Here is a 53,788-nt window from a genome sequence, read left to right as displayed (position 1 = left end):
GCGTCGTGCCGATGGTCAGCCATGTCGACCATACCGAGCACGACGTCGACATTCTCGTGACGGAAATCGGTCTTGCCGATCTGCGCGGCCTGGCGCCGCGGGAGCGGGCGGAGGTCATCATCGCCAACTGTGCCCATCCGAACTATCGCGAAGCGATGGCGGACTATTACAAGCGCGCGCTGCTGCGCGGCGGGCAAACACCGCATCTGATCGAGGAGGCGCTCGGCTGGCACGACAATCTGCGTCGGACGGGGAGGATGTTTGGCTAGTGACCCGGCCGGATCCGACGAAACCCGTTACCGCGCAGGCCGGCCCGGCCCCTGGCCCGCACTCGGTTTGCGATCGACGAGGACCGAGCATTTGGCGTGTCGCACCACGCGGTCGACCACGGCCCCGAAAATATAGTCGGTAATATCCGGCACATGGGTCGACAGGATGATGAGATCCGCCTTCTTTTCCTGCGCGGCGGTCAGAAGCACCCTGGCCGCGCTGCCGGCATGGACCTCCACCAGGGCAGGGATCTTCATCTGCCGGCAGAGCAGCGCGAGCTTCTCCTCGGCATTCTCTATGGCGGCGGTCTCGAAGTTTTCCGGCAGGCTCGCCGCCATATAGCGCGGGGCGGCTTCCAGGGCGTGGATGACGAAGATCGAGCCGTCCTTGTCGATGAGGCCGGCTGCCCTGTTCAGGATGCGCTCGGCGGTCCCGCGAGGGCCGGTGCCTATTGCGCAGACTATCGTTCGGTACATGTCGGATCACTCGCCTCGCCTGCCGGATGATCTGGCAATTCTAGCCGCTCGCACGGACCGTACATTGACCAGCATCAAGAAACCGTCCGCCGCCGCACCGGATGCAGGGCAAGACGCAAGGACACAGGCGGGCTGCCGGCGAAAATCTCACATGGCGATCAGGACCACAGCGCGCTGACGGCAAGGGTCAGGGAGAAGGCGACGAGCACCGCGCAGCCGCAATGACGCACGGCAGGCGGCATTTGTGCATGGCGTCCGACGAGCAGGCTGCCGAGGCCAAGCCAGATCGCCGACGTTGCGGTCGCGCAGCCGGCGAATATCGCCATCGCGCTCGTCGGTTCCGCCTGGACAGCGGGCACGAGCGTGAGGCCGATGATGATGGCCTTGGGATTGAGCAGGGTGGTGACGAAGAGCTGACCGGCGCCGAGCCTGCTCCGCCCGCCCGCCGGCGCCGGAACCAGGAGCTTGAGGGCAAGATAGAGAACCCAGCTTGCCGAGATCAGCTTGACGATGCCGGCAACGCCCGGATGGCCGTTGAGGAACGGGGCGGCGATGCCAGACACCGGCACGATGACGACGAGATAGGCAGATACCACCGCGGCGACGAGCGACAAGCACCGCGAAAGCGTCAGCGCTGTAGAAGCCAGGGCCAGAACGGCATTGGTCGGACCTGGAAGGATCAGCAGCGAGACGATGGCGATCGCGAATGTCGGCAGGTTCATCAGATCCGGTCCTTGCGGGTGTTTCTCACCCTTGCCACGAAACCGGACGGACGATTTTGATCTGTGTCAGTTCGAGCGCCGCCCGGTCGGATTGAGATTTGTCAAGGACGGGCAAGGAGAGAGGCGATAGCAAGGGCGATCGATATCCGTCCGTCATGCGAAGACGTGTGCGCCCTTGTGCCGCGTCAGCGAAGGCGGAGGGGGCTCTCGCATTACCGCGGGGGTATGAAATCCATGTTCGAAAGGCAGCCTGTCCCGCCATGCTTCTGAGAGACCTCGATCCGGCCACCGCCAGGCGCGTTCTGCAGGTCTATGACGGTATCGCGCAGGCGCCCTGGTTCAATCGCAACCGTGCCACCGAATGGGAGCTGCTCAAGCTCGTGCTGCGTCATGTCGCGCGCGACCAGGAGGAGGACTATCTCCGGAAACTGTGTACCCGCGAGGCGTTCGAGCGTTTCTGCCGGAGCGCCTAGCGCGGGGACGGATCAATTCGGCGGGGAAGGGACGGCGGCGATACTGCCGATGCCCTGCCACGTCCACAGCGGCTCCGGCTGTGAATGACCGCGGCGCCAGCGCCTGACGTCGGTTGCGGTGACGACCAGGATTTCGGCATGCTGCGGATCGCATTCGCCATAGGCGAGCGCGATCTCGCAAAAGCTGTGCAGAAACTGGAAAAGCCGCGCTTGGCTGGCGCGCGGCGGCGAGGCGATGCTGAGCAGCGCCCGCCTGGTGACGATGAGAGGCCTGATGCGGTCGGCGACCCGAAGATCGATGCGGCCGCACTTTTCCCCCTCGTCGAACCGGGCCGAAACGATCGAATAGGCGGTAGTGGGTTCAGTCATGGCCGAACCCGCCACGATCCGGATCAAGGCCGATCTGCATCGCCGTTCCCATCCGTCTTGCCGCCCTCTTCGTCGTTGATGCCCTTCTTGAAAGCCCGGATCCCGTGTGCGACGTCACCCATGAGTTCGGGAATCTTGCCGCGTCCAAACAGGATGAGGACGATGGCGAGGACGATCAGCCAATGCCAGGCGCTAAAGCTTCCCATTCCAACTACTCCTTGCGATATGGCGAGCTTATGCTTTCCGCTTCGGCCGTGATTGATCTGGCGCAAATGCAACCATGTTTGTGAAATCGGCGGTCAGCCGCCGCAGCTGCCCTACGCGCGGATTGGCGAATATCGATGCCCGCCCGCCGCATTTCCGTCGCCTCCACGCCGACCGTCCGGCGGGCTGCCGGCATTCGGTTCCGGCCTGGGGATCGGCTGTGGACGCAGGAGCAGCATTTCGAGCGCCGCGCGCGCCTCGCCTGCGGCCGAACTGTCGCAACCCAGGAATTCGAGCATGTCGAGGTGCCGGTCCGGGCGATACTCTGCCGTCATGACGGACGTTCCCCAGTCTCTTTCGTATGAAAGGTTCGCTCCGCGTCAAGAATGTCGTGACGACTTGCGACGAAGGCCTTGAGAAGTTGAGAGCCGATCTTCGCCTGCTTTGCCACATCGTCGAAAATCAGAGCCGCTTCCTCGACCTCGCCGATCTCGGAGGCGGGTCCGAACTGCTCGACTTCCCTCAAAAGCTCCAGCAGCGTGGCGACCTTCGTTCGCTGGCGCAGTGCCGACATGAACAGTTCCTGCACAACGGCGGCTCTTTGCCTCGGCGCCAGATGCGCGAGCAGTTCGCCGATGATGAGGGTGCAGCTGCAGTCGGCGTCGGGGTCCTTCGCAAAGGCCTTTATCTGACGCACGGCAGAGAGGATCCGCCTGTCGCCGGCAGCATTGGTTTTCGCCAGTCTCATGGTCATTCTGTCAAATCCCTTGCGTTCTTGAGGCGCGCGACCCATTCCGCGCCGGTCTTGCCGTGATGGAATCCGTTCGACAGCGGAATGTCCGGATAGACGTCACGCAGCCTTGCCAGCGCCTGCGCGGGCTCGATCTCTCCAGTGAGAACTTTGCGAAAAGCCCAGGATACTTCGACCATGTCGCAGGTCTGCGGCGACAGTCGGAGCGAACCGACGCCTTGCGCGGCCCATTCGTCGGAGTGCTCCAGCAGGGCCTGACACGTATGCGACAGCGTCTGCACGCCATTCAGGGCAAGAAAGGGCTGTCCCGAGATCGTGTTGACCGCGATGCCATCCGGATCTTCCTGGCAGACGAACTGGCAATTGTCCTTGGTTCGCCCTTTCGAGCGCGCGTGGGCGCAGCGTGCGGAAATGGCGAGCGGCATGCGGCCGAAAGCGAAAATCTCGACGGCAATGTCCGGACAGGTCCTGGCAATGGTTGCGACGGACGCGGCCGGAAGCTCGGGCGGCAGGCAGATTGCGGTCGCACCATTGGATGCCAGAACGCGGGCGGCAGCCGCGTTGTAGACGTTGATGAACGGTCCGACGGTGTGCGGCCGGCCTTTCAGGAGATGGAGGGCGGAGAGATCGTTCGCCTCTACCAGCCGGCTATCCTCCTGGGCGAGCGCCCTTTGATAGTTTGCCTCGCGTTCGAGCGTGACGAGCGCCAGCGTCGAGAGCCTGACGTCCTTTCCGGCGGACTCCAGCCGGTCGATGACGGCAGCAAGCTCGGCTTCCATGAAATGCAGCCGCTTCGAGCAGATCGTCTCGCCGATGACGACGACATCGACGGGCGCCTCGTCGGCGATCTCGAAATAGAAATCACGCCAGCGGTCGCTCGGCCAGAGATATTGGAGTGGGCCAAGTGTGAGCTTCATCACCTACCTCCACCGCTTCTCGTAGGCGCCGTGGGTCGTTTCCAGCCCTTCGCTGAGGGCCTTCAGGCGGGCCATCAGAGCCGGACGTTCGGCAGGTGCTGCTTCCATCGTCGCACGGAGCGTGGAGACGACCTGCGAAATATAGGCCTTGCCGCGTTGGCGTCCCTCGACCTTCAGCGCCGTGACGCCGGCTGCCCGCAGTTCGTCCAGCTGATCCATGACGTCGAGCGAAACCGGATCCTCGAAGGCATAGGTCTTGCTCTTGCCGATCGCAAAGCGTCCCTTGCACAAGGTCGGATAACCGGCCGGCTCCTTCTCGGAGAACCTGTTGATCGTAAATCCGCCGAGTTCCGACACCATGTCCCTGCCCTCCTGGCGGTAGCGGACATGGCTTGCCGGCGAGCAGACGCCGTTCATGTTGGGCGATTTTCCGGTTGCATAGGAAGACAGGGAGCATCGTCCCTCCGCCATCACGCAGAGGCCGCCGAAGACAAAGACCTCGAGTTCGCAGGATACTTGCCGGGCGATGCGGGCGATATCGGCGACCGTCAGCGTCCGGGGAAGGACGACGCGGGCGGCGCGGAAACTTTCGACCAGATAGGCAAGGGCGTCCGGATTGGAGGCCGAAGCCTGCACCGAAATGTGCAGGCGCTGATGCGGATGATGTTCGGCAACATGCGCCATCAGCCCGAAATCGGCGACGATCAGCGCGTCCGCGCCGGCCTCGGTCGCCTCCTGCGCCCGGCGATACCAGAGATCCTCCCGCCCTGCCGTCATGAATGTGTTCAGCGCCACGAACGTCTTGACGCCGCGGGTGCGGGCGTAGGAAACGGCCTCCCGCAGTTCCTGCAGATCGAAATTCAGGCCTGGAAAGTTTCTGGCATTCGTTTCGTCGCGAAAGCCGCAATAGACGGCATCCGCGCCGGCATCGACGGCTTCTCGGAAGGACGAGGGAGTTCCGGCCGGGCATATCAGTTCCATCTGGCGCCCTCGGCTTTGAGTGCATGGCGCCGGACGGACGAGAGTGCCGCCATCACAGGGCGGCGGATCGGCCCCGACATGTCTCCTGCCAGTTTCACCAGATCGATCCCGCTGTCGTCGAGTGCATTTCGAAGCGCGAGCACGGCTTCCATATTGCCGGTCACGGCAAGCTTGCGGGCAAAGAAGACGGCGTCGCCGTCCAGGCGGCCCTCGGCAAGGCCGAGCATCAGCAGCAGGGGGCCGCTGATCCTGGCATCCGCTTCCGGCGCGCGCCCGCGCCGGTAGGTGCGGATGGTGCCGCCGGCAGGCCGGATCACGAATTCGAAGGCAAGGTCCGAAGGGGCAAAGCCAAAGCACGAATAACGATAGTCCCCGAGCCGGTCGAAGAGCCGGGGGTGGGATTTGAGCACCTGCTGGAACAGCAGGGATGCGGCGCGGGCCGCGATGGGCAACGGCACGATGCCGGCCGCAGCCATCAGGCGGGATGAAACAAGCATTGAGGCCTCTTCTCGTGAGAGTGGCACCCTACGACCTCGAGCCTTCGTCCTGTTTGTTTTTGGACAAAGACAGGAGCGGTTTCCTCGCCGATTGCATCCCCATGTTGAACGATGCGCCCAAGATCAAACGTCATGCCGACCTGCAATCCTTCATGCGTGAACTCGAGCAGCGGCGGCTGCTTCTGTCGGTCGACGAACCCGTGTCGCTCGTCCACGAGCTGACTGCGCTGCACAAGCACGTCCTTGAGGAAAACGGACCGGCCCTCCTCATAAGGGCGCCGATCGATGCGGCAGGACGGCGCAGTCCCATCCCCGTGCTCGTCAACCTGTTCGGCACCAGGGAGCGCATCGAGCTTGGTTTCGGGGTCGGGGCGGGTGGCCTTGGCCGGTTGGCGGAGGATCTCGCCGATCTCCGCCACCCCTCTCCGCCGAAATCGCTTTCCGATGCCCTCGGCAAGCTGCCCCTGCTCAAGGCGGCAAGCCGCATGCGGCCGCGGCACCGACGCACGGCCCTGTCGCAGGCGGTCGTCTACCGGGGTGCGGAGATCGACACCGGCATGCTTCCGGTCCAATGGTGCTGGCCGGGAGAACCGGCCCCGCTGATAACCTGGCCGCTGGTGATAACCTGCGATCCCGACGATCCTGACGACGTCAACGTCGGCATCTACCGGATGCAGGTTCGCGACCGTTCCTCGCTGATCGTGCGCTGGCTTTCCAATCGCGGCGGCGCAAAGCACTTCCGCCAATGGCAGCGACGCGGCCAGGACATGCCGATCGCCATTGCGATCGGCGCAGACCCCGCAACACTCCTTGCCGCCGTCATGCCCTTGCCGGAAGGCATGAGTGAAATGAACTTTTCAGGGCTCCTGCGCGCAGCGCGCACGCAGGTCGTCAACGCGCTGACCGTGCCGCTCGCCGTGCCGGCCTGCGCCGAAATCATTCTGGAAGGGAGCGTGTCGATCGACGAAACCGCGCCGGAAGGTCCCTATGGCGACCACACCGGTTACTACAACAGCGTCGAGCCCTTTCCGGTCGTCCGGTTGAGTGCCATCACCATGCGCCGCTCCCCCGTCTACCTGTCGACCTATACGGGCCGTCCGCCCGACGAGCCGTCCAGACTGGGAGAAGCGATGACGGAACTGATCGTGCCGATCCTGCGGCGCCAGTTTCCCGAAATCCGCGATTTCTGGCTGCCGCCGGAAGCCTGCTCCTACCGCGCGGCGGTCGTCTCCATCGACAAGCGGTATCCGGGACAGGCCCGCCGGGTGATGATGGGGCTCTGGTCGATGCTTCCGCAGTTCAACTACACCAAGCTCATCATCGTGGTGGATGCCGATATCGGGGTCAGGAGCTGGGAGGACGTGATGTGGGCCGTCTCTACGCGGTTCGACGCCGCGCGCGACCTGACGGTCATCGAAAACACGCCGATCGACTATCTCGATTTCGCCTCTCCTCGGGCAGGTCTTGGAACGAAGATGGGTCTCGACGCCACCCGCAAGATCGGAGCGGAGAGCGACCGCGAATGGGGGCGCGAGCTTATCATGCCGGCAGACATTGCCGCGCGCGCGGCAACAACATGGGAAAGGATCAAACGTGACATCGCTTCATGAGCAGCGCGACGTCGTTCTGGCCGTTACCGGCGCCTCCGGTGCGGCTATCGGCCTTGCCATCCTCGATCTTTTGTGCGGGCTCGACATGCGCGTACATCTTGTCGTCTCGCAAAGCGGCAAGCGGACCCTCCTGCACGAGGTCGGGGCCGAGGTCCACGACCGGATGCTGCCGAAGGCATACAGAAGCTACGACAATAGCGATATCGGCGCCACCATCGCCAGCGGCTCGTTTCCTGTCGCGGGGATGATCGTCGCGCCGTGCTCCATGAAGACGCTTGCTGCGATTTCGACGGGCCTTTCGACGAGCCTTGTGGCCCGTGCCGCCGACGTGCAGCTCAAGGAGAGGCGCAGGCTCGTGCTGATGACGCGGGAGACGCCCCTGCATCTTGGACACCTGCGCAACATGACATCGGTCACGGAAATGGGCGCGATCGTGATGCCGCCGGTTCCCGCCTTCTACAATCGGCCGCGGTCGGTGCAGGAGATCGTCGACCACCTTGCCCGTCGCGCCGTCGATCTCCTGGACTTGCCGATCGCACGGCAGTCGAGCGCCTGGCCCGGCGAGGCGGACTTCGCTCAGCCGAAGACGGAAATCGGATCGGCGCCAAAAAGCAGGGCGTGACCGCCCGCAAGCAGCAGCCAGGCGGTCAGCGCCAGCGTGGCCGCCGCCGCTGCGACAAGAGCGGCGTCCGATTTCGGCCGCACGCCCGAAACAAACGCCGCCAGGGGCCAGACGGAGGTCTGCGCGGCGCAGATCTCCCAGCGATCGCAAAGGCGCTTCCTCGCCCGGCGCTCGGCCATCGGAATGCCGGCAAGCGCAAACAGTCCAAGGCCGCCAAACAGCAGGAGAGAACGAAGGTCGCCGTTGGCGATGACATGGCCGAGCGCCCAGAGCGCAAATCCCCATTGCACGGGATGCCGGGTAATCCGCACGACCGCGCCGGCCGGTCCCGACGAGCGGATCGAGATGGACAGATGGTTTGCGCTCATCAGGCCGGCGAGCACGAGAAAACATCCTATCGGCGCGAGCATGAAGGTCATGGCGGCATGCCACGGGCGAAGCTCCCATAACGGAACGTAGTCGAGGGCGAGCGCTGCTGCGAAGAGCCAGGCCAGAGCCGCCAAAGAGGCAGCCGAATAGGTGGCGATATAGGCCGGCTTGCCGATCGACCGGATGATGCGAAGGCGAATGTCCGGGATCGCCGGGATCGAATGCAGCATGAGAAAGACGGCAAATGCGCCGATGAACTGGATCATCCGGGTGTTACCTCGCCATGTCGAAGGTGATGTATCGCCACCGGTCCTTCGCGACTTTGACCAAAATCAAGCAATGACGATGGGCGAGAGGATTTCCGTTGCGTGGCCGCCAAAGGCCTGCCCCGTGTTAATCCGTGCCTCTTTGCGGTAGCGCAAAGAGCAAGGCGATCGCGCTGTTAAACGTGACGGCAATACTCATCTTTAGGGATTGCCGTCATGCTCCGTGCCACCAGCCTACTTGCCGCTCCTCTCCTTCTCGTCGCAGTGCCGCTTGGCCTGCAGGCTGCCGAATATCCGATCGGCTCGCCCCAGATCACGGCGGGCATGGAAGTGGCGGCCGTCTATCTGCAGCCGATCGAGATGGACCCGCCGGGCATGATGCGCGCGGCAGCGGAATCCGACATCCACCTGGAAGCGGACATCCACGCCACCGCCGACAATACGAACGGCTTTGCGGAGGGCGACTGGCTTCCCAACCTGCATGTGGAATATGTCGTGACAAACCTCGACAACGGCGACGAGCAGGTTGGGGCGCTGGAACCGATGGTCGCCAGCGACGGGCCGCATTACGGCGACAACGTCAAGCTGTCGGGACCGGGCCGCTATCAACTCGAACTCAACGTTCATCCGGGCGGCCACGGCGAAATGTCCTTCGGCCGCCATGTCGACAAGGAGACGGGCGTTGCGCCCTGGCCGGATGCATTCTCGCTGAAATTCGACTTCGTGTTTGCCGGCGTCGGCAAGAAGGGCGGCTATTGATGCGACCCATCGGCTGGTCGGGACGGCTGCTGGCCGCAGCCATGCTGCTGACGGCACCTTGTCATGCCGCCTTCGCCGAAGGCGAAGATCCGGTTTTCGAGGTGCATTTCAGCAACGGCATCATCTCGCCCTCGGTCATCGAGGTGCCTGCGAATACCCGTTTCAAGCTCGAACTGCACAATGACGGTTCGACCCCCATCGAGTTCGAGAGCATTCCGCTGCGCAAGGAAAAGGTTCTGGCGCCCGGCGCATCGAGCTTCCTCGTATTCCGTTCGCTCAGCGAAGGAGACTATGCCTTCTTCGACGACTTCCATCTCGACATGCCCCCGGCAAGACTGATCGCCCGATGAACCCGGATCTTACTTTACAGACATTCGAGATCGCCTCGGTGGTCTGGCGGGAAAGCTTCGAGGCCCTGCTGGTCGTCGGGATCCTGCTGACCTGGTCGGTGCGGGCGGTTCCGGCGGCACGCGCGCGGGCAACCCGCTGGATTTTTGCTGGCGCGGGCGCCGGTCTCGTCCTCGCCCTGACGCTTGCCCTCGTCATGAGCAAGGCGGCCGATGTGCTTGAAGGAGATGGCGAGGATATCCTGCAGATGGTGATCGCCGCGTTGGCCGCGGCCCTCATGCTGAGGATGGTGTTCTGGATGCGCGCCATGGAGCGCGGCCAGACCGGAGATCTCGCAATCCAGGCTGTCCGGCATGTGGAGGCCGGCAACTGGCTCGGACTCTCCGTGCTGGCGGCACTGGCGGTGGCGCGTGAGGGTGCGGAGACGGTCGTTTTCCTGTATGGGCTGATGGCGTCCTCGCAAGGTTGGCAGGCCGGTTTTGTCCTTGCCGCAGGTCTGTTTGGCTTCGTGCTTGCCGCAATCAGCTTCTGGGCGTTCAGGACCGGTTCGAAATTGATCTCCAGGGGGGTGCTTGCACGCGTCAGCGAAGCGCTGCTTCTGATCCTCGGAAGCGGGCTGACGATGCTTGTCGTCGACAAGGCGATTTCGCTTGGGCTTGTTTCGCCGATGACGGGACCGCTATGGGATTCAAGCCGCCTGCTTGACGATGGCAGCGGTTTCGGTGCCTTCCTCGCCGGTCTCGTAGGCTACCGAGCACGGCCGGAGCTTTTTCCGCTTCTGAGCCTCGGCTTCTACTGGCTGATCGCGTCCCTGGCCTATGCGCCTCCGCTGACCGGCAAGGCGCCCGCATGACTTCTCATGGTGGCGGCGTGCCGGCGGTTGTCGCCAGGTTCGGCGACGTGCTCCTGCGAAACCAGGCATCCATCCGGCGTCTTCAATGGGCAATGGTGGCAATCTATGCGAGCCTTCTTACGGTTCCGCTGCTGCTGCCGCTTCCCACGCATGCCGATTACCTGTGGAACAATGCCGTCCGGTTTGCACAGTTCGTTTTCTGGGGCGTCTGGTGGCCGTTCGTCGTCCTCGCCACGGCGCTGGTGGGCCGCTTCTGGTGCGGCATCCTGTGCCCGGAGGGTGCGCTTTCCGAACTTGCCAGCCGGCACGGCGCCGGCCGGGCAATTCCGGGATGGATGAAATGGTCCGGCTGGCCGGTCGTCTCCTTCATATCGACCACCGTATACGGGCAGCTGACGAGCATCTACCAGTATCCGAAACCCGCCGCGCTGCTGCTCGGCGGCTCGACCTTCGTGGCCATCGTCATCGGCGCGCGCTATGGAAAGGCAAAAAGGGTCTGGTGCCGGTTCCTGTGCCCGGTCAACGGCGTATTCGGCATCGTTTCGAAAATCGCGCCGCTGCATTTCCGGACCGACGCAGACGGCTGGCGCACCGGTCATCAGCAGCAGGGGCGGTCGAATGCCGTCAACTGCGCGCCGCTCATTCCCATCAAGACCATGCAGGGCGCTTCCGCCTGTCACATGTGCGGCCGGTGTTCCGGATATCGCGGCGCAATCCGGCTTTGCTGGCGCAATCCGGCCAGCGACATCGTGCGCGGCTCCGGTCGGCTCGCGACCATGTGGGAGACGGTTCTGATCGTTCCGGTTCTGCTCGGGCTGGTTCCTGCCGCGCTGCATTGGTCCGATAGCGGTCTCTTTCAGGTGATCCGCCTGTGGCTGGTGGAACGATGCCTCGATCTGCAGCTGGCCTGGCCGCTCTCGCTGCGCCTGCCGTGGTGGATCCTGACCGACTATCCCCTGAAGAACGATGTCATGACGTCGGTGGATGCCGCCGCTCTCCTGATGCTTCTGTCGGCTTCGGTCGCGGCGGCCACCGCCCTGTTCGGCATTCCGCTTGCGGCATGCGCAAGGATCCTGCGGATGAAGAGGGGCTTGCCTCACCATCTCGCCCAGGCGCTCATTCCGCTTGCGGCAGCCGGTCTCTTCGGCGGGCTGCTCTCGTTGACCATCTCGCAGCTGCGCTCCGACGGCATCGTCATACCCTGTACGGATCTGTTTCGCGGCGGCCTCGTTCTTGCCGCGGCCGTATGGTCCGTTGTCTTGGCGTTCCGGATTGCGGCGTTCTACGATCCACGCCGTGCCGCCAGACTATGGGCGACAGCCGTCATGGCCGCTCCGATCGCGTTGTTTTCGGCCGCCTGGATCGCGGCATTTCTCGCCTGAAGCGAAGGTCGAAAAGCCGCTCAGCCCGTCTTGTCCGGCCGGCCCTTGGGCAGCTCGGCGAGACGAACCGGGCGCCTGCGCCTGCGTCTTCTGATCTCCACGGTGAACGGCTTCTGCAATGTGCGCATCGGCATTCCTTTCCCTTGTCCGAAACGCGGCCCGGCGCCGCGAGCCATCACGGGAATCCTACGGCCTTGGGCCTGCATTCTCTTTGAGGGATGTCAAAGACATCGGAGCCCGACCGGTTATGCTCTCATCCGTCATGGACGAAAGAGGAGGGAGCCCGGATGTTGCCGAGGTTCATCACCGCATTCCTGAAATCCTCCGGAGAGACAGGCGTCGTGCTCATGGAACACGACGGCGCGCAGCGCGTGGTCATCATCGATCGCGAAGCCCTGCGGGAGATCAGCAGCCCGCCGCGCGCCGACGAAACCCGGCTGCAGGAAAATGTCGGCACGATATGTGAAATCGCGACATCGAAGATGCTGCTGCAGCCGCAGTCGGCATTTTCGCCGATACGCGTATCGAAAGACGACATCGAGGCGTGGAAGGCGTCGCACGACACGCTGCACTGAGGAGCGTCACGCAGGATTGCGCCACCTGATCCCTCCGGCAGTGTATGCAGCTCGGCAATTCTGCCGTGCCGCGAGCCTCCCCCGTGGGCGGAGTTGGCAAAGGCACACCCGGCAATCTTCGCTCGTCACGCGCTGCCTTCGAAACGCGCGTGGCTGCCGTCCAGGCCCACCAGATCGACGAGCAAATCCTTCCGCGTCCTGGCCACCGAGCGGATGCCGGCCTCTTCCATCAGGCTGAAAGCCGTGGAGAGGGCGTCGGCTGTCGTCGCGTCGTCAGCCACGACTGAGACGCGTCGATAGATGGCCGGTGCGGTACCGTCACGCGGATCAAGGATATGACCGAAGCGGCCGCCTGCGTCAAAATGAAAGCCTGCAGCACTGGAGGTTGCGACGGCCTTGTCGACAATATCCAGTATCCGGTCGGGACGATCGTCGAACTGGCTGTCCGCCAGTCCGATCCGCCAGGGGGTTCCGTCCGGTTTGGAGCCGATCGCCCGATCCTCTCCCATGTCGACCAGGCTACTCGTCACGCCGGCGTTTCGCAGCAGGTCGACGATGCGGTCCGTTATGTATCCCTGCGCGATGCCGTTCAGGGTCAGTGCCATATGCGGGCGCATGACCACACGGTCTCGATTGAATACGATCCGGTCGAAGCCGATCTGTTCGAGCGCCCGGCAGACCTCGGGCCTCGCCGGACCCGACGGGTCAGCGTTCGGGGCGGAGAAATGCCTGTAAAAGAGCGACCAGAGCGGCTGCACGGTCGGATCGAAGGCGCCGGAGGTCTGCTCCCAGAAGGCCCGACTGCGTTCGAGCAGGGATACGAGGTCGGGCGAGGGAGCGGCAAGCGCTCCCGTCCTGTTCAATTCCGCAAGTGCTGAATCGCTGCGGCTGAGGCTGAACACCGTTTCCAGCCGCGAGACCTCGGCAGCGACCAGCTCGACAAGGCGGGCAGCCTCGGCCGGGTCCTCATGGTTTAGAATCAAGGTTGCCGGCGCGCCGAGCGCCTGTCCCGTCCAGATCTTCGCCGGGACCGCGGCGCCAGCGGTCCTTAGCAGCGGCAGCCCTGCCGCGGCTGCGAAGATTGCGATCGCCCGACGACGGCTGACCGGTCTAGCCATGATGCTCTGTCTCCATTTTCCCGTCATCGGCGGCGGGGCTGCCCGTTTCCGCGCCCGAGCCCAGGACGTAGTCGCGGGGAACGCTGCCGAACGTCACCACGCTGCCGCCGTTGCTCGCCGCGAACTGCGTGGCGGCTTCCCTGGTCGAGAAGGGCACGGTCTCTTCCGCTCCCATGCCGCTTCGCAGCGAGCTGCCGATGACGTAGAATGCCTTTCTCGCGTCAATCCAGTTCTCCGTTCCGGGCTTGTCCCAGCTTGGGGCCTTGCTCATGTCGGACACGTAGATGGCGACATAATCTTTCGGCTCTTCCGGCAGCATCGTGAAGGCGAGCGTATCGCGTGCCGACGAGAACCAGATCGGCTCGCCGACCCTGGCGTCAAGGATGACCTGCCCTTTGGGTCCCGCATGTTCGAGCACGTTCATGCCGCAATATCTGCCGATGGCATCCGTTGTCAGCGCGAATGGGGGCGGGGGTGCCGGTGGCTCTTTATCCTCACATCCGGCCAGCAATAGGGGGCACAGGAAAGTCAAGGCGAAGATCATGGTCCTCATAGCTCTCTCCTTGAAAATATCAGGGCGGCAAGTGCCAGCGGCGCAGCAGTCCAGGCGCCGAGGACGCCGACCAGCGTGGCGCTGCTCAGCCCGGCATGACCTGCGACACCCGCCATGCCTGAGAAGGCCCGGGTCTCGCCGGAGCCGAGATTGAGCATCCGGTAGGCATCGGTCGGGTTGAGCATGAGAAGGGCGTCCAGCAGGCCGCCGGGGAGGGCATGTCCGCCGGCTGCGACCAATGTGCCGAGCAAGGCCATGTCGTAGATCAGCACGAAGAAGAGCCAGACGCCGATGGCAATGCCGCCCGCCGTGCTGCGTTCGCCTGCCAGCCCGCTCACCAGATAGCCGATCGCCACGAACACCGCACCGAGCAGCACGGACGAGGCCAGCATCGCGGCGAAAGCCGCTGAGCTCGCGGCGTCGATTGCCGTACCGGTCGCCGCCAGCGCGACAGCTGCCGCGCCGTACCCGAAAAGCGTTGCGAAGGAGAGAATGGCGATATGGCCCAGAAACTTGCCCGCGATTACCTGTTTGCGGCCGATCGGATAGCTGAGGAGCAAAAGCATGGTGCCGCGCTCCATCTCTCCGACGATCGCGTCGTGAGACAGCAGGAGCGCGATCAGCGGCACCAGGAAGATGGTGAGACTGGAAAGGCTCACGATGACCACGTCGAGCCTGTTCACGCCGACGCTTCCCGTGGGCGCGCTGCCCAGGAACGAGAGCGTCAGCGCCAGCGCCGCCAGCAGAATGGTCGTCGCCAGGACCCACCTGTTGCGCAGGCCCTCACGGATCTCCTTGGCGGCGACGATCAGGATATTCTTCATGCACGCGCCCTCCCGGCGTTCAGGAAATGCGCGTAAAGGTCGTCCAGGGTCGGTTCGTTGACGTGGAGCATCGCAACGTCGTCGGGATGGGCGGTCACTTCCTTGAGCAGGGCGATCTTGTCTTCCATCGCCACCTCGAATTCGAACGTTTCCGGCGCGGTCGGCTTCCAGGCGACGGCGACGCTCTTCGGACTTCTGATATTGGCGCCATGGCGAAATCTGACGCTTACGCGGGTGGGAAGCCGCGCGAGAGCCCGCAGATCGTCCAGCGTCCCGTCGGCGATCGCCACGCCGTCGTTCACGATCAGCACCCGGTCGGCCCGGTCTTCGAGTTCGGTCAGCGCATGCGACGACAAGAGGATGGTCGTTCCCTTCGCGCGCAGTTCGCTCAACAGATCGTAGAACCGCCGGCGCAGCGCCGGATCGAGGCCGCTCGTCGGCTCGTCCAGCAGCAGGAGACGAGGCTCGCCCAGCAGGGCCTGCGCCAGCCCCAGTCGCTGGCGCATCCCCTTGGAATAGGTGCGCACCGGCCGGTCTGCCGCGGCCGCGGCCAAGCCGACGCGCTCCAGGAGATCCATCGAGTTGGAAGGGGAGACGCGCTTCAGCCGCGCGTAGAAAGCAAGTGTTTCGCGGCCGGTCAGGGCCATGTGGAAGGCGACGCTTTCCGGCAGATAACCGAGCCTCTGCCGCACGGAGAAATCGCCGCTCGAAGGATCCTCTCCCATGACTTCGATGCTGCCGGCCGACGGGCGGATGAGGCCCAGCATCAGCTTTATCAGCGTTGTCTTGCCTGCGCCGTTATGGCCCACCAGCGCGACGGTTTCGCCCTCGTTGAGCGCAAACGAGATGTCCTTGATTGCCTGCACCTCGCCGTAGCGCTTGACCACGCCGGAGAGGAGAACGGTTGGGTGCATCATTGCCCTGCCTCCGAATGCAATGCGGGAGGTTCCATCAACGGGTGGCCGTCGACCACGCCGCCGGGCAGCAGGGCCGGAAACTGCGCCTGCGCCCATCGAATGAACTGGACCGCCGGGCTTGTGGTGAGAACCTTCGCCTGGGGCGCGGTCCACAGGACCTTGTCGATGAGATCGTTGGGACGGTAAGCGTTGTCGCCGACGCCGTCGCCGTCCAGATCGAATGCCGGATTGTCGCTCCAGTAGTTGCCGCGACCGTCCTGGGACCAGTCCAGATACCGCGTTCCGACATATTTGACCTGGTTGCGGTTGTTGATGAACGAGTTGCCGCTGACGGCATTTCCTTCCGACCCCGCGGTGAAATGAATGCCGATTCCGCAGCCGTTGAACTCGTTGCCGATCAGCCGGTTCTTGTTTGCATTGTAGACGAAGACGCATTTTTCGGGGCCGACACGCAGTCCCGTTCCGTCTGCGTTGGAGCGCATCGGATCGTCGTCCGCGGGCAGTTCGTCGGTGGAGCCGCGGGAGCCGCCGGTCGTCCACCGATCTTCAGGCTGCAAGCGCCCGCGGACTACGTTGCCGCTGATCAGCGAATTGTTGGCGAAGTTCAGGAGCACGCCGTGATCGCGGTCGCCGTCGGAGACGTTGTCGACGATCTTCAGCCGGCTGGAGAACATGATCGCGTAGCCGACGACGTTCCCGACCGAGACGTTTCCGCGGATTTCGCTGTCGTTGGTGTACATGTAGTGGACAGCAAAACGAAGGTCGTGGAAACGGTTGTCGCTGAAGACGTTTTGCTTGCTGGCGTTGGTGGCGATCCCGTCGCGGCCGAAACTGATGTCGTTGGAAAGGACCTTGGCGCCGGGAGCGTTCCAGACCGTGACGCCATTTCCGGCTTCGCTCAGCCGGCCCTCTTTCAGGCCGACGATCCTGTTTGCGCGCGTTATGGAGTCTCTCGCGCCGTGGATGTAGATGCCGTAGAGGTTCTCCGCCACGAGGTTGTTCTCGATCACCGCACCCTTTGCCGCCTCGGTCGCAAACACGCCCGAATCCATCGTCTCGAGGTTTGTGCCCGAACCGCGGATCTCAACGCCGCGCAAGGTCACGTCGGCGGCGTCAATGGTTACGACCGTGCCGTGGCCGTTGCCGACGATGGCCGCGCCGGGATCGCCCTCCACGACCACCGGTTTCCTGATCGTCAGCGGTCCTCTGTAGCTGCCGGGGCGCAGGATGATCCGGTCGCCGGCAGCCGCCTGCCCGACGACCGCGGCCAGGTCGGTCCCGTCGGCGGGCGTGACGACGCGATCGGCCGCTCCGGCGGGCGAACAGGTGGCGGTCCAAAGGACCGCCACCGTTATGACAACAGCCTGGCGCATCAGGCTGACTTGGGTTCGACGAGCATGCGGCCCTTCATTTCCATGTGCATGGCATGGCAGAACCACGAGCAATAGTACCAGTAGACACCCGGCTTGCTTGCGGTGAAGGTGACGGACGAGGTCGCCTGCGGGCCGATCTCCATGTTGATGCCGTAGTTGACGATGGCGAAGCCGTGCGTCAGGTCCTCGACTTCGTCGATATTGGTGACATAGACCGTCACCTCGTCGCCCTGTTTGACGGTAAAGGATTCCAGGCCGAATACCGGCGCCGAGGACGTCATGTAGACGCGCACCTTGTTGCCGTCCCGGATGACCTGCGAGTCGATCATCAGGTCGATATTGTCCTTCTTGGCTTGCGCGACCGCATCGGCAAAGAAGGGGTCGTCACGGCTCCAAAGGCTGACCGGGTTGATCTTGGATGCATGCACGATCGTCGCGTCGTGCGGCTCGGCGAAGGTCGGGTTGTCGTGCACGAGAACCATCTCGTCGCCCGAAATGTCGATGAGCTGGTCGCTCTCCGGTTTCAGAGGCCCGACGTTCAGATACCGGTCCTTCGAGAATTTGTTGAGCGAGATCAGCCACTTCCCGTCCGCTTCCTTGGTCTGGCCCATCGAGGTGTGATTGTGCCCCGGCTGATAGTGGACATCGAGCTTCTGGCGGATCGGATTGACTTTCTCGCCGGCGAAGGCGCGCTTGGCGTCCTCGATGTTCCACTTGCAGATCTGACTGTCGATGAACAGGGTGGTATAGGCGTTGCCGCGGCCGTCGAAAGCGGTGTGCAACGGGCCGAGGCCGAGCTGCGGCTCCGCGACCACCGTGTCCCGAGGCTGGATCTTGTCGTCGAACAGGTCGTCGAACTTGCGGACGTCGAAGACGGTGACGGTGGGCGAAAGCTTGCCCGCGGCCACGGCGTGAATTCCGTCGGGCGCGGTGTTCATGCCGTGCGGGCCGTTGGAAACCGGAATGTAGCGGGTGTAACGCGAACCGTGCCGTCCGTCGATGACGGGCACGCCGCCGATTTCCTTGTAATCACCCTTCTCTACGGCTTCCTCGATGCGCTTGATGTTGAAGACCACGACCCAGTCCTGGTCCTTCGCCATCATCTGCTCGAGATTGACGCCGTTTTCCGAATTGTAGCAGGTCGCAAAGCAATATTTGCCCTGATAGTCGGCATCGACATTGTCGAGATTGCCGTCGACGATGACCTGCCAGGCAACCTTCATCGTCTCGCCATCGACGGCCGTAAACACTGCCTGGTAGCTCTTGGGATCGTCGAGGACCTTGCCATCGTTGGGGATCGGTACCCCGTCTTCGCCGTTGCAGAAGACGTAGCCGGTTTTCGGATATTTCTGAACGCGCAGGCCGTGAACCGTGTGCTGGTTCGGCAGTTCGATGATCTTGTCGCACTTCATCACGTCGAGGCGGATGCGGCAGATGCGGGTATTGGCCTTGTCGTTGGCGTAGAGATAGCGCCCGTCATAGGTGCCGTCGGTCTGCGACGGATGCGGATGGTGAAGGTCGCCGTTATGATAGACGCCGCCCCGGTCCTTGAGGAATTCGACCGTCTGGGGAAGCAGGCCTTCCGTCAGCACCTTGCGGCTCTCGTTGGTCAGGCCCCAGCCCGTCGCGCTGCAGCGGTTGAATACCGGAACGCGCATGATCTCGCGCATCGAAGGAATGCCCACGATGCGGACCTCCCCGGTCTGGCCGCTCGAAAAGAACGTGTAGTATTCGTCGAGCTCGCCGGGCTTGACTTCCCATGTCTGGCGTCCGGACTCGGCGGCCATGGCGGGCGTCGCGACTGTGCCTGAAAAGCCCAGGACCCCACCCGCCGTCGCCGCTCCCGCCGCCGCGGCCATGGCCGTGGTGCCCAATAGCTGACGTCTGTTGAACACCGGCTGTTTGTCTTCCGTAGACATGCTTTCTCTTCCTTCGTTATGGCCGCGAGCGAAGTGCCGCAGCCGATTAAGCTCGTTCGATAGGTTTGCCCTTGTGGGTGACGACGGTCTTTGCCGGCTTCTCGCCGCGCGATTCGGGAGTGGAAAGCGCCATGAATTTCTCGCGCTTCAGCCGCACCTGGATCATGTGCGGACAGCGCTGGTCGTCATGGTACAGTTCCTGGCAATGCATGCAGTAGATGCACTCGTTTACATTGATCTGGCCCTCGGGATGGATGGACTGCACGGGACATTCCTTGGCGCAGCGGTGACAGGGCGAGCCGCATTCCGGGTAGCGCTTCAGCCACTCGAACATGCGTATCCGGCCGGGAATGGCGAGCGCGGCGCCGAGAGGGCAGAGGTAGCGGCAGTAGAAGCGTTCGATGAACAGGCTCGCGACGAGCAAGGCTGCCGCGAAGACGACGAACGGCCAGTCCCGCACGAATTTCAGGATGATCGCGGTCTTGAACGGCTCGACCTCGGCCGCCATCTCGGCGTAGCTCATCGAATAGAACGACAGTCCGAAGAGCCCGAGGAAGATGATGTATTTGATGGGCCAGAGCCGTTCATGCAGGCCCCAGGGCAGCCTTAGCTGCGGGATTTTGAGACGCTTTGCCGCTTTGCCCAGAAGTTCCTGCAACGCACCGAACGGGCAGAGCCAGCCGCAGAACGGGCCGCGTCCCCAGAACAGCAGGCCCGCGGCAACCGCTGCCCAGAGAACGAAGATGAGCGGCGCGGCGAGAAAGAACTCCCATGTGAAATTGGTGATCAGCGCGTTCGTGAACGTCAGCACGTTGACCACGGACAACTGCGCATTGGCATACCAGCCGAGCCAGACGAGCGTGAACACGAGGTAGCCGTTGCGCACCCATGCAAAGAGTTTGGGCCGTTTAACCAGCCAGTCCTGGAAGAAGAAGATCGACGTCAGGACAAGCAGCGCGCCAATCGTGATCCCGATATTCAGGCGGTTGCTGTCCCAGATGCGGATCCACAGGGCATCGGTTTCCTGCGCCTGATCCGACACGTGCTCCTGCGTGGGCGGCTCGGGCAAAGGAGCCGCGGTTTCGGCTGCGCTGATATATTGCTGCGGCAACACGTATCCGAGATTGAAGGGAATGATCGCCTTGTCCCGCGCGTCGCTGCTGCTGCGCTGTGCGAGCAGCTGGAGTTCCCACGGTTCGGTAACGTCAAACGTGAAGTCCGACGGAACCACGAACAGTGCGATCTCTCTCAGGCTTGGAGCGTCAGAAGCGGCAAATGCTGCGATCCGGGTGTGGTTGCGATCGCGGAACCGGAGACCTTGCCCGTCCTGCAACAGTTCGATGCGATCGAAAATGCCGCCTCGGACATAGCCCGATCCCTTGAAGGAATAGGCCCCGTCCCCGGCGACGAGAATTGCCGACTGACCTGGCTGCAGGCGGCTCCGCAGGCGCTGGTATGCCGCATCGCCAAGAAGACTTCTGCCGATCGTCGGAACGCTGACCGGGGCCACGTAGAGGTCGATGAAGCGGTCGTCGGGGTTTGCTGTTTCCGGGTGCGATGCCGCGTCTGCGTGCCCGGCTTGCTCGAAAGCTTTCGAAACCTCTCCCACCGACAGCCGCAGGCTGCGAATTGAGCCGTCGCCAAGAAGCGTTTGCCAGTCTTTGACATCGCTCCGGGAGAGATCCAGCGTTTTCACGTCGGGCTGCGCGTTAAGGCCGGTTTCGCCGCCCGTGTGCAGCCGGTTGCTTTGGATGAGCTTGACCGCGGAGCGTATGACGCTGTCGCCCATGACGAGCACCGTCACCGTGGCGCCGCTGACGATCTCCACCTGCGGCGGACGTTCTTTTCCGGCCGCTACAGGGCTGAGATTCTTGCCGATGATGGAATTGAGCGCGGCGACGACCTTCGCCTGGGGAATGCCGATCAGGACGATCGGTTCATGATGTTCGATGAGCTTGATGCCGCGAACGACGCCTGAAGTGTCGATGCCGACGGCGATCTGTATCGGTTTGCCGGAATATCCGGTGGAGCTGGTGAAATCGGAGCTCAGATAGGCATAACCCACCATTTCCTGGCCCCGGTATACCGGCGCGATCGGCGGCTCTCCGGACGGATCGCCGAAGCGATCGGCACCCTCGAACAGTTCGCCGGGCTGGACCTTGCCCAGATATGCCGAAAGCTGGCTTGCGGCGAATGAAGGGGAAATCGAGATCGCCGCAAACGCGATCATCGCAAGCCAGAAGACGGCTGTGGTCCGTATTACCGCACTTAGCCTCTGTGATCCCATCCCACCTGATTTCCAGTTATTTCGACCCGGCGCTTGTCGGTATAGATGGAATGGCCGGCGGCTCGTTGAGCTAGATCAACATCGCGGGATGAAAGGCGGGCGGGATTTTCGCGAGCGCTTTTCGCACAGCGGAACGATGTGTAGGCCCTGCCGCGGGAGGGAGATCGGTCAATGCCGAAGAATGCGCTTTGGCGCTGCGAACCGCTCGCCGGTCGCAATCAACACAGTATCGGGAATAGTGCGGGCAATGATCAGGAGGCGCGGACATGCTGCGCAGCCTATCCCTTCACTGTCCCGCAAGTGGCGTGAATTCGGCCCGGATCAGGCTCCGCATCTGCGGACGGCCCTGCAATCAGATGGTCAGTCGCCTTTGCCTTCCGCAAGCCTCAGAAGACGTTGCGGGTCGGTGACGGTCAGTTTCTGCCTGCCGCCTTCGACAATGCCCTTGCTTTCCCAGGCGCTCAGGATTCGCGATACGGTATGCAGCGTCGTGCCTGTCATCTCGGCAATATCCTGCCGGGATATGGGGAAATCGATCCTGATGGCGGTTCCCACAGCCTTGCCGGCTTGCTTGGACAGGCGCAGCACGGCATGTGCGACCCGTTTTTCCACTTCTTCCGTCGACATCTCGCGGATGCGCGTATGCGCCTCCTCAAGCCGCTGGCCGATCGTCTGCATCGCGGTCATTGCCAGCCGCGGGTTTTGCTCGACGAACCGCGACCACATGTCGGTCGGCCAACCGAGGATGAGACTTTCGGCCGCGGCAGTCGCCGTTCCCGGATAATCCTGCCGGCGCAGCGCCATGGCAAAGCCGAAGAGATCGCCCGGATGCACCATCCTGACGATGATCTGCTGGCCGTCATGGGTGACCTGTGTAACCTTGAGCCTGCCGTGGAGCAGCAGGAAGAACGATTTGGCGGGAGCTCCCTGCTCGAAAACCGCATCGCCCTGGGCGATGCGGCGCGGGGTCGCGTGTTCGAGCATGGCGTCGAGATCGGCATCCGTCATGCGCTCGAAAAGCGGCAACGACTTCAAAACTGTACGGTCAACCTTCATCGTCGTTTCGCTGAACCCCTCTCAATATGGCACCGCCGATCATATCGGTCACAACGCGGCGGGTGAAGTCCTCGATGCGCTCGAAGAAGCCCGCCTGCCGGACAAGCCGGAAACCGAGATTGTCGGGCGGGCTGCCGACCGAGCACCCGCCGCCCTTGGGGTTTCTCACGAAAGTGCTCATCGGCGCACGGTGCCTGCCGGCGGCGATCATGATGCCGCAGCCGGCCGGATCGGGCTCGCCGGCAAGGCTCTCCTTGTCGAGGTCGATGCGTTTGTTGCAGGTCGAGGTCCATTCCCAGACGTTTCCGCCGAAATCGGCAAGGCCGGTCCGGCTCAGGCCGAACGATCCTCTCGGCTGCGGCGCCGGGTCGCTCGAGGCGGTGCGCCGTGCCTCGCGTTCATAGTCCGCGAGCCAGCGTAGCGCCGGGTTTTTACTGTCGGCATCGACGCCGAGCGCGTCGTCGGGGAAACGGTCGTCGGCGGCGTAGGCGAGCTCGAAGTCGGTCGGAAGCCGCCAATCTTCGCCGGTCCGTTGCGACAGCCAGCCTGCGTAGCGCAGCGCATCCTCGTAGCTGACGCCCGTCACCGGCGTGTCGCCGCCGGACGCCGTACCGCGCCCTTCCGGCTCGGGGCAGGCGCCATCGGCCACGCAACGACCGTATTCCGAAAGGCTGGTCTGGTATTTCATGATCGTCAAAGGCATTCGCACGCTGGCCCTGCGCTTCGGCGCATCGACGGCCAGGCCGCTGCGGAAATATTCGGTCGCGTCGCGATACTCGAATTCATGGGGTGCAATGGTGACGGCCTCGGGAGCGGCAAGCGCTGCGTCGCGCCGCCCGATATTCACGAGCCCGGTCTCAACCGCGAGCGCTGCGGAAAGGACCGCAAGAAGCGCCAGCGGAATTGCGATCGAAATGCCGGAAACTCCTGCAGTCTCGGCGTGCGGTGTCATATCCTTTTCGCAACATGCGCCCCCTTTTCAAAAAAACATGCTGTGCAGGCCGCCCTCACGGCCTGCACAGCCCCACTCCGGTCAGCTGGCCGACGGCGACTTGACCGAAGTCATCAGATCGTCGTTCCAGTCCCCTGTGACCTTGAAGTGGGCAGCCGCACCGAGTTCGAAGGCCTCGATGAGGTTGTGGTTCACATAGGCGTAGATACCTGGCTGCGCGAAAGTGTAGAGCGCCGCACCCGCCGTGCCGCCCGGGATGAACCAGGTCTCCTGGTCGATGTCGGGCGCGTTGGCAAACTTGCCGGTTGCCCAGACATATTCGCCGTGGCCGCCGATGAGATGCGGTCGCGTATCGCGGTTTGCCTGCGAATGCACGATCAGCACGGTCTCGCCGACCTTGGCGGTCATGGCATTGTCGCCCGTCAGCGCCCCGACGGCACCGTTGAATACGATGTGGGTTGGGGTCAGCGTCTTCATGACGGCGAGCGTATCTTCATAGGCTTCGCCGGGGCTGTCGTATTTCTTGAATTTGCCGTTCTCGTCGCGCGGGATGTAGAAGTCCTGCTCGCCGACATAGTAGACCTTGTCGTAGACGAGGGGCTTTCCGTGGCCGTCGGTAAGGCCCTCGCGCGGAAGAACCATGATTGCACCGTTCATGCCCGAGGTGACATGCCAGGGAACCATGCCGGGAGGTGCGCAGTGATAGACGAAGACGCCTGCCTTGGTCGCCTTGAAGCGCAGGATCGTGCTTTCGCCGGGACCGACGACCGTCAGCGCGCCGCCACCGAGCCCGCCCGTCGAGGCGTGGAAGTCGATATTGTGCTGCATCGTGTTCGTTGCGGGATTGATCAGCGTCAGTTCCACATAGTCGTCCTGATGGACGACCATCAGCGGGCCGGGCACCGAACCGTCGAACGTCATCGCGTTCACCTCGGTTCCCGCCTGGTCGAGCACCATCTTCTTCTCATGGATGGTGAGCGTAAATTCCTTGATCTTCGGGGAACCCTCGGCCTTCTGGCTGTGGGCGTGGACGAAGGGTGGCTTGACCAGCTCGATCTTCTCGCGCTGAAGCTTGCTGAAGTCGACGGCCGATACCTTCTTGGGCGCATTGGCTGCCGCGGCCTCGTCGGCGTGAGCGGCGGTGTTGGCGACGATGATCGGCGTCAGCGCTCCCGCGACGGCAGCACCCGTAAGCATTGTGCGACGGGTCATTTGCAGAGTATTCGTCATTTCTAATCTCCCGTAGTCGAAGAGCGAGCGAATGCCGCCCGGTCGAGAAGGAAGGTAGTAGAAACCCGGCTGGACTCTTTGATTTGGAGCAAACTGACTATTTGTGTCAGCGCAAAGTTCTGCCCCTGCTATTTGCGTAATCTCAACGACTGCCCCGACAATCTTTTGCATTGCTGTGTCGTCAATTTGGAGACACGGAAATGAAAAACACTTCGGACGCCGCGCGCGATCTTCCGCGCGGCATGTCGCGAACCGGACCGGTCCTCTTTTCCTACGGCTTCCGGCCCTTCTTTCTCGCCGCAGCACTCTGGGCCATCGCAAGTATCGATCTGTGGATCGCCTATCTGAACTTCGGCATCCCCGTCGCGTCGGATTACGGGACATTGTACTGGCACGCACACGAGATGCTGTTCGGTTTTGCGCCGGCGGTTCTGGCAGGCTTCCTGCTGACGGCGATCCCGAACTGGACCGGACGCCTGCCGATCGCCGGCCGGCCGCTCGTCGTGCTCTTTGCGGTCTGGTGCGCCGGCCGCCTGGCCATGCTGCTCAGCGGCTCGATCGGCATTGTCGCGGCGAGCGCCATCGACAGCCTGTTCCTGCCGGTCATGCTGCTCGTCTGCGCGCGCGAGGTCGTGGCGGGAAAAAAATGGAAGGACCTGAAGGTCATCGCGGGTCTTTTCGTCCTGTCGCTCGCCAATCTGCTCTTCCACGTCGAAGTCATCGGCGACGTAGGCCCGGATGTAGCGATCCGTCTCGGCATCGGAGCCTACGTCCTGCTGGTGACGATTGTCGGAGGCAGGATATTGCCGAGCTTCACCCGCAACTGGATCAACCAGTTCGGCCGCACGGATTTTCCGGTCCCGTACAACAGTTTCGATGCCGCAACCATCATTGTCGGCGCGGTCGCGCTCGTCCTGTGGGCGTGCTTGCCGGATTCGACGGTGGCATGCGGGACGGCCGCTGTCGCGGCGGTTCTCAACACGGTCAGGCTCGTTCGCTGGCGCGGCTGGACCACCTGGGCGGAACCCATCCTGTTCGTCCTGCACGCTTCCTTCCTGTTCGTTCCGCTCGGCTTTGCCGCCATTTCGCTTCAGGCCTCCGGATGGCTGCCCGAGGTGGCGGTGCTGCATGTCTTCGCGATCGGCACGATTTCGATGATGATGCTCGCGGTGATGACACGGGCGACGCGGGGCCATACCGGACGGAAACTGAAATCAAGCCGCATGACCAATATTTCCTACGTCCTGCTCGGCGCTGTCGCGCTCATCCGGCCACTTGCCGAACTCGTCCCCGGGCTGAGCACCGAGATCCTCATCGTGGCGGCGGTCGGATGGACGGCGGCCTTCGGATTGTTCGCGGCGGAACACGCGCCGCTCCTGTGGTCCGGGCGCAAACCCCTGGCGGTGAATGGAAGGTGATATGCCTGACCGGAAAGGCCGTGCGAGCGGCCTTTTCCGTTCAGCGGCGCTCGCCGCCAGAGCCCGTGCCCGAAAACCGCATTTCCTCGCTGAGCACATGGCCGTCGTCGCTGACGATGGCAATCCAGACCCGATTGCCGATGCGCACAGAAAGGCGCCGCCTGCCGGCGTCCGCGCCGGTGCCGATCTCCACTCTCGAGCGGACAAAGCCCCGGCGTAGGTGATCCATGAGAAGGTCGGGTGTCAGGCCGAAACGTTCGGCAAGAACGCCGGCGTCTACCACCGGGCTTCCGTCCGGCTGCAATCCAAACAGGTTCTTCTTGTTGTCCAGGTCTTCGCTCATCGGCCTCTCCAATAGAGGGTAAGGCGAACTGATTGTCCAGCTTCGACGCGCAGCCTTGCCCGTCAGGCGGCCGGTCCGCCCCATGAAAAAAGCATCAGGCCTTCGGCAGGCCGAAGAGCGACACCATATCCGGCGACCATGCCGGCTCGTAGACGAGATCGATGACGGCGCGGCTCACGCCGGCCATGTCCTCGACGCGCTGGCGCGCAGCCTCGGCAATATAGCCCGACGCCGGACAGAAGCGGGTGGTCGTGGTCATCTTGATCTTCACGACGGCGGGCTCGGTGACGTCGATTTCGTAGACCAGGCCGAGATCGACGATGCTCGTCCCCATTTCGGGATCTTCTATTTCGCGCAACGCGTCGCGCACATCCTGCTCCGTGACCTCAGTCGCCAGCATTGCTCTCACCTCCCGCCGTCGTCCTGATCATGATCCGATAGGTCTTGCCGGACGAATCGAAATTGCCGATCCATTCGTGGCCCCGCGCCTTCAATTCGTTGAAGAGGAAGACGGGCTCCCGGTTGAGAAGGGCGAAAAGAACCTCGCCGTCCGCCATCGTCTCCAGCCGGGACAGGATACGCTCCATCGGCTCGGGCGGCGCAAGGTCGGTCAGGTCGAGGTTCCAGACCGGATCGGGCCAGACCGCTTCAGTGGCGGCGACGGCCGGTTCGGATCGCTGAATGGGCTTGTTCGGGATGAAATCGATTTCCCAGTCGTCATCGGCCAGGCGCTTTGCGACATGCGAATAACCGCGCTGTTCGAGCTGGCGGATCAAAGGGACGGGTTCGAATATCGCGCGCAGCTTCAGGCCCTCGTCGGGTTCGAGGCCGGCGAATGTGTCCATGATGAGCTGGAATGGCGTGCCGCCATCGCGCAGGATTTGTCGGACGTCGAGTTCACGAAACTGAACCATTGGCGTTACCCCTGTGGTTTGCGGCGAGCAACAGCGCCGGCTTGTGAAATGGTGCGCTCTTCAATCGGGGAGGCACGTTTGCGAGCGTGCGGGCAAGCACCAGCTCGCCGATGAGAGCGAAGGTCGATGCGGTCTGAACGGCCGCGAATATGCGAAAACCCGTGTCCGATCCAAGCCAGAGCGCGAGCGCGGCGCCGACCACCGAGAAGTAGAAGAGGCCAAGCCAGACGCCGGCCCGGCGCCCGTTGATCAGTTCGCCGAGCTTCGGCGTCGGCCTGCGGCCAAGAAGCGGGCCGAAGGCCTCGATCCAGGTGAGAAAGGGAACGATCTTCAGGAGCTGGGCGAGACCGAAACCGGTGAGCCAGCCGAACACGAAGAGATAGACGATCGCCGACACGACGGGCGTCTCGGCATGGAGAAACAGGGACAGGGCGAGGAGGACGACGGAAAGGCCGAGCATCATGAAGGCCGGCAGCGAGCCCAGCGTATTCAGCTCGAGCACCGGACGGCGCCTGGTGCGGTATGTCCCGTAGATCTCGAGGAGATAGGCGGCGACGATTGCGGCAAACAGCACCGCGGCCGACAGAAAGAGCGCGCGTGCGACATCGGGTGCGACGGCGGCGGCGATCGCTGCGGCCGACAGGATGAGGACCGCCAGCGTGCTCGACCGGCGAATGAGCTGCGCCTTGCGCATGTCGTTGGACAGGAGGAACATCGGCAGCAGCTTGTAGCTGACGCCGATCGCCGCAAACGTCATCCATCCGCCAAGACCGAAGCTCGCGTGGAAGGCCACCGCTTCCGCACCGTAGGCGACGAGTGCCGGTTCTTCCGTCTGACCGGATATCGTCAGGGCAAACAGGACGCCAAATGCCGTCGTCACGAGCAGGCAGCCGATGCCGACGAGCACGATGAGGGAGGCGGCGTGCACGCGCCGTCCCCGCCAGAGCAGGGCCGACAGGGACAGCGAGACAGCGGCGATGGAGATCGAGATCGTGACGGATGCTGCGACCATGACAGGGCCGGCCGCAGCCGAACCGATGCCGATGAGATGAAAGCCCAGCATGAGAAGCGCCGGGCCGGCGGCCATGCCGGCAAATGCGACCGGATCGAAGCGGCCGGTCGGCCGATCACGGCCTGTCAGCACCGGCGCAAACTGAAGCAACGATCCGATCATGAGAAGCAGAAGCCATCCGAGCGTCACCGCATGCACGATGGCCAGCGCTCCGGGCTCGCCGATGCCGAGGGACGGCGTCCAGATGCCGGCTGCCAGCAGGCACTCCGCCAGCAGCAGGTAAGACAGCGCCGCGCCGAAATACGACATCGTCCACCGCGACAGGGTCGTGCCCACGGGCATCATGGCGCGTCTCCGGCGCTAGTGGCTGCCGCAGCAGCAGTCGCAGCCCGCATCGAGGCGGGTGATCTCGACGCGCCAGACATCCGGTCCCTGTTCCAGATATTCCCACGAGAATTTTCCGGGCAGGGCGGTGTCGAGCTGGTACTGCAGCGGGCGAGGTTCGTGATCGCTGGTAATGTGCAGGCTCTGGCCCGGTGTCAGCGAGTGCAGCGTGCCGAAGATCCGGGGATGGCGTTCGATGGGCGGCAGGACCCGCACGTCGATATGTGCGACCGCGGTCTGCGTGGCTGGCGCTTCAGTCATTATGGCTGTTTCCTTTTTCCGCGAGATGACAAGTGACCGGACCGCGGCCTGTCCTGTGTCGTGGCGGACGATAGCCGGGTGCGCAGCGGGCGACTTTGACAGCGAGCAAACAGCCGGGCGATTGTCAGTTGTCAGTCCCGCGCGGCCCATTATTGATCCAGGACAAGGAAGAGCGCCCCGTTATCGGCCTATGCACGTCATGATACTCTCATGAAGGAAGCCGAAATGTCCGATACCCTGGTCGCCAAATATGGCGAGGCCCGCCTGCCACGTTACACCAGCTATCCGACCGCGCCTGCGTTTTCGCCGGCGGTCGGGCCGGAGCAATATGCGCACGGCCTTTCAGATGTTGCCGCCTCCGGACCCGTCTCCGTCTACCTGCACGTTCCGTTCTGTCGTTCCATGTGCTGGTACTGCGGCTGTCACACCACGATCACGCGCCAGGATGCGCCCGTGCTCGAATATCTCGACGTCCTGAACCAGGAGATCGAACTTGTGTCTCAGGCCGCCCGAAACGAGGTCCCGGTCCGGAACGTCCATTTCGGCGGCGGCACGCCGACGATCATGAAGCCGGACGAATTTGCGAGCCTGATGAACAAGCTCAAGAGCGCTTTCCAGTTTACGAGCGACTGCAGCGTTGCTGTCGAGATCGATCCGCGGACGCTATCGAGCGCAATGATATCGGCGCTGGGCGAAAACGGCGTCGACCGGGCAAGCCTCGGCGTCCAGAGCTTCGACCCGATCGTGCAGAAGGCGATCAACCGGGTCCAGAGCTTTGAGCAGACGCAGGCAGCCGTGACTGGGCTGAGAGGCTACGGTGTGACGAGCATCAATTTCGACCTCATCTACGGGCTCCCGCACCAGACCGTTCAATCCTGCATCGAAACGGTAAGAATGGCTGTCGAGCTGCGGCCGGAGCGTTTCGCAGTCTTCGGATATGCCCATGTGCCGGCCTTCAAGAAACATCAGCGGCTGATCAACGAGACTGTTCTGCCCGACGCTGCGCAACGCAACGAGCAGGCCGAGGCGATTGCAGGCGAGCTGGAGAGCGCCGGATATGTCCGCGTCGGCCTCGACCATTTTTCCTTGCCCGACGATCAGCTTGCCATCGCCTCCGCCTCGGGAACCCTGCGGCGGAACTTCCAGGGCTACACGACCGACGAATGCGATGCCCTGATCGGGCTCGGCGCTTCGGCGATCGGGCGTCTGCCGGGCGGCTACGTCCAGAACCACGTTGCCCTTGGTCGCTACGCGGAGCGGATCGCCTCGGGAATCCTCGCAACCGCCAAGGGCTACGGGCTGACCGATGAGGACAGGTTCCGCGCCAGAGTGATCGAACGGCTGATGTGCGACTTCAAGGTCGATCTCACAAGGCTCGGCGCAGAAGCCGGCTACGACGCCGGCTTCCTCCTCGAGCGGAACGAGCGGCTGGACAGTCTCGCATCGGATGGCGTGGTGACGATCGAAGGCGGCTGCGTCCGCGTCTCGAAGCAGCATCGCTTCATGGTCCGTGCCGTCGCCGCGGCCTTCGACGCCTATTTCGGTTCCTTCGGCCGGACCCACAGCAAGGCGGCATGACCCGCGGCCGGCCGGGGAGAGGCGGCAGGCGATCGGCTGCGATGCGCTGGCCGGTCATCCTCGCGCCATCGGCACAGAAAACCAGGCCGGAAGCGATTCCGCCTGGTTCTCCGCGAGCGAAAGGGGGTGGATTGATTCTTTCGCGTCGTTATGTCGTCAAGTTCCTGTAGATCGCGGGCAGCGCGCTCGGCAATTTCGCAATGCTCGACACGAGCGCGAACCCGGATCTGCCGAAGATTGCCGGCAGATAGTCGCCGGCGCTGCGATCCACCGTCACGGCAAAGACCGCCTGTCCCCTGGCGCGCGCCTCCATGACGGCCTTGCGGCTGTCTTCGAGCGCAAAGCGGCCCTCGTAGTGATCGACATCGTTGGGTTTGCCGTCGGTGAGAATGAGCAGCAGCTTCTTCCTGGCGCCGTCGCTTTCCAGCTGGCTGGATATGTGCCGGATGGCCGCTCCCATGCGGGTATAGTAGCCGGGCCTCAGGCCTGCGATACGGCCGGCGGTCCTGACCGAGAAAGTCTCGTCGAAATCCTTGATCGTATCGACGCGGACCCAGTCGCGCCGGCGCGATGTGAAGGTCTTGATGGAAAAGCGGTCGCCACAGGATTGCAGGCCGCGGGCAAGGACGTCGAGCGCCTGCATTTCGACGTCGAGAACCCTGCGGTTGTCGACCCAGGAGTCCGTCGACAGGGAGACGTCGACAAGGATCGCGGTCGCAAGTTCGTGGCTTGCGGGGCGGGCGCTCGCATAGATGCGGTCATCCGGCTGGCCGGTGGCGATGAAGTCGATGCGGGAGCGGATGGCCGCTTCGAGATCGATCTGCTCACCGTCGAGCTGAGCCCTCCGCAGCTCCCGCTTGGGGCGCAGCGTTTCGAACTGGCGCCTGACCTTGCGCACGAGGGCGGCATCGCTGACGATTGCCCGGTCCGTATCGCCGGAGGGAGTGCCGGCCACGACGCGGCAGTGGTCGGCAAGATACCGGCCCTTCCTGAAATCCCATTCCGGATAGACGAATTCTCCGTCTATCGTCTTCGGATCGACGGCCTCGGGCGACAGGTCCAGGTCGAAGTGAAATTTCGATTTCGGCCGTTCGCGCGTTTCGCTGAGCGTGATTTCCTCAAGCTCGTCAGCCGCCGAGGGATCGTGCTCCTCGCCGTCATCGCTCGGGCGATCGACATTGACCATCTCCGCCATGGCGAGGATCTTTTCGAAGCGGTTCAAGATAAAGGGATCGCGCTTGCGGTCCTCGGCGTCGCGTCTGCGCGTCGCCTCGTGCGACGGCCGGGCCTGTTGGTCGTTGCCTGCCTGATCGGAAGGAAGGTCGTCGCGTTCGGATGGGCTGGTCTCGCCGCGTCCCCTGAAATCCGGCCAGACCGGCAAAGGCAGCATCGGCAGATAGCCGGCAGGGGCGGCGGTTATGGTCGGGCGGAGAATGTCGGGAAGGGGATGATGCAGGGGAACGGTGAGCGCCAGCTGGGCGAATTCTTCGATCCACCGTTCCGCCTGGGGAAGCGTGCCGCGCCTGCGGCAGCCAAGCAGCGCTTCCGTCAGCCGTGCGTAGCGCGCCGCCATGCCGGGAAAGCTGCGGATGACCAGTGCGGCGTTCTTGCGGCCTGTCTCGATCCGCCAGAGATCGGCGAGGGCCGGGTCGGCAGGGGGCGCAACGCATGGCGCGGCCGCCACATAGGCGGCCAGCCAGAAATAGAGATCCCGGTTGAGCGAGCGCTCCTCGAAGAAATCGATAGCGGCAGGCAGGTGGATTGCCGTGTCGTCCCAGCTCGGATGGTCCGACCGTTCCTCGCCGAGGCCGATGACCTGCCTGAGGCGCAGCCTGTGCATCGACGTTTTCTGCCGTGCTCGCTGGATCTGCAGCGTAGGGTCGCCGCCGAACGCCCTGAAGCAGACGGCAAGCTGCGGCCTGAGCTCTGCAAGGTGAACGGCTTCGGCCGGGTGGTGCGGCCATGAGCTGGTGTCGCCGACCAGCCGATGCCAGGCGCGTCCTACCGTCTCTTCGAGTTCCAGGAATTCCAGCATGCTTCACCTATCCGATCGCGGCTCTGGCAACCTCGACGAGGGCAGCCTTGACGTCCGGTTCGTCCGTCAGCGGCTCGATGATGGCGGCGCGCACGGCATCGATCGCCGGCAGGCCGGCATCGATCAGCGAGGCGCAATAGATGAGCAGGCGGGTCGAAACACCTTCTTCGAGATCCTGGCCCTTGAGCGCGCGCAGGCGCCGGGCGAGTTCGACAAGCGGTGCGACCCTGGCCTCGGCAAGGCCGCTTTCCAGGGACACGGTGGCGATCTCCCGTTCGGGCGGCAGGAAGTCGAATTCGATCGACACGAACCGCTGCCGGGTGCTGGGCTTCAGCGCCTTCATCAGGTTCTGGTACCCGGGATTGTAGGAGACGATCACCATGAATCCCGGACCGGCTTCCAGGACTTCGCCGGTCCGTTCGAGCGGCAGGATGCGCCGGTCGTCCGTCAACGGGTGGAGAACCACGCTCACGTCCTTGCGTGCCTCGACGATTTCATCGAGGTAGCAGATGCCGCCGTCCCGAACGGCCTTGGTGAGCGGCCCGTCCATCCAGACCGTTTCCCCGCCCTTGAGAAGGTAGCGGCCGGTAAGATCGGCGGCGGTCAGGTCGTCGTGGCAGGAGACGGTCGACAAGGGCAGGCCGAGACGGGCGGCCATATGCTGCACGAACCGTGTCTTGCCGCAACCGGTCGGCCCTTTCAGCAGGATCGGGAGCTGTCGCGTCCAGGCGTGCTCGAAGAGTGCGCATTCGTTCCCCTGAGGCGTGTAATGCGGGATTTCGACATCGGGATTAAGCGGATGGTTGAAGGCTATCGTCATCACTGTTCTCCAGGAAAATGGCCCGCCTCATTCGGCGGGCTGGGCCACCGGGCTCGGGATGCGCGTCCGTCCGGGAACGAGCAGCGACCAGATGAACATCAGGGCGCTGATGAATACGAAGATGCCGGAGCCAAGTCTGACCCAATAGAAGAGAGCAAGCTGGTCCTGGACCTCCATGTAGGACTCGCCGAGCACCCGCTGCAGGTGCACCTGGATGATGCCGGCGAAGGTGAGCGCGAAGGTCATGACCGACATGGCGGTGCACATGATCCAGAAACTGGCGATCGACAGCCATTGATTATAGGGCGCGCGGCCGCGGATCTGCGGGACGGCATAGGCCATGGCCGCAAGGTTGAGCATCACATAGGCGCCGAAGAAGGCCAGATGCCCGTGCGCTGCGGTGATCTGCGTGCCGTGGGTATAATAGTTGACCGACGACAGCGTATGCAGGAAGCCCCAGACGCCGGCGCCGAAGAAGGCCATGACCGAGCATCCGAGCGACCAGAGAAGGGCAGCCCGGTTTTCATGCTTGCGGCCGGCGCGCCAGGTCATGACGAAGGTGAACACGACCATGGTGAAGAAGGGGGCCACTTCGAGCGTCGAGAAAAGCGATCCGATCCACTGCCAGTAACCGGGCGCGCCGATCCAGTAGTAGTGGTGGCCGGTGCCGAGGATCCCGGAAAACAGCGCCAGTCCAATGATGACGTAGAGCCACTTTTCGACCACTTCCCGGTCGATGCCGTTCAGCTTGATCATCAGGAAGGCGAGAACCGACGCCATGATCAGCTCCCAGACGCCCTCGACCCACAGATGGACGACATACCACCAGTACATCTTGTCGAGCGCCAGATTGATCGGGTTGTAGAAGGCGAAGAGGAAGAAGATCGCAACGCCCCAAAGGCCGAACAGCAGGATGTTGGTGATCGTCGTCTTGCGCCCCTTGAGCGCGGTCATGGTGACGTTGAAAAGGAACATCAGCGCCACGATCACGATCCCGACCTTGATGGCGAAGGGCTGTTCCAGGAATTCGCGGCCTTCATGAATATGGAAGAGATAGCCGACGACGGCGACTGCCGCTGCGATCAGGAAAATCCAGAACTGCGCGATTGCGATCCTGGTGCTGTAAAGCTCGGTTTCGCATTCTTCCGGCAGCAGGAAGTAGGTCGTTCCCATGAAGCCCATGAGCAGCCAGACGATCAGCGCATTGGTATGGATCATGCGCACGATGTTGAAGGGCAGCTCGACGGATAGCGTATTGGGCAGCACGTAGATGGTGCCGGCCAGCACGCCGAACAGGAGCTGGGCCATGAACAGGCCGAGAGCGCCGTAGAAATAGAGCATTGCGATGCTCTGGGTCTTGTATTTCATGTCTATATCCTCTCGCTGTCAGCCGGCCTGGTTCGGGGGCCAGTTCTGGGTGTTGGTCTTGCTGACCCATTCGAGGAAGTCGGCGAGGTCATCGACCTCCTGGTCCGTCAGATTGAACTGCGGCATCTGCCGCCGGCCCTCGATGCCGGAGGGCTGCGCCGCCATCCATGCGTGAAGCGCCTCGCGGGCACTGGCCGGGTCCTTGTCTCCGCCCCAGCGGATCCAGACGTTCGACAGTTCCGGCGCGAAATAGGCGCCCTCGCCGTCGAGCGTGTGGCAGTTGATACAGGCGTTCTTTTCCCAGATATGTTTTCCGCGGGCGACGCTTTCCGTCAGGGTCGCCTCGTTGGTGGAAACCGTGCGGATGTAATAGTGACTGTGGGCGGTGAGGCCCACGAATATGGCGAAGAAGAATGCAGACCCGCCGTAGAACACGTTGCGGGCCGCGGTTTTTGTCAGGCGTTCAGCCATCGATCATCCTTTCATGTCAGTGGCGATGCCGCCGTGACGTCGGAAATCGAGCCAGCGGGCTCGTCGGAAGGGAATGGCGGAAATCGGCCGCAAGCTCTTTGCTCATTCGCAAGCAAACCGGCGAATGTCGCCAGGGCGGCAAGCCATATGCCGCCTGCAGGCGCCTTGACTTCCAAAGTCGGTGCAGGCCGTCAGACAGACAGTTGCAGGGCGGAGCGGGCAACGGCGATCAGCAGCACGAATGCCGCCCAGGACCATAAGGCGGCGCTCAACGGTGTCCTGGCCCCGCGAAGCCCGAGAAAATCCAGTACGACGAGCCGGATCTTGATGACGGCAATCGTGGCGATCACGACCGCGGCCAATGCAGGCAACACGCCGTGCGGCAGGGCGCGGGTCACGACGAACATGCTGCCCGTCAGAGCAAGGAGCAGCAGCAGCGCGCGCGAGCAATTCGGATGGTCGGGACGTTTCATAGCAGGTAGATGACCGGAAACATGACGAGCCAGACGATGTCGATCACATGCCAGAGCGTGCTGATCAGATGGACGTTTTCGCGCGTCGGGAAGACCGAAACCAGAATGAGGATCATCGATCCGAATGCCACATGCGTCAGGTGAAACCCGGTGATGAGCAGATAGAGCTGCGAGAACGGATCGCCGGCCAGAAGTGAAGCGCCTTCGAACGCATATTCCACACATTTGAGCCCGACGAAGACAATCCCTCCCAGGGCCGCCGCAAGCAGCATCAGTCGGCGGCGAGAGGTCGTGTTCTGTTCGCCGGACCTGGCTGCAAACCAGCCGCTTGCCAGAAGCACGACCGTGTTCACGACCGGCAGAGTGTGATGAAGCCTCGCCTTGCCGGCAGCGAATGTTTCCGGATGCAGCATGGAGGCAACGACGAAGGCGGTCAGCAGCGCCCCGAAGGCAACGAGCTCGCTCCAGGCGAGGATCCATACCAGCAGGTCGCCGTTGTCCGTATCGCGCGTCTCGCGGCTTGAGGTCATCAAGGTCATGCGTCGTGCATAGGGTGCCGTCGGGCGCCCGTCTTTGTGAAACCGCAAACAGAAGGTCGTCGCCTGCGGACGGCCGTTCGTCGAGCGGGGGCCTCTTTGACCGATCTCAAAGAAGCGTTCGCGGCGCCTGGTTATTGTGCGCTCACAAAGGAGACCCCATGAGCGACGCGCAAATCGGACTTTCGATCGCAACACCTGTCATCGTGATCTTCGCGATTACGCTCTATCGGATGGGCGTGCTCCAGCGCACCGGTGTCGTCACCGCGGTCATCGCGGCCATTGCCATTGCCGCGAGCCTGTTCCTCCAGCGCTGAACGACGCATCACGCGACATTCTGCCATGCCCGATGGACGGCGTTGCCGCACGGTCGCGGCCTAGCTGCCTGATTCTGACGGGAAATTGCCTTCGAGATGGACGAGATTGAAGTCGTCGATCAATATCTGCACGTCCACGCTCCAGCCGGCCATATCAGAAAGCGGCAGGTTGGTTGCCGTCCATGTGCCGTCTGCGGCACTCGTCAGCCTGTACTTGAGAGGTTCGATCCCGAGTGCGGCGCTGCGCAGGCTGAGAGAGACGCTTCGCGGCCGTATCGGATCGAATTGCGGGCTCATGATCGAAACCTGGACGTCAACCGTACCGTCGGGCCGGGGTGCCGTTTCGAGCTCGGCCATTGCTTTCTGCCCATGCAGATGGAGCGACATTGCCGGATGCACATGCGCATATTGATATTGTCCGGGACCTGCGAAGCGCCACAGTGAGGCCGTTGCCACGATCAACAGCGCCAGCGCGATCTCTCCGCCGATGCTCCAGCCCAGCCTGCGCCGCGCAGCAGGATTTCCGGCGAGCGCCGGGGCGGTCAGCCAGAACCGATTGTAGAGCGCCAGCATGCACAGAACCGCGACAAGGCCGATCTTGATTGCCAGAATGCGCGCAAACAGCGACGACCACGCCAGGTCGACGCGGGGAATTTCCATGACGGCAAGCAGCAATCCCGCGAGCAGCATCAGGACGAAGGGAACGGGGATCAGCTGCGAGAAGATCCGCAGCGGCCGCCGGCCCCCAGCGGAGCGGCTGAGGCGCAGGAGCGGCGGCAGGCTTCCGATCCAGAAAAGCATGACGGCAGCGTGCAGGAAGATCGATGCCTGCGCGATGAGGCGGGGCTGCGCCATGGAACTGTGGCCGGTCAGCGTAAAGGCGAAGGAGGCAAGGACCAGGGCCGCGGCAGACGCCATCCGCGCCGAGCGCAGACGCAGCGGCAGGAGCGCAAGCACAATCGCCGCAAGCGTAAGACATTGGGCAGTCCCCGTCCGGTCGGAGAAAGCCTGAGCGATCGGCTCCGGTCCGGCCCAGACGAGGCCCGCACCGATATCGTCCAGCCCCTGAAGATAGAGCCGTGCCAGGACGAAGACGATTGCGACCGCTGCCAGGGCAGGGGAGCCGGCGCGCATGCTTGCCGGATCGAGCCAGCGATTGAAAAATGCGCCTCCGACGACGGCTGCGACGGCGAGCGTCGCGCCCATATTGCTGAACCAGATGGCGGCAAGCAGTGCCTCCGATGGCGTCTCGGAAACATTTCCGGAGCGTGCCGACGGTTTGCCGACATGAAAGACGATGGAGCCGCCGACCGGATGCCCGTCTTCCGATGCCACCCTGTAGCTGACGATCACCGTCCCGTCTGCGAGCGGACCGGGTATCGGTACGGCGATTTCGGCGCCAGTCGGATTGGCCGAAAGGTCCTTGGCCGCTCCGTTGGGCGCGACCATTCCGAGGCGAATGATCCTGACCGTTTCGTTAAAACGCAGCAGGACCTTTTCCGGCGCGACGGCGACAATGGCGCCGTTCGCAGGAAAGGATGCGGTCAGGACGGCGTGGGCGTCAGCGCCTGCCGCCATGACCATGAGCAGCCCCGCGGCACGCGCGAGAAGGCAGAAAGCAGCCCATAGTGGAAAATTCCGTGCCATGGGCGATGACCTTCCGGGCTCGTCTCGGCCGCGCTTCAGGAATGGGGCTTGGCGACGACGTCGAAGAACGGCGCCGGGGTCTCGTAATCGTCGGAGGTCTTGCCGGCAGCAGGAATGTCGATCCAGCGCTCGACCGCGCCTTCGGCGCATTCCTGGACGACGGGAACATATATGCGTGTAGACGCAGGCAGTTCCTTGGCGACCGTGGCGCGAAATACGAATTCATCATATTCGTCGTCGGCAAGCGAGCCGCCCTGCCATACGATCTCGGTCACGCCTTCCTTGACCTGCTCTCCGTAGAGATCGTAGCTTTTTTCGAAGGGGCCGCGGATTTTTTCCAGCGTCCAGCCCGTCTTCGGCATGGGCTTGGCCGACAGCAGCCCTTCGGGGATCTTCACCCGGATCCTGACGGTCGCCTTGCCTTCGCAGCCGTGACCGACGCGCAGCACGGCCTTGTAAGCCTTGCCCGATACCGCCTCGGTCTGCTCGAGCGTGATGTGAGCCTGCGCCGATCCGGCAAGGCAAAGCATGCCTGCTGCGGCGAGCGCAAAGTGTCTGATCATGATATGTCTCCCGGTCCGCAGGTGGGGCGCAGGCCGCCGCCACCTGTGAGAACCTGTATGGTTGCGTGACTTACTGCGTCACCTGAGTGATCTGCGCGAGGGCTGCGTCAAGGCGCTTGCGCACCATGTTCGGAACCTTGGCGGTCTTGATGGCTTCGAGGTTGGTGGGATTGTCGCCGACCTGGATCAGCACGACCATGCCCATGCCGGCGTGCGGCGTGCATTTGATGACATAGGCGCCGGGGACGTCGAGCTTGGCCTGGAACTGTTCGCTGGGCTTGGACTTGAACTCGGCTGCCCCATCCGGAATAAGACCCTTGTAGGTCTCGGCATTGTGGCTCTTGTCGGTGGGCACGAAGGTAACGGTGTCGCCGGGTGCGACCTTGACGAATCCCGGCTCGAAAACCATTGCGCCGTCAGCGCCCTTGTTGAGCATCTGGATCTGATGGTCGGCCGCCATGAGCGGCGCTGTCGATGCCATCAGAACCGCCGCGGCAGCGATCAGTCCAAATTTCAGACGCATTGCATTTCTCCTATCGTTCGGGGCCGATCTTGGCCTCGGCCGCGGTTTTAGGGCATGCAGGCGGCTCACTCTTTGATGTCCGTCAAATTGGCTGCGCCTATTCGAGCGACAGGCGGCCCTCCCGGCCTGGCTTCGGCAACCGGAAAGACAGGCAGCCGGCCGCGGAACCTTCACAGGCTCCGGCAGGCGGCCGGATCGCAGGAATGATTGGGGAAGACCCGCGTCACCGGGCGTCGATGAGCTCACGCACTTTCAGGGCGAGGTCGCGTGCCGTATAGGGTTTGCGAAGCCATTGCGCGCCGGCGATGACGTCGTTTGCGGCCAGCGCGGGCTCTGAATAGCCTGACGTGAAGAGCACGGCGAGTTCGGGACGTTCGGCCCGGGCCGCCCGCGCCAGTTCGTCGCCTGTCATGCCGCCGGGCATGACGATGTCGGTGAACAGAAGCGCGACGTTGGGGTGTTCCTTGAGCAGTTCAAGCGCGCGCTTGCCGTTATCGGCCTCGATCACCGAATATCCCATCCCGGCCAGCCGGGCGACCGCAACCCTGCGGACGCGCGAATCGTCCTCGACCACGAGAATGTGTTCGTCGCCGCCCGGCAGAGCCGCTTCGCTCCTGCCGGTGACGCTCGCATCCCCCCTGGCGGAGGCGCTTGAAAGGGCCGGCAGATAGATGCGGATCGTCGAGCCGCGGCCGACCTCGCTATAGATCTGCAGGTGGCCGCCGGATTGCTTGACGAAGCCGTAGACCATGCTGAGACCCAGTCCGGTTCCGGACCCGACTTCCTTGGTGGTGAAGAAGGGCTCGATCGCGCGCTTCTTGACTTCTTCGGTCATGCCGTCTCCCGTGTCGCTCATGGAGACGAGCACGAAATTGCCGCTGCGCACTTCCGGATACATTTTCGCATAGTCCGCGTCGAGCTGGACGCGCGAGACCTCCGTGGTCAAGGTGCCGCCTTTCGGCATGGCGTCGCGCGCATTCAGGGCGATGTTGAGAATCGCATTCTGCAGCTGGGAACTGTCGACCAGAACGTTGAAATCAGACCCCGAAAGGACCGTCGACAATCGGATGTTTTCCCCGAGCGTCCGTCGCAGCAGGTCGGAAAAACCGGTGACGAGCTGGCCGAGATCGGCCTGCTTCGGGTTCAGCGGTTGGCGCCTTCCGAATGCCAGCAGCTGTCCCGTCAGCTTTGCGCCGTCGGCTGCGGCATCCTGGGCCTCCCGCAGCATGTCGCGCAGCGGGCCGGCCGGAAGCTTGTCCTCGATCATCTCCAGATTGCCGCTGATGACAGTGAGAAGATTGTTGAAATCGTGTGCCAGGCCGCCGGTCAGCTGCCCCACGGCTTCCATCTTCTGGGCCTGGCGAAGGTCCTCTTCGATCTTGAACTTGCTGGTCAGGTCGCGAACGAAACCGGTGAAGATCCGCTCGCCGTTCGCCGTCGCCTCGCCGACGTGCAGCTCCATCGGAAACTGGGTGCCGTCGGCGCGCTGCCCCGTCACCACGCGACCGTAGCCGATGATCCGCTTCTCGCCCGTCCGCATGTAATGGTCGATATATCCGTCATGGGCCGCACGATAAGGTTCGGGCATCAGCTTCTTGACGTTCTGGCCGCAGATCTCATCGAACGTGAAGCCGAAAAGCGCCTCGGCCGCCTTGCTGAACGACATGACGTGGCCGTTCTGGTCGATGACGATCATGGCGTCGGGCACCGTGTCGAGAATCGACGACAGGTGTGCCTCGCGCGCCCGCACGGCCTCTTCGGCCTTGCGCAGGGCGCTGACGTCGCTGTTCGTCTCGATGACGACGGGATCGCCGTCGGGAAGGTTGACGAGCACGCAGCGCGTTGCCACGTGCATGTCGCGTCCGTTCTTGTGACGGTGAATGACCTCGCCCTGCCAGAAGCCCCGCGTCGTCAAATGTGTGCGGACGGCCTCCATCGGCTCAGGAAAGCGGGTGTCGAGCAAGGCATAGACAGTCTCGCCGACGGCCTCTTCCCGGGTCCAGCCGTACATGTTCTCGCTGCCGATCGACCAATGGGTGATCGTGCCTTCGAGCCGGTGCACGATGATGTCGGCCCCATCAAGCACATGCACGAGCGCGTCCAGTTCCTGGGGCGATGCGATGCGCGGCGAGATCAGACGGTGAGGCATAGGCATTGGTTCCGCAATCAGTGGACGCTACCCCTATGGCAGGTTCTGTCTGAAAAATCATCCACATTGCCAGACAGCCGTGCCAGACGGGCCAGATTGACGATACGCAGATTGTGGCGGCCGTCCGGAGTGACGATTTTTCTCTGGGCGAGCTTGCTGATCGAGCGCGAAACGGTCTCGATGGTCAGGCCGAGATAGTCGGCGATGTCCTGCCGGCTCATCGGCACTTCGAGCAGCCCCTGGCGGACCGATTCGCTGTCGCGGGTCGCGAGCTTCATCAGAAAGCTGCAGAGGCGTTCCTCCGCATTCTTTCTGGAGAGCAGCACCAGCTGGTCGTGGGCCGACGCGGTCTCCCGGCAGAGCAGGCTGATATAGGCCGGCCGCAGAAGCTCGGAGCGTTCGACCTCCTCCTGGAACTGCTTGCGCGAGAGGCGGCGGATCTTGCAATCCGTGACGGCTTCGGCGGTAAACAGGAAATTGCCTTGCAGGAAGGAGCCGACGACATCGCCGGCGAAGTGAAAGGCGGTAATGACCCGGCGCCCGTCACCGATGATGCGATGAAGGCGCACGACGCCTTCAGTGATCTGGAACAGATGCCGTGCGGCATCGCCCTCCCAGCAGATCGCCTTTCCTGCCTCGACCGTTTCGCTCGCCGACATCTGGAAAAGCGCCGACAGGCAATTGCCCTGAACCGCCTTAGTGCCGAGATCGGCACTTTCGAATGCCTGGTGGCCTTGCATCAACATCCCAATGATCCCCGTGCCCTGATTGAACGTGAGGCCAATAGAAAGGCGTTCGGTCACAGCCGAATGAGCGGACGGTGCCAAAGAGTAAGACTCTGTAACAGTCTGTAACAACGGGCAAAGGCGAAGCTTTGTTGACCTGGATCAAGGAACGGGCGGGGCCTCCATGACAGTCGTTCCCCAAAGTACGAGAAAGGCGACCGCCCTGTGGTCGTCTGCGCACTGGGGACGTCATCATGAACTATACTGCGGAAACCATGGTGGTCGCCGTGGGAGCATTCCTGGCACTGCTTGGCGCTGCCTTCGCCCACGACCATCTATTTTCAATCCACATGGGGATATTGAGCCTCTGCCTTTTTGCCGGAACATTGCTTCTCGTCAGAAACGTGGATTTCTCACCGGCCGGCCGGCGGCCGAAAGCCGATCCGTCCGGCTATTTCGACGAAGTGATCCGCTACGGTCTGATCGCCACCGTGTTCTGGGGCGTCGTCGGCTTCCTCGTCGGCGTCGTCATTGCGGCGCAACTGGCGTTTCCCGATCTCAATTTCGCTCCCTACCTGAATTTCGGCAGGCTGCGGCCCGTCCACACGTCGGCGGTGATCTTCGCCTTCGGCGGCAACGCGCTGATCATGACGTCCTTCTACGTCGTCCAGCGCACCTGTCACGCGCGTCTCTTCGGCGGCAGCCTCCCCTGGTTCGTCTTCTGGGGCTACCAACTCTTCATCGTCATGGCGGCGACCGGCTATGTCCTCGGCATCAACCAGGCGCGCGAATATGCCGAGCCTGAATGGTATGTCGACCTGTGGCTGACGATCGTCTGGGTCGCCTATCTGCTGGTCTTCCTCGGTACCATCCTGAAGCGCAAGGAGCCGCATATCTATGTGGCGAACTGGTTCTATCTCGGCTTCATCGTGACGATCGCGATGTTGCACGTCGTCAACAATCTCGCCGTGCCGGTCTCCTTCCTCGGCTCGAAGAGCTACTCGCTGTTTTCGGGCGTCCAGGACGCCTTGACGCAGTGGTGGTACGGCCACAACGCCGTCGGCTTCTTCCTGACGGCCGGCTTCCTCGGCATGATGTATTATTTCGTGCCCAAGCAGGCCAACCGCCCGGTCTATTCCTACCGGCTGTCGATCATCCACTTCTGGGCGCTGATCTTCATGTATATCTGGGCCGGCCCGCATCACCTACACTATACGGCGCTGCCCGACTGGGCGCAGACGCTCGGCATGGTCTTCTCGGTCATGCTCTGGATGCCGTCCTGGGGCGGCATGATCAACGGCCTGATGACGCTCTCGGGCGCCTGGGACAAGATCCGCACCGACCCCATCATCCGCATGATGATCGTTGCCATCGCCTTTTACGGCATGTCGACCTTCGAAGGCCCGATGATGTCGGTCAAGACGGTGAACTCGCTCAGCCACTACACCGAATGGACCATCGGTCACGTGCATTCGGGCGCGCTTGGCTGGGTCGGCATGATCACGTTCGGCGCGATCTACTACATGACGCCGAAGCTCTGGGGCCGCGAACGCCTCTACAGCCTGCGCATGGTCAACTGGCACTTCTGGCTCGCGACGCTCGGCATCGTCGTCTACGCGGCGGTCCTGTGGGTCGCCGGCATCCAGCAGGGCCTGATGTGGCGGGAATACAATTCCCAGGGCTTCCTCGTCTATTCCTTCGCCGAAACAGTGTCTGCGATGTTCCCCTATTACGTGCTGCGCACGCTTGGCGGCGGCCTTTACCTCGCCGGCGGCATCGTGATGGCCTGGAACGTCTTCATGACCATTCGCGGCCATCTGCGTGACGAAGCCGCAATTCCTTCTGCCTATGTGCCGCGCGCACAGGCTGCCGAGTGAGGTGACACATGGCATCAATCCTGGACAAACATCAGATCCTCGAGAAAAACGCGACCCTGCTTCTGGTCGGTTCGCTGCTCGTGGTCAGCATCGGCGGCATCGTCGAAATCGCGCCGCTCTTCTATCTGCAGAATACGATCGAGAAGGTCGAGGGCATGCGTCCCTATACGCCGCTCGAGCTTGCGGGCCGCAATATCTACATCCGCGAGGGCTGCTATCTCTGCCACAGCCAGATGATCAGGCCCTTCCGGGACGAGGTGGAGCGCTACGGCCATTATTCGCTGGCCGCCGAATCCATGTACGACCATCCCTTCCAATGGGGCTCGAAGCGCACCGGTCCGGATCTGGCGCGTGTGGGCGGCCGTTATTCCAACGAATGGCATGTCCAGCACCTGTCCGACCCGAGAGCGGTCGTGCCGGAATCCATCATGCCGAGCTACGCCTTCCTCAAGGAACACGAAGTGACCGTCAAGGACGTCGGCATGGACCTCAGGGCGAATGTGGATGTCGGCGTGCCCTATAGCGACGACATGATCGCCAACGCGGAAGCGGACATGAAGGTGCAGGCCGACCCGAACGCCGATACGACCGCGCTTCTCGAGCGATATCCCAAGGCCAAGGTCGGCGACTTCGACGGCGATCCGTCGAAGCTCACCGAGATGGACGCCCTCGTGGCCTATCTGCAGATGCTCGGCACGCTTGTCGACTTCTCGACCTACGACGATGCCACCGGCTACCGATGAGGTGAAACATGGAAACCTACACCGCAATGCGGCACTTCGCCGACAGCTGGGGCCTCCTGGCGATGACGGCCTTCTTCATCGGAGCGGTCCTCTTCACGCTGAGGCCGGGCGGCAAGCAGGCCGCCAAGGACGCGGCCAATATTCCCTTGAAGGACGATTGAGATGTCGGAAAAACATATAGACGAAATCAGCGGCGTCGAGACGACCGGCCATGAATGGGACGGCATCCGGGAACTGAACAATCCAATGCCCCGGTGGTGGGTGTGGACCTTCTACGCGACGATCCTCTGGGCGATCGGCTATGCCATCGCCTATCCGGCCATACCGATGATCACATCGGCGACCAAGGGTTATTTCGGCTTTTCCAGCCGTGCCGAACTGCAGCAGGACCTGGATCTCGCCAAGGCGTCGCAGACGAAGTTCCATGACATGATCGCCGCCAAGACCGTGCAGGAAATCGACGCCGATCCGGCGCTTCGCGAATTCGCGATCGCCGGCGGTGCCTCCGCCTTCAAGGTCAATTGCGCTCCCTGCCACGGTTCGGGCGCGAGCGGCGGACCCGGTTTTCCCAATCTCAACGACGACGACTGGCTCTGGGGCGGTGATCTCGATTCCATCCAGACGACAATCGCCCACGGCATCCGTTTCGACAACGACGCGGACACGCACGTCTCCGAAATGCCGGCCTTCGCCGACATGCTGGACAAGGATCAGATCCGCCAGGTCGCAGCCTATGTCTGGAGCCTGACGAACAAACCGTCGGACGAAACCCTCGTCGAGCCCGGCAAGCAGGTGTTCCTCGACAATTGCGCCGCCTGTCACGGCGAGGATGCCAGGGGCAAGCCGGACATGGGTGCGCCTGATCTTGCCGATGCCATCTGGCTGAAGGCTAAAGGCGAGGACGCCATCATCCGCCAGGTTGCGGCTCCCAAACATGGCGTCATGCCGGCCTGGTCTGCGCGCCTCGGAGAGACGACGGTCAAGGAACTCACCGTCTTCGTGCACTCGCTCGGCGGCGGCCAATGAGGAGAAGGCAGGATGACGAACCATGACCACAATGCGCTCCTTGCACTTTACGGCACCCCGCGGGCGGTGATCCGCTCGCGCGTGTCGATACGCGCGAGGTTCACCCCGCCGGCCTGCGAGCAGGAAGATCCGGCAAGGATCGGCAGTTCGATCGTAAGTTTGATCTGCCTCAAAGATCACAATCCGACCAGCCGCTAGACCAGCAAGCGAGGACGTCCCAGCGGCTTCTCCCCGTTGTCCTCCAGGACCGCGCCCACCTCTCTGGGCGCGGTCCCCTTTCTTTGACCAAGCGCAAAGAACGATCCGGCGCGATCACCTATGCCTGTCGATTGCCCGGCTCTTTCAGGGCTGCATTTCCTGCCCGGGCAGGGCTTTCTCCGTACGCGCCGCGTTCTTGATATGAATCAAGGATTGCGCGCGCGAAACGGGAGAGAAGGGCAGTCGCAATTCGGAACAGGCCCATGAATCTCTACACAGCACCCGATCCCAAATCCGTGGAACGTGTCAACGCGGAGCCGGTCAACGCCCGCCGCAACCGCCAGCCGCTTTATGCGGCGCGCAAGAAGGTCTTCCCCAAGCGCGTTCAGGGACGTTTTCGCCGGTTCAAGTGGATCGTGATGCTGGTCACGCTGGCAATCTATTATCTGGCGCCCTGGATCCGCTGGGATCGCGGCCCCTTTGCGCCCGACCAGGCGATCCTGGTCGATCTGTCGTCGCGCCGCTTCTTTTTCTTCTTCATCGAGATCTGGCCGCAGGAATTCTACTATGTCGCCGGATTGCTGGTCATGGCGGGGTTCGGGCTGTTTCTGGTGACATCGGCGGTCGGCCGCGCCTGGTGCGGTTATGCCTGTCCGCAGACCGTATGGGTCGATCTCTTTCTCGTCGTCGAGCGCGCCATCGAAGGCGACCGTAACGCCCGAATGAAACTCGACGCCGGGCCGTGGACCTTCGACAAGCTCGGTAAACGCCTGCTCAAGCATTCCACCTGGCTCGTCATCGGTGTTCTGACCGGCGGCGCATGGGTGTTCTATTTCGCCGATGCGCCGACCCTTGCCAAAGGGCTTTTCACAGCTGGGGCTCCGGCCGTCGCCTACGCCACGGTCGCCATTCTGACATCGACAACCTACGTTTTCGGCGGGCTGCTGCGCGAACAGGTCTGCACCTACATGTGCCCCTGGCCGCGCATTCAGGGCGCCATGCTTGATGAAAACTCCCTCGTCGTAACCTATAACGACTGGCGCGGCGAGCAACGCTCGCGCCATGCCAAGAGGGCGCAGGCGGAGGGGCAGGCTGTCGGCGATTGCGTCGACTGCAACGCCTGCGTCGCGGTCTGTCCGATGGGCATCGATATCCGCGACGGGCAGCAGATGGAATGCATCACCTGCGCGCTGTGCATCGATGCCTGCGACAATGTCATGGACAAGATCGGCAAGCCGCGCGGCCTGATCGCCTATGCGACGCTCAGCGAATATGCCAGCAACATGAATATCGCCACCGATGAGGGCAGGACGCCCGTCCAGCCGGCACGCGTCAGAAATCCGGACGGTTCCTTCGTCGACGGCATTCGCCATTTCAACTGGCGCATCATCTTCCGGCCGCGCGTCGTCTTCTACGCGGTCGTCTGGACCGGCATCGGCATTGCCATGCTGGTGCATCTGTCGATGCGCGAGAGACTGGAGCTCAATGTCGTCCATGACCGCAACCCGCAATATGTGCTGGAAAGCGACGGATCGATCCGCAACGGATATACGCTGCGTGTGCTCAACATGGTTCCGTCGCCGCGCACGATCGAACTGACCCTGTCGGGCATCGATGGTGCGACGATGCGGATCCCCGAACTCGGCAAGGAGGAGGGACGTCGGTTCCTGATCGACGCCGCCCCCGATGCGGCCACGACGCTCAAGGTCTTCGTCACCCGCAAACCGACGGGCGATGCCGTCAACGAATTCCTCTTTTCGATCGAAGATGCCGGCCATGCCGACCGCGCGACCTATCGGGCCGCATTCAACGCCCCAGGAGAAGCCAGATGAGCACCCGCACGCAAGGATTTACCGGCACGCACATGCTGCTTGTGACCTGTGCCTTCTTCGGCGTTGTCATCGCCGTCAACTTTACGATGGCATGGTACGCCTCGTCGAGCTGGAGTGGGCTGGTGGTCGAAAACACCTATGTCGCCAGCCAGGAGTTCAACGAAAAGGCCGCCGCCATGAAGGCGATGGCCGCTTCGGGGATCGCCGGCAGGCTCTCGCTGAAGAGCAACGAAATCCATTACGATATCCGCAACAGGGACGGTTCGCCGGCCGATGTCGATGACGTTGTCGCCAACTTCAAGCGGCCTGTCGGCGATCACGAGGATTTTCACGTCGCCCTGACCAAGCTCTCGCCAGGACGGTTCGAGGCCGAGCACGCAATCGCCACGGGGGACTGGATCGTCGAAGTGACCTCGCGCCGCGGCGGCAAAATCGTCATGCACGAGGCCGTGCGCATCGATACGGCGGAGTTTGGCCAATGACCTGCTGCACCATGAATGCCGACGGCGTCCTTGCAATGAGCACGACCGCCTTCAGCGCCGAGGAGATCGGACTTGCCAGCCACGCGCTCGGCGGCGGGCTTCGCCAGCTCGATCTCAGCGTGCCAGACGTCCATTGCGGCGCCTGCATATCGACCATCGAACGGGCTTTGTCCGCTTTGCCCTATGTGCGCAGGGCTAGGGTGAACCTCACCTCCAGGCGCGTGACTTGCGTCTATGCCGAGCAGATGGACGACAGGACGGTCGATCCTACCGGCATTACGGCCGCCATCAGCGCGACCGGCTACAGGGTTCATCTCTTCGCGCCGCTTGCGCCGGAAAGCGACAAGACGCGCAATCAGCTTCTCCTTGCCGTCGGGGTTGCGGGTTTCGCCGCGGCCAACATCATGCTGCTGTCCGTGTCGGTCTGGTCCGGCGCGGATGCCGCCACGCGCGACATGTTCCACTGGATCTCGGCGATGATCGCCGCGCCGGCGCTCGTTTACTCCGGCCGGTTCTTCTTCCGCTCGGCCTGGAACGCGTTGAAGCGCGGGCGCACGAACATGGACGTGCCGATTTCGCTTGCCGTGACGCTCTCCTATGCCGTTTCGCTCTGGGAGACGATGCATCATGGCGAGCACGCCTGGTTCGACGCGACCGTATCGCTGCTGTTCTTCCTGCTGATCGGGCGAACCCTCGACCATGTCATGCGCGAAAAGGCGCGGGCGGCAATCAACGGGCTGGCGCGGCTTGCCCCGCGCGGGGCGTTGGTCGTGGCAGCCGACGGTTCGAGGCGTTACGTGGCGGTCGAAGAGATCGCCGTCGGCGACGAGATTGCCGTCGCGGCCGGCGACCGCATCCCGGTCGACGGTATCGTCGCCAGCGGCGAGAGCGATCTCGACCTGTCGATCGTCACAGGCGAGAGCAGCCCGGTGGCCGTCGGCCCCGGCGCGGAAATCCATTCCGGCGCGATGAACCTGACAGGCTCGCTTACCGTGCGTGCGACCCGGCTTGCACGTAACTCGCTGCTTGCCGAGATCATCGGCCTGATGGAGGCCGCGGAAGGCGGACGCGCACGTTACCGGCGGATCGCCGACAGGGCCGCGGCGCTCTATTCGCCGGCCGTGCACCTGCTCGCTCTGGTGTCGTTTCTGGCCTGGGGGATCATCGGCGGAGACTGGAAGCAGGCGATGCTCGTCGGCGTTGCCGTGCTCATCATCACCTGCCCATGCGCTCTCGGGCTGGCGGTCCCGGTCGTACAGGTCGTCGCAGCCGGCGAGCTCTTCCGCCGCGGCGTGATGGTCAAGGACGGTTCGGCGCTCGAGCGGCTGGCCGAGGTCGATACCGTCGCCTTCGACAAGACGGGTACGCTGACGCTCGGGCGCCCGAGGCTCGTAAGGACCGAGACCGACGAGGCGAGGAACATCGCGATTGCTGCGGGACTTGCCCAGCATTCCAGGCATCCGCTCTCGCAGGCGCTTGCCCGCCAGGCCGCCGCGGCGGAACAATTCGAGCGTGTCGCGGAGATCGCAGGCGGCGGTCTCGAAACTGTGCGCGGGGATGTCGTCTACAGGCTCGGAAATGCCTCCTTCGCCTGCGGTGCGGACGAGGTGGCGGTGTCCGGCGGTGGGCTTTCCGAAGTCGTGCTTTCGGCAAACGGGGCAGCAATGGCGCGCTTCTTCTTCGAGGATACGCTTCGGCCGGGCGCCGGCGAGGCGGTGGCCGATCTGGAGTCGGCCGGTTTCCGGACGATGATCTTTTCGGGCGACCGCCAATCCGTCGTCGAAAGCACGGCGGGCATCCTTGGCGTCGATCGCGCTCTGGGTGCGCTCACCCCGAAGCAGAAGGTGGAAGCTTGCGAAACCCTCCGGGAGCAGGGGCGCCGCGTGCTGATGGTCGGCGACGGCATCAATGACGCGCCGGCACTGGCCGCGGCCCATGTTTCGATGGCGCCGTCCAGCGCGTCCGATATCGGGCGGCAGGCGGCCGACCTCGTCTTCTTCAACGAGAGGCTTGACGCAGTGCCCGACGCGATCCGGATCGCCAGGCGTTCGGCTGCGCTCATCCGGCAAAATTTCGCGCTCGCGATCGGCTACAACGTCCTGGCGGTGCCGATCGCGATCGCCGGCCTTGCGACGCCGCTGATCGCCGCCGTGGCGATGTCCACGTCGTCGATCATCGTCGTCACCAATGCCCTGCGTCTCAACAGTATTGCAGGGCGAAACGCCGCCCTGCCGCTGTCGCGGATGCCTGTTGGCAAGCAGGAGGCGGAAGCCGCATGAACATGCTCGTCTATCTGATCCCGATCGCGCTTTTCATGGGCGGCCTTGGGCTGGCGGCGTTCCTCTGGTCCCTCAAAAGCGGCCAGTACGACGATCTGGAGGGTGCCTCCTGGCGCGTGATTGCCGACGATGATTCCGATCCGACCGCCCGATGACGGCATCAGCCGGAACAGACCGATGCTCTCCAACAACGAAAAGCTGCTGCAATCGGATATGTTTCGCGGGCTGAGCGACGATGCGGCAAGACGGCTCGTATCCCTCGGACGGCGGCGCATATGCGTCTCCGGCGAGGAGATCCTGGCGCAGGGCGGGCCCGGCGTCCACGTCGTCTATGTGGCAAGTGGCGTGGTGAGGCTGACACGGACGGAATCGAGCGGACGTGACGCCGATATCCGTGTCTGCGAGCCGGGCGACTTCATCGCCGAATATGTGATCTCGCTTGGCGGCAGCTATGCGCACGACGCGTGTGCCGGTGCCTTGAGCGAACTCGTATTCTTCGAGGCTGCGGCATTGCGGGTCCTTGCCGACGAATGCCCTCAGTTCCAGCGCAACCTGTTGAAAATATCGGCGCGCCACCTGCTCGAAGCCTTCGACGGCATCGCCGGCGACCGTCTGCATACCGCAGTTCAGCGCGTGGCGAATTTCCTCTTGCATCATTGCCCGGACGCGGCTCTCCAGGCGACGATCCACCTGCCGTACAAGAAGCAGATTCTGGCCGGAAAACTCGGGCTTGGACCGGAAGCCCTGTCCCGGGCGTTTGCGGCCCTCGCGCGATGCGGTGTGGACGTGAAGGGTCGAACGGTCCGCATCGAAAACGTCATGCTGTTGCGCCAGGTCTGCTAGCAGAAATCCGGGGAAGTTGCCCGGACGCTGCCAGGGGGCCGGTCGTCACCAGCTTTCTTTGGGAACTGTCGCATATGGCGCCGAGAACGGTGGCACCGGTCGAATTCCTGCGCTATCTGGTTGGCAAGTCGAAACAAGATCGAAGAGGACCATGGAACCGGACCGTATTCTGGTGGTCGATGATGACGCGCGGATCCGGCAGATGCTGGTGCGTTACTTCGAAGACAACGGATTTAAGGTGAACGCGGTTGCAAACGGTGCAGCAATGCGTTCCGAACTTGCCAAGAGTTCTTACGCGGCAATTTTTCTCGATCTGGTGCTCCCGAACGGCGAGAATGGTCTGGAATTGCTTCGGGAGCTTCGAAGCACATCCGACGTCCCGGTTCTCATGCTGACCGGTCAGGATGACGTCACGGACAAGGTCGTCGGTCTCGAGGTCGGCGCCGATGACTATATTGCCAAGCCCTTTCATCTGAGGGAATTGCTGGCCCGCCTCAGAACAATTCTGCGGCGCCGCACAGCCTCGGATGCGACCCGCGCCACCAACGGACAGGACGAAACGCTCGCCTTCGAGGGCTGGTCCCTCGACGTGTCGCGGCGGCGGCTGACCTCGCCCCAGGGCGATGACGTTGCCTTGACGACCGGCGAGTTCGACATGCTGCTGGTCTTCGTGCGCAATCCGGGCCGGGTTCTTTCGCGCGAAACCCTGATGGACCTGACGAGAAACCGCAGTCTCGAAGCCTTCGACCGCGCAATCGATGCCCAGATCGTCCGCCTGCGCAAGAAGATCGAGAATGATCCAAAGAGCCCGGATCTCATCCAGTCGGTGCGCGGCGTCGGTTATGTTTTCACGGGCCGGCCGGGGCGAACACCGAGATAATTGATCCTCGTCAATGTCCGGCCGCCTGCTCGGGCTATGAGTTGAGCCATTATGGCTGCAACAATGACGATCTGGATTCTTTTCGCGGTGATGACGACCGCAGCGACTGCCGTCCTGCTTCATCCGCTTTCGACGAGCACCCGGAAGGCAGCGGTTGCCAAGGAAGATGCCGACAAGGTCTATCGCGACCAGCTTTTCGAACTCAACGAGGATATCGCCGCCGGGCGGATCTCGCCGGACGAATACGAACTGGCCAGGGCGGAAACGGCGCGGCGCCTGTTCAAGGCGGCGGACAAGCGCCGGCCGGCGCAAACCGTGCAGCGCCCCGGCAGATGGCTGAAACATGCGATTGCCGCGTTCCTGCCCTTGCTCGCTATCGCCCTTTACGTCTCGCTCGGTTCCCCCGAGCTTCCCTCGCGCCCGTTGGCGGCGAGGCTGGCGGAGCCGGGTCAGGATCTTCCAATCCTCGTCAAGAAGATGGAGGATCACCTGGCGGCCCGTCCCGCTGACGGGCGGGGGTGGGAGGTTATCGCTCCGGTCTACCTCAAGATGGGCAGGTTCGATGACGCGGCGAAGGCCTATCGAACCGCGCTTCGTCTAAACGGAGCCAGTGTCTCCCGCCTCGAGGGGCTGTCGGAAGCGCTCATGGCTACCTCAAACGGTGCGGTGACGAGCGAAGCGCTTGATGAACTCAAGCAGATCCTCGCCCTCGAACCCGACAACCCGCGCGCCCGCTTTTACATTGCCTTGAGCCTGGAGCAGGCGGGACAGGCGGAGGCGGCACGCGGCGCCTTCGAGGCGCTGGCGAAGCAGTCGCCGGCCGACGCGCCCTGGCTGGCGCTGGTCAACGAACATATCGCCCGGAACGGCGGCACGGCGTCTGCGCCTGTCGCCCCGCCGGCCGCCGGCTCCGCCGCGCCGGATGGCCCGACGGCCGAGGACGTGGCGGCGGCCGGGACGATGAGCAGCGGCGAGCGCCAGCAGATGATCCGCGGCATGGTGGAAAGCCTCGACGCCAGACTGAGCGCCGATCCCGACAATTTCGAGGGCTGGAAGCGCCTTCTCCGCTCTTACGCCGTATTGAACGACAAGGATCGCGCAGCAGGCGCGCTGAAGCGCGGCCTGGCCGCCTTCCCGGCCTCCGGGAACGAGGGCCGGCAATTGCTGGCGCTCGCCAGGGAACTCGGCATCGCCACGGAGGGGTTGACGGAATGACGCGCAAGCAGAAACGCCTGGCGGTGATTGCCGGCGGCATGGGCTTCATCGCCGCCGCCGTGCTGCTCGTGCTGTTCGCCTTCAGCCAGTCGGTCGCCTATTTCTACATGCCGGGCGATCTCGCCGGCAACCCGGTCGCACCCGGCACCCGCATCCGCCTCGGCGGGCTGGTGGGCGCCGGCAGCGTGCTGCGCGGCGAGGGC

Annotated in this window: 60 protein-coding genes (1 of these 60 only partly in view); 25 read left to right on the top strand and 35 right to left on the bottom strand. The window is 63.2% G+C overall.

Going from position 1 to position 53,788, the window contains the following annotated elements; genetic code table 11:
• Positions 1–269 carry the 3' end of an acetyl-CoA hydrolase/transferase family protein gene (locus ACFPWW_RS18465; RefSeq protein WP_377312862.1) on the top strand. Its footprint begins 1,222 nt before the window's first position, so 269 of the gene's 1,491 nt are visible here — the last part of the coding sequence; its start codon lies beyond the left edge, outside the window; the stop codon is at positions 267–269.
• Positions 270–296: 27 nt separating this feature from the next.
• On the opposite strand, the gene ACFPWW_RS18460 is transcribed toward ACFPWW_RS18465, so the two are convergent.
• Positions 297–746, bottom strand: coding sequence for a universal stress protein (locus ACFPWW_RS18460; protein WP_377312861.1), 450 nt, complete (start codon positions 744–746; stop codon positions 297–299).
• A 158-nt stretch (positions 747–904) separates the two neighbouring features.
• Positions 905–1,468: a threonine transporter RhtB gene (locus ACFPWW_RS18455; protein ID WP_377312860.1), complete on the bottom strand. Its 564-nt coding sequence runs from the start codon at positions 1,466–1,468 to the stop codon at positions 905–907.
• Between the two features lie 260 nt (positions 1,469–1,728).
• On the opposite strand from ACFPWW_RS18455, the gene ACFPWW_RS18450 reads away from it, so the two are divergent.
• A complete protein-coding gene (locus tag ACFPWW_RS18450; RefSeq protein ID WP_112568937.1) occupies positions 1,729–1,941 on the top strand; it encodes a hypothetical protein in 213 nt (70 codons plus the stop codon).
• Between the two features lie 12 nt (positions 1,942–1,953).
• On the opposite strand, the gene ACFPWW_RS18445 is transcribed toward ACFPWW_RS18450, so the two are convergent.
• The 6 genes from ACFPWW_RS18445 to ubiT form a co-directional block, all read right to left on the bottom strand.
• On the bottom strand, positions 1,954–2,310 hold the full coding sequence (locus ACFPWW_RS18445; protein WP_377312859.1) for a hypothetical protein: 357 nt from the start codon (positions 2,308–2,310) through the stop codon (positions 1,954–1,956).
• A gap of 23 nt (positions 2,311–2,333) precedes the next feature.
• On the bottom strand, positions 2,334–2,516 hold the full coding sequence (locus ACFPWW_RS18440) for a twin-arginine translocase TatA/TatE family subunit (RefSeq protein ID WP_112568933.1): 183 nt from the start codon (positions 2,514–2,516) through the stop codon (positions 2,334–2,336).
• Positions 2,517–2,845: 329 nt separating this feature from the next.
• Positions 2,846–3,268: a hypothetical protein gene (locus tag ACFPWW_RS18435; RefSeq protein ID WP_377312858.1), complete on the bottom strand. Its 423-nt coding sequence runs from the start codon at positions 3,266–3,268 to the stop codon at positions 2,846–2,848.
• Positions 3,265–4,182, bottom strand: a complete 918-nt coding sequence (ubiV, locus tag ACFPWW_RS18430) for a ubiquinone anaerobic biosynthesis protein UbiV (RefSeq protein ID WP_377312857.1) — start codon at positions 4,180–4,182, stop codon at positions 3,265–3,267. The genes ACFPWW_RS18435 and ubiV overlap by 4 nt, the downstream gene beginning before the upstream one ends.
• Before the next feature lie 3 nt (positions 4,183–4,185).
• A complete protein-coding gene (ubiU, locus tag ACFPWW_RS18425) occupies positions 4,186–5,163 on the bottom strand; it encodes a ubiquinone anaerobic biosynthesis protein UbiU (RefSeq protein ID WP_377312856.1) in 978 nt (325 codons plus the stop codon).
• A complete protein-coding gene (gene ubiT / locus ACFPWW_RS18420; RefSeq protein ID WP_112568923.1) occupies positions 5,154–5,660 on the bottom strand; it encodes a ubiquinone anaerobic biosynthesis accessory factor UbiT in 507 nt (168 codons plus the stop codon). Before ubiT ends, ubiU begins: the two co-directional genes overlap by 10 nt.
• Before the next feature lie 101 nt (positions 5,661–5,761).
• Here ubiT and ACFPWW_RS18415 point away from each other — a divergent pair, with 101 nt between their 5' ends.
• Positions 5,762–7,270 (top strand): UbiD family decarboxylase, encoded by a 1,509-nt coding sequence (locus ACFPWW_RS18415; protein ID WP_377312855.1) that lies wholly within the window; start codon positions 5,762–5,764, stop codon positions 7,268–7,270.
• A complete protein-coding gene (locus tag ACFPWW_RS18410; RefSeq protein ID WP_112756932.1) occupies positions 7,254–7,892 on the top strand; it encodes a UbiX family flavin prenyltransferase in 639 nt (212 codons plus the stop codon). The genes ACFPWW_RS18415 and ACFPWW_RS18410 overlap by 17 nt, the downstream gene beginning before the upstream one ends.
• Here the strand turns inward: ACFPWW_RS18410 and ACFPWW_RS18405 are convergent.
• Positions 7,847–8,527: an NnrU family protein gene (locus tag ACFPWW_RS18405; protein ID WP_377312854.1), complete on the bottom strand. Its 681-nt coding sequence runs from the start codon at positions 8,525–8,527 to the stop codon at positions 7,847–7,849. The genes ACFPWW_RS18410 and ACFPWW_RS18405 overlap by 46 nt on opposite strands.
• A 216-nt stretch (positions 8,528–8,743) precedes the next feature.
• Between ACFPWW_RS18405 and ACFPWW_RS18400 the strand changes: the two genes are divergently transcribed.
• From ACFPWW_RS18400 to ACFPWW_RS18380, 5 genes are all read left to right on the top strand, one after another.
• The gene (locus ACFPWW_RS18400; RefSeq protein ID WP_377312853.1) at positions 8,744–9,286 is read left to right on the top strand and encodes an iron transporter; all 543 of its coding nucleotides are present in this window, start codon (positions 8,744–8,746) and stop codon (positions 9,284–9,286) included.
• Positions 9,286–9,636: a cupredoxin domain-containing protein gene (locus ACFPWW_RS18395; RefSeq protein WP_377312852.1), complete on the top strand. Its 351-nt coding sequence runs from the start codon at positions 9,286–9,288 to the stop codon at positions 9,634–9,636. Before ACFPWW_RS18400 ends, ACFPWW_RS18395 begins: the two co-directional genes overlap by 1 nt.
• The gene (locus ACFPWW_RS18390) at positions 9,633–10,487 is read left to right on the top strand and encodes an FTR1 family iron permease (protein WP_377312851.1); all 855 of its coding nucleotides are present in this window, start codon (positions 9,633–9,635) and stop codon (positions 10,485–10,487) included. Before ACFPWW_RS18395 ends, ACFPWW_RS18390 begins: the two co-directional genes overlap by 4 nt.
• Entirely contained in the window at positions 10,484–11,869 is a 1,386-nt protein-coding gene (locus ACFPWW_RS18385) for a 4Fe-4S binding protein (protein ID WP_377312850.1), read from the top strand. The genes ACFPWW_RS18390 and ACFPWW_RS18385 overlap by 4 nt, the downstream gene beginning before the upstream one ends.
• 287 nt (positions 11,870–12,156) lie before the next feature.
• A complete protein-coding gene (locus tag ACFPWW_RS18380) occupies positions 12,157–12,444 on the top strand; it encodes a hypothetical protein (protein ID WP_377312849.1) in 288 nt (95 codons plus the stop codon).
• Positions 12,445–12,569: 125 nt separating this feature from the next.
• Here the strand turns inward: ACFPWW_RS18380 and ACFPWW_RS18375 are convergent, their stop codons facing one another.
• The 10 genes from ACFPWW_RS18375 to nirK form a co-directional block, all read right to left on the bottom strand.
• Positions 12,570–13,562, bottom strand: a complete 993-nt coding sequence (locus tag ACFPWW_RS18375; protein WP_377312848.1) for an FAD:protein FMN transferase — start codon at positions 13,560–13,562, stop codon at positions 12,570–12,572.
• On the bottom strand, positions 13,555–14,115 hold the full coding sequence (locus tag ACFPWW_RS18370; protein WP_377312847.1) for a nitrous oxide reductase accessory protein NosL: 561 nt from the start codon (positions 14,113–14,115) through the stop codon (positions 13,555–13,557). Before ACFPWW_RS18370 ends, ACFPWW_RS18375 begins: the two co-directional genes overlap by 8 nt.
• Positions 14,112–14,939, bottom strand: a complete 828-nt coding sequence (locus ACFPWW_RS18365; RefSeq protein WP_377312846.1) for an ABC transporter permease subunit — start codon at positions 14,937–14,939, stop codon at positions 14,112–14,114. Before ACFPWW_RS18365 ends, ACFPWW_RS18370 begins: the two co-directional genes overlap by 4 nt.
• Positions 14,936–15,853, bottom strand: coding sequence for an ABC transporter ATP-binding protein (locus ACFPWW_RS18360; RefSeq protein WP_377313036.1), 918 nt, complete (start codon positions 15,851–15,853; stop codon positions 14,936–14,938). Before ACFPWW_RS18360 ends, ACFPWW_RS18365 begins: the two co-directional genes overlap by 4 nt.
• Positions 15,853–17,229 (bottom strand): nitrous oxide reductase family maturation protein NosD, encoded by a 1,377-nt coding sequence (locus tag ACFPWW_RS18355; protein ID WP_377312845.1) that lies wholly within the window; start codon positions 17,227–17,229, stop codon positions 15,853–15,855. Before ACFPWW_RS18355 ends, ACFPWW_RS18360 begins: the two co-directional genes overlap by 1 nt.
• Positions 17,229–19,148, bottom strand: coding sequence for a TAT-dependent nitrous-oxide reductase (nosZ, locus tag ACFPWW_RS18350; RefSeq protein WP_377312844.1), 1,920 nt, complete (start codon positions 19,146–19,148; stop codon positions 17,229–17,231). The genes ACFPWW_RS18355 and nosZ overlap by 1 nt, the downstream gene beginning before the upstream one ends.
• A gap of 46 nt (positions 19,149–19,194) precedes the next feature.
• Positions 19,195–21,378, bottom strand: a complete 2,184-nt coding sequence (locus ACFPWW_RS18345) for a 4Fe-4S binding protein (RefSeq protein WP_377312843.1) — start codon at positions 21,376–21,378, stop codon at positions 19,195–19,197.
• Between the two features lie 417 nt (positions 21,379–21,795).
• Entirely contained in the window at positions 21,796–22,491 is a 696-nt protein-coding gene (locus ACFPWW_RS18340; protein ID WP_112568892.1) for a Crp/Fnr family transcriptional regulator, read from the bottom strand.
• The gene (locus ACFPWW_RS18335) at positions 22,481–23,443 is read right to left on the bottom strand and encodes an SUMF1/EgtB/PvdO family nonheme iron enzyme (RefSeq protein ID WP_112756954.1); all 963 of its coding nucleotides are present in this window, start codon (positions 23,441–23,443) and stop codon (positions 22,481–22,483) included. Before ACFPWW_RS18335 ends, ACFPWW_RS18340 begins: the two co-directional genes overlap by 11 nt.
• A gap of 81 nt (positions 23,444–23,524) precedes the next feature.
• Complete coding sequence (gene nirK, locus ACFPWW_RS18330) at positions 23,525–24,673, bottom strand: copper-containing nitrite reductase (RefSeq protein WP_377312842.1); 1,149 nt, start codon at positions 24,671–24,673, stop codon at positions 23,525–23,527.
• A gap of 200 nt (positions 24,674–24,873) precedes the next feature.
• Between nirK and ACFPWW_RS18325 the strand changes: the two genes are divergently transcribed.
• Positions 24,874–26,091 carry an NnrS family protein gene (locus ACFPWW_RS18325; RefSeq protein WP_377312841.1) on the top strand — a complete coding sequence of 406 codons (1,218 nt, stop codon included), beginning with the start codon at positions 24,874–24,876 and terminating at the stop codon, positions 26,089–26,091.
• Positions 26,092–26,131: 40 nt separating this feature from the next.
• On the opposite strand, the gene ACFPWW_RS18320 is transcribed toward ACFPWW_RS18325, so the two are convergent.
• The 5 genes from ACFPWW_RS18320 to ACFPWW_RS18300 all read right to left on the bottom strand — a co-directional run bounded on the left by ACFPWW_RS18320 (position 26,132) and on the right by ACFPWW_RS18300 (position 29,005).
• The gene (locus ACFPWW_RS18320; protein ID WP_377312840.1) at positions 26,132–26,434 is read right to left on the bottom strand and encodes a DUF6522 family protein; all 303 of its coding nucleotides are present in this window, start codon (positions 26,432–26,434) and stop codon (positions 26,132–26,134) included.
• Between the two features lie 94 nt (positions 26,435–26,528).
• Entirely contained in the window at positions 26,529–26,834 is a 306-nt protein-coding gene (locus ACFPWW_RS18315) for a metal-sulfur cluster assembly factor (protein WP_377312839.1), read from the bottom strand.
• The gene (locus ACFPWW_RS18310) at positions 26,821–27,348 is read right to left on the bottom strand and encodes a DUF2249 domain-containing protein (protein ID WP_112758294.1); all 528 of its coding nucleotides are present in this window, start codon (positions 27,346–27,348) and stop codon (positions 26,821–26,823) included. The genes ACFPWW_RS18315 and ACFPWW_RS18310 overlap by 14 nt, the downstream gene beginning before the upstream one ends.
• Positions 27,332–28,705, bottom strand: a complete 1,374-nt coding sequence (locus tag ACFPWW_RS18305; RefSeq protein WP_377312838.1) for a hypothetical protein — start codon at positions 28,703–28,705, stop codon at positions 27,332–27,334. The genes ACFPWW_RS18310 and ACFPWW_RS18305 overlap by 17 nt, the downstream gene beginning before the upstream one ends.
• A 15-nt stretch (positions 28,706–28,720) precedes the next feature.
• A complete protein-coding gene (locus tag ACFPWW_RS18300) occupies positions 28,721–29,005 on the bottom strand; it encodes a DUF2249 domain-containing protein (RefSeq protein WP_377312837.1) in 285 nt (94 codons plus the stop codon).
• A gap of 225 nt (positions 29,006–29,230) precedes the next feature.
• On the opposite strand from ACFPWW_RS18300, the gene hemN reads away from it, so the two are divergent.
• Positions 29,231–30,583, top strand: coding sequence for an oxygen-independent coproporphyrinogen III oxidase (gene hemN / locus ACFPWW_RS18295; RefSeq protein ID WP_377312835.1), 1,353 nt, complete (start codon positions 29,231–29,233; stop codon positions 30,581–30,583).
• Between the two features lie 148 nt (positions 30,584–30,731).
• Here hemN and ACFPWW_RS18290 read toward each other — a convergent pair whose 3' ends face one another.
• The 6 genes from ACFPWW_RS18290 to ACFPWW_RS18265 form a co-directional block, all read right to left on the bottom strand.
• Complete coding sequence (locus ACFPWW_RS18290) at positions 30,732–32,618, bottom strand: nitric oxide reductase activation protein NorD (protein WP_377312833.1); 1,887 nt, start codon at positions 32,616–32,618, stop codon at positions 30,732–30,734.
• A gap of 7 nt (positions 32,619–32,625) precedes the next feature.
• Positions 32,626–33,438 carry a CbbQ/NirQ/NorQ/GpvN family protein gene (locus tag ACFPWW_RS18285; protein ID WP_112702848.1) on the bottom strand — a complete coding sequence of 271 codons (813 nt, stop codon included), beginning with the start codon at positions 33,436–33,438 and terminating at the stop codon, positions 32,626–32,628.
• A 27-nt stretch (positions 33,439–33,465) separates the two neighbouring features.
• Complete coding sequence (locus ACFPWW_RS18280; protein WP_112568871.1) at positions 33,466–34,806, bottom strand: cbb3-type cytochrome c oxidase subunit I; 1,341 nt, start codon at positions 34,804–34,806, stop codon at positions 33,466–33,468.
• An 18-nt stretch (positions 34,807–34,824) separates the two neighbouring features.
• A complete protein-coding gene (locus ACFPWW_RS18275) occupies positions 34,825–35,277 on the bottom strand; it encodes a c-type cytochrome (protein ID WP_112568869.1) in 453 nt (150 codons plus the stop codon).
• Positions 35,278–35,468: 191 nt separating this feature from the next.
• On the bottom strand, positions 35,469–35,750 hold the full coding sequence (locus ACFPWW_RS18270) for a cytochrome C oxidase subunit IV family protein (protein WP_377312830.1): 282 nt from the start codon (positions 35,748–35,750) through the stop codon (positions 35,469–35,471).
• The gene (locus ACFPWW_RS18265) at positions 35,747–36,289 is read right to left on the bottom strand and encodes a cytochrome c oxidase subunit 3 (protein WP_113414057.1); all 543 of its coding nucleotides are present in this window, start codon (positions 36,287–36,289) and stop codon (positions 35,747–35,749) included. The genes ACFPWW_RS18270 and ACFPWW_RS18265 overlap by 4 nt, the downstream gene beginning before the upstream one ends.
• A gap of 158 nt (positions 36,290–36,447) precedes the next feature.
• Here ACFPWW_RS18265 and ACFPWW_RS18260 point away from each other — a divergent pair, with 158 nt between their 5' ends.
• Positions 36,448–36,603: a hypothetical protein gene (locus ACFPWW_RS18260; protein ID WP_183727154.1), complete on the top strand. Its 156-nt coding sequence runs from the start codon at positions 36,448–36,450 to the stop codon at positions 36,601–36,603.
• A 60-nt stretch (positions 36,604–36,663) separates the two neighbouring features.
• Here the strand turns inward: ACFPWW_RS18260 and ACFPWW_RS18255 are convergent, their stop codons facing one another.
• From ACFPWW_RS18255 to ACFPWW_RS18235, 5 genes are all read right to left on the bottom strand, one after another.
• Positions 36,664–38,187: a copper resistance CopC/CopD family protein gene (locus tag ACFPWW_RS18255; RefSeq protein WP_377312827.1), complete on the bottom strand. Its 1,524-nt coding sequence runs from the start codon at positions 38,185–38,187 to the stop codon at positions 36,664–36,666.
• A gap of 98 nt (positions 38,188–38,285) precedes the next feature.
• Entirely contained in the window at positions 38,286–38,813 is a 528-nt protein-coding gene (locus ACFPWW_RS18250) for a YcnI family protein (RefSeq protein WP_112568863.1), read from the bottom strand.
• A gap of 70 nt (positions 38,814–38,883) precedes the next feature.
• Positions 38,884–39,336: a pseudoazurin gene (locus ACFPWW_RS18245; RefSeq protein WP_112568861.1), complete on the bottom strand. Its 453-nt coding sequence runs from the start codon at positions 39,334–39,336 to the stop codon at positions 38,884–38,886.
• Between the two features lie 223 nt (positions 39,337–39,559).
• A complete protein-coding gene (locus tag ACFPWW_RS18240) occupies positions 39,560–41,485 on the bottom strand; it encodes a hybrid sensor histidine kinase/response regulator (RefSeq protein ID WP_377312825.1) in 1,926 nt (641 codons plus the stop codon).
• 17 nt (positions 41,486–41,502) lie between these two features.
• Positions 41,503–42,231: a Crp/Fnr family transcriptional regulator gene (locus tag ACFPWW_RS18235; RefSeq protein WP_377312823.1), complete on the bottom strand. Its 729-nt coding sequence runs from the start codon at positions 42,229–42,231 to the stop codon at positions 41,503–41,505.
• A gap of 233 nt (positions 42,232–42,464) precedes the next feature.
• Here ACFPWW_RS18235 and ccoN point away from each other — a divergent pair, with 233 nt between their 5' ends.
• The 13 genes from ccoN to ACFPWW_RS18170 all read left to right on the top strand — a co-directional run.
• The gene (gene ccoN / locus ACFPWW_RS18230; protein WP_112568855.1) at positions 42,465–44,087 is read left to right on the top strand and encodes a cytochrome-c oxidase, cbb3-type subunit I; all 1,623 of its coding nucleotides are present in this window, start codon (positions 42,465–42,467) and stop codon (positions 44,085–44,087) included.
• 8 nt (positions 44,088–44,095) lie between these two features.
• Positions 44,096–44,830 carry a cytochrome-c oxidase, cbb3-type subunit II gene (ccoO, locus tag ACFPWW_RS18225; protein WP_112568853.1) on the top strand — a complete coding sequence of 245 codons (735 nt, stop codon included), beginning with the start codon at positions 44,096–44,098 and terminating at the stop codon, positions 44,828–44,830.
• Positions 44,831–44,838: 8 nt separating this feature from the next.
• Entirely contained in the window at positions 44,839–44,991 is a 153-nt protein-coding gene (locus ACFPWW_RS18220; RefSeq protein WP_112568851.1) for a cbb3-type cytochrome c oxidase subunit 3, read from the top strand.
• A gap of 1 nt (position 44,992) precedes the next feature.
• Positions 44,993–45,856 carry a cytochrome-c oxidase, cbb3-type subunit III gene (gene ccoP, locus ACFPWW_RS18215; protein ID WP_112568849.1) on the top strand — a complete coding sequence of 288 codons (864 nt, stop codon included), beginning with the start codon at positions 44,993–44,995 and terminating at the stop codon, positions 45,854–45,856.
• Positions 45,857–45,868: 12 nt separating this feature from the next.
• On the top strand, positions 45,869–46,054 hold the full coding sequence (locus tag ACFPWW_RS18210) for a hypothetical protein (RefSeq protein ID WP_112568847.1): 186 nt from the start codon (positions 45,869–45,871) through the stop codon (positions 46,052–46,054).
• Positions 46,055–46,317: 263 nt separating this feature from the next.
• Positions 46,318–47,886 carry a cytochrome c oxidase accessory protein CcoG gene (ccoG, locus tag ACFPWW_RS18205; RefSeq protein ID WP_377312820.1) on the top strand — a complete coding sequence of 523 codons (1,569 nt, stop codon included), beginning with the start codon at positions 46,318–46,320 and terminating at the stop codon, positions 47,884–47,886.
• On the top strand, positions 47,883–48,368 hold the full coding sequence (locus ACFPWW_RS18200; protein ID WP_112568843.1) for a FixH family protein: 486 nt from the start codon (positions 47,883–47,885) through the stop codon (positions 48,366–48,368). The genes ccoG and ACFPWW_RS18200 overlap by 4 nt, the downstream gene beginning before the upstream one ends.
• Complete coding sequence (locus ACFPWW_RS18195) at positions 48,365–50,647, top strand: cation-translocating P-type ATPase (RefSeq protein WP_377312819.1); 2,283 nt, start codon at positions 48,365–48,367, stop codon at positions 50,645–50,647. The genes ACFPWW_RS18200 and ACFPWW_RS18195 overlap by 4 nt, the downstream gene beginning before the upstream one ends.
• Positions 50,644–50,802, top strand: a complete 159-nt coding sequence (gene ccoS, locus ACFPWW_RS18190; protein WP_112568839.1) for a cbb3-type cytochrome oxidase assembly protein CcoS — start codon at positions 50,644–50,646, stop codon at positions 50,800–50,802. The genes ACFPWW_RS18195 and ccoS overlap by 4 nt, the downstream gene beginning before the upstream one ends.
• A gap of 22 nt (positions 50,803–50,824) precedes the next feature.
• Entirely contained in the window at positions 50,825–51,490 is a 666-nt protein-coding gene (locus ACFPWW_RS18185) for a Crp/Fnr family transcriptional regulator (RefSeq protein ID WP_377312818.1), read from the top strand.
• A gap of 151 nt (positions 51,491–51,641) precedes the next feature.
• Positions 51,642–52,370 (top strand): response regulator, encoded by a 729-nt coding sequence (locus ACFPWW_RS18180; protein WP_112758315.1) that lies wholly within the window; start codon positions 51,642–51,644, stop codon positions 52,368–52,370.
• Between the two features lie 63 nt (positions 52,371–52,433).
• Positions 52,434–53,585, top strand: a complete 1,152-nt coding sequence (gene ccmI, locus ACFPWW_RS18175) for a c-type cytochrome biogenesis protein CcmI (RefSeq protein WP_377312817.1) — start codon at positions 52,434–52,436, stop codon at positions 53,583–53,585.
• Positions 53,582–53,788: cytochrome c maturation protein CcmE (locus ACFPWW_RS18170; RefSeq protein WP_377312816.1), on the top strand; the 207-nt coding region annotated here is incomplete at its 3' end. The genes ccmI and ACFPWW_RS18170, both read left to right, overlap by 4 nt.

Source organism: Rhizobium sp. GCM10022189, assembly GCF_042656325.1.
Lineage (GTDB): Bacteria > Pseudomonadota > Alphaproteobacteria > Rhizobiales > Rhizobiaceae > Rhizobium.
This window is presented reverse-complemented; position numbering and strand designations above follow the sequence as displayed.

Bases quoted from the DNA above. Each gene is read 5' to 3' on its own strand.
- ACFPWW_RS18460 (WP_377312861.1), bottom strand. From the start codon at position 746: ATGTACCGAACGATAGTCTGCGCAATAGGCACCGGCCCTCGCGGGACC.
- ACFPWW_RS18455 (WP_377312860.1), bottom strand. From the start codon at position 1,468: ATGAACCTGCCGACATTCGCGATCGCCATCGTCTCGCTGCTGATCCTT.
- ACFPWW_RS18450 (WP_112568937.1), top strand. From the start codon at position 1,729: ATGCTTCTGAGAGACCTCGATCCGGCCACCGCCAGGCGCGTTCTGCAG.
- ACFPWW_RS18445 (WP_377312859.1), bottom strand. From the start codon at position 2,310: ATGACTGAACCCACTACCGCCTATTCGATCGTTTCGGCCCGGTTCGAC.
- ACFPWW_RS18440 (WP_112568933.1), bottom strand. From the start codon at position 2,516: ATGGGAAGCTTTAGCGCCTGGCATTGGCTGATCGTCCTCGCCATCGTC.
- ACFPWW_RS18435 (WP_377312858.1), bottom strand. From the start codon at position 3,268: ATGACCATGAGACTGGCGAAAACCAATGCTGCCGGCGACAGGCGGATC.
- ubiV (WP_377312857.1), bottom strand. From the start codon at position 4,182: ATGAAGCTCACACTTGGCCCACTCCAATATCTCTGGCCGAGCGACCGC.
- ubiU (WP_377312856.1), bottom strand. From the start codon at position 5,163: ATGGAACTGATATGCCCGGCCGGAACTCCCTCGTCCTTCCGAGAAGCC.
- ubiT (WP_112568923.1), bottom strand. From the start codon at position 5,660: ATGCTTGTTTCATCCCGCCTGATGGCTGCGGCCGGCATCGTGCCGTTG.
- ACFPWW_RS18415 (WP_377312855.1), top strand. From the start codon at position 5,762: ATGTTGAACGATGCGCCCAAGATCAAACGTCATGCCGACCTGCAATCC.
- ACFPWW_RS18405 (WP_377312854.1), bottom strand. From the start codon at position 8,527: ATGATCCAGTTCATCGGCGCATTTGCCGTCTTTCTCATGCTGCATTCG.
- ACFPWW_RS18400 (WP_377312853.1), top strand. From the start codon at position 8,744: ATGCTCCGTGCCACCAGCCTACTTGCCGCTCCTCTCCTTCTCGTCGCA.
- ACFPWW_RS18395 (WP_377312852.1), top strand. From the start codon at position 9,286: ATGCGACCCATCGGCTGGTCGGGACGGCTGCTGGCCGCAGCCATGCTG.
- ACFPWW_RS18390 (WP_377312851.1), top strand. From the start codon at position 9,633: ATGAACCCGGATCTTACTTTACAGACATTCGAGATCGCCTCGGTGGTC.
- ACFPWW_RS18385 (WP_377312850.1), top strand. From the start codon at position 10,484: ATGACTTCTCATGGTGGCGGCGTGCCGGCGGTTGTCGCCAGGTTCGGC.
- ACFPWW_RS18380 (WP_377312849.1), top strand. From the start codon at position 12,157: ATGTTGCCGAGGTTCATCACCGCATTCCTGAAATCCTCCGGAGAGACA.
- ACFPWW_RS18375 (WP_377312848.1), bottom strand. From the start codon at position 13,562: ATGGCTAGACCGGTCAGCCGTCGTCGGGCGATCGCAATCTTCGCAGCC.
- ACFPWW_RS18370 (WP_377312847.1), bottom strand. From the start codon at position 14,115: ATGAGGACCATGATCTTCGCCTTGACTTTCCTGTGCCCCCTATTGCTG.
- ACFPWW_RS18365 (WP_377312846.1), bottom strand. From the start codon at position 14,939: ATGAAGAATATCCTGATCGTCGCCGCCAAGGAGATCCGTGAGGGCCTG.
- ACFPWW_RS18360 (WP_377313036.1), bottom strand. From the start codon at position 15,853: ATGCACCCAACCGTTCTCCTCTCCGGCGTGGTCAAGCGCTACGGCGAG.
- ACFPWW_RS18355 (WP_377312845.1), bottom strand. From the start codon at position 17,229: ATGCGCCAGGCTGTTGTCATAACGGTGGCGGTCCTTTGGACCGCCACC.
- nosZ (WP_377312844.1), bottom strand. From the start codon at position 19,148: ATGTCTACGGAAGACAAACAGCCGGTGTTCAACAGACGTCAGCTATTG.
- ACFPWW_RS18345 (WP_377312843.1), bottom strand. From the start codon at position 21,378: ATGATCGCGTTTGCGGCGATCTCGATTTCCCCTTCATTCGCCGCAAGC.
- ACFPWW_RS18340 (WP_112568892.1), bottom strand. From the start codon at position 22,491: ATGAAGGTTGACCGTACAGTTTTGAAGTCGTTGCCGCTTTTCGAGCGC.
- ACFPWW_RS18335 (WP_112756954.1), bottom strand. From the start codon at position 23,443: ATGACACCGCACGCCGAGACTGCAGGAGTTTCCGGCATTTCGATCGCA.
- nirK (WP_377312842.1), bottom strand. From the start codon at position 24,673: ATGACGAATACTCTGCAAATGACCCGTCGCACAATGCTTACGGGTGCT.
- ACFPWW_RS18325 (WP_377312841.1), top strand. From the start codon at position 24,874: ATGAAAAACACTTCGGACGCCGCGCGCGATCTTCCGCGCGGCATGTCG.
- ACFPWW_RS18320 (WP_377312840.1), bottom strand. From the start codon at position 26,434: ATGAGCGAAGACCTGGACAACAAGAAGAACCTGTTTGGATTGCAGCCG.
- ACFPWW_RS18315 (WP_377312839.1), bottom strand. From the start codon at position 26,834: ATGCTGGCGACTGAGGTCACGGAGCAGGATGTGCGCGACGCGTTGCGC.
- ACFPWW_RS18310 (WP_112758294.1), bottom strand. From the start codon at position 27,348: ATGGTTCAGTTTCGTGAACTCGACGTCCGACAAATCCTGCGCGATGGC.
- ACFPWW_RS18305 (WP_377312838.1), bottom strand. From the start codon at position 28,705: ATGATGCCCGTGGGCACGACCCTGTCGCGGTGGACGATGTCGTATTTC.
- ACFPWW_RS18300 (WP_377312837.1), bottom strand. From the start codon at position 29,005: ATGACTGAAGCGCCAGCCACGCAGACCGCGGTCGCACATATCGACGTG.
- hemN (WP_377312835.1), top strand. From the start codon at position 29,231: ATGTCCGATACCCTGGTCGCCAAATATGGCGAGGCCCGCCTGCCACGT.
- ACFPWW_RS18290 (WP_377312833.1), bottom strand. From the start codon at position 32,618: ATGCTGGAATTCCTGGAACTCGAAGAGACGGTAGGACGCGCCTGGCAT.
- ACFPWW_RS18285 (WP_112702848.1), bottom strand. From the start codon at position 33,438: ATGACGATAGCCTTCAACCATCCGCTTAATCCCGATGTCGAAATCCCG.
- ACFPWW_RS18280 (WP_112568871.1), bottom strand. From the start codon at position 34,806: ATGAAATACAAGACCCAGAGCATCGCAATGCTCTATTTCTACGGCGCT.
- ACFPWW_RS18275 (WP_112568869.1), bottom strand. From the start codon at position 35,277: ATGGCTGAACGCCTGACAAAAACCGCGGCCCGCAACGTGTTCTACGGC.
- ACFPWW_RS18270 (WP_377312830.1), bottom strand. From the start codon at position 35,750: ATGAAACGTCCCGACCATCCGAATTGCTCGCGCGCGCTGCTGCTGCTC.
- ACFPWW_RS18265 (WP_113414057.1), bottom strand. From the start codon at position 36,289: ATGACCTTGATGACCTCAAGCCGCGAGACGCGCGATACGGACAACGGC.
- ACFPWW_RS18260 (WP_183727154.1), top strand. From the start codon at position 36,448: ATGAGCGACGCGCAAATCGGACTTTCGATCGCAACACCTGTCATCGTG.
- ACFPWW_RS18255 (WP_377312827.1), bottom strand. From the start codon at position 38,187: ATGGTCATGGCGGCAGGCGCTGACGCCCACGCCGTCCTGACCGCATCC.
- ACFPWW_RS18250 (WP_112568863.1), bottom strand. From the start codon at position 38,813: ATGATCAGACACTTTGCGCTCGCCGCAGCAGGCATGCTTTGCCTTGCC.
- ACFPWW_RS18245 (WP_112568861.1), bottom strand. From the start codon at position 39,336: ATGCGTCTGAAATTTGGACTGATCGCTGCCGCGGCGGTTCTGATGGCA.
- ACFPWW_RS18240 (WP_377312825.1), bottom strand. From the start codon at position 41,485: ATGCCTCACCGTCTGATCTCGCCGCGCATCGCATCGCCCCAGGAACTG.
- ACFPWW_RS18235 (WP_377312823.1), bottom strand. From the start codon at position 42,231: ATGTTGATGCAAGGCCACCAGGCATTCGAAAGTGCCGATCTCGGCACT.
- ccoN (WP_112568855.1), top strand. From the start codon at position 42,465: ATGAACTATACTGCGGAAACCATGGTGGTCGCCGTGGGAGCATTCCTG.
- ccoO (WP_112568853.1), top strand. From the start codon at position 44,096: ATGGCATCAATCCTGGACAAACATCAGATCCTCGAGAAAAACGCGACC.
- ACFPWW_RS18220 (WP_112568851.1), top strand. From the start codon at position 44,839: ATGGAAACCTACACCGCAATGCGGCACTTCGCCGACAGCTGGGGCCTC.
- ccoP (WP_112568849.1), top strand. From the start codon at position 44,993: ATGTCGGAAAAACATATAGACGAAATCAGCGGCGTCGAGACGACCGGC.
- ACFPWW_RS18210 (WP_112568847.1), top strand. From the start codon at position 45,869: ATGACGAACCATGACCACAATGCGCTCCTTGCACTTTACGGCACCCCG.
- ccoG (WP_377312820.1), top strand. From the start codon at position 46,318: ATGAATCTCTACACAGCACCCGATCCCAAATCCGTGGAACGTGTCAAC.
- ACFPWW_RS18200 (WP_112568843.1), top strand. From the start codon at position 47,883: ATGAGCACCCGCACGCAAGGATTTACCGGCACGCACATGCTGCTTGTG.
- ACFPWW_RS18195 (WP_377312819.1), top strand. From the start codon at position 48,365: ATGACCTGCTGCACCATGAATGCCGACGGCGTCCTTGCAATGAGCACG.
- ccoS (WP_112568839.1), top strand. From the start codon at position 50,644: ATGAACATGCTCGTCTATCTGATCCCGATCGCGCTTTTCATGGGCGGC.
- ACFPWW_RS18185 (WP_377312818.1), top strand. From the start codon at position 50,825: ATGCTCTCCAACAACGAAAAGCTGCTGCAATCGGATATGTTTCGCGGG.
- ACFPWW_RS18180 (WP_112758315.1), top strand. From the start codon at position 51,642: ATGGAACCGGACCGTATTCTGGTGGTCGATGATGACGCGCGGATCCGG.
- ccmI (WP_377312817.1), top strand. From the start codon at position 52,434: ATGACGATCTGGATTCTTTTCGCGGTGATGACGACCGCAGCGACTGCC.